52 protein-coding genes and 2 other annotated features (2 of these 54 cut by a window edge) are annotated in these 57,671 nt (G+C 36.4%); of the genes, 34 read left to right on the plus strand and 18 right to left on the minus strand.

The window, feature by feature from the left end; genetic code table 11:
• The 7 genes from cysC to NX902_RS01580 all read left to right on the plus strand — a co-directional run.
• Positions 1–366 carry the 3' portion of an adenylyl-sulfate kinase gene (cysC, locus tag NX902_RS01550; protein WP_095331245.1) on the plus strand. It extends 240 nt beyond the left edge of the window, so the window shows 366 of its 606 coding nt (coding positions 241–606); the start codon falls outside the window, past its left edge; its stop codon occupies positions 364–366.
• 116 nt (positions 367–482) lie between these two features.
• On the plus strand, positions 483–1,253 hold the full coding sequence (gene cobA / locus NX902_RS01555; protein ID WP_123260092.1) for a uroporphyrinogen-III C-methyltransferase: 771 nt from the start codon (positions 483–485) through the stop codon (positions 1,251–1,253).
• Between the two features lie 2 nt (positions 1,254–1,255).
• A complete protein-coding gene (locus NX902_RS01560; RefSeq protein ID WP_095331241.1) occupies positions 1,256–2,023 on the plus strand; it encodes a sirohydrochlorin chelatase in 768 nt (255 codons plus the stop codon).
• Positions 1,998–2,609: a precorrin-2 dehydrogenase/sirohydrochlorin ferrochelatase family protein gene (locus tag NX902_RS01565; RefSeq protein WP_123258742.1), complete on the plus strand. Its 612-nt coding sequence runs from the start codon at positions 1,998–2,000 to the stop codon at positions 2,607–2,609. The genes NX902_RS01560 and NX902_RS01565 overlap by 26 nt, the downstream gene beginning before the upstream one ends.
• A gap of 309 nt (positions 2,610–2,918) precedes the next feature.
• Positions 2,919–5,621, plus strand: a complete 2,703-nt coding sequence (locus tag NX902_RS01570) for a response regulator (protein WP_172859865.1) — start codon at positions 2,919–2,921, stop codon at positions 5,619–5,621.
• 69 nt (positions 5,622–5,690) lie between these two features.
• Positions 5,691–7,748, plus strand: a complete 2,058-nt coding sequence (locus NX902_RS01575) for a response regulator (protein ID WP_341160514.1) — start codon at positions 5,691–5,693, stop codon at positions 7,746–7,748.
• Positions 7,749–7,870: 122 nt separating this feature from the next.
• Entirely contained in the window at positions 7,871–8,302 is a 432-nt protein-coding gene (locus NX902_RS01580; protein WP_095331288.1) for a VOC family protein, read from the plus strand.
• Between the two features lie 280 nt (positions 8,303–8,582).
• On the opposite strand, the gene NX902_RS01585 is transcribed toward NX902_RS01580, so the two are convergent.
• Entirely contained in the window at positions 8,583–9,002 is a 420-nt protein-coding gene (locus tag NX902_RS01585; protein ID WP_171509223.1) for a MarR family winged helix-turn-helix transcriptional regulator, read from the minus strand.
• A 101-nt stretch (positions 9,003–9,103) separates the two neighbouring features.
• On the opposite strand from NX902_RS01585, the gene NX902_RS01590 reads away from it, so the two are divergent.
• Positions 9,104–10,090 carry a YhdH/YhfP family quinone oxidoreductase gene (locus NX902_RS01590; protein WP_171509224.1) on the plus strand — a complete coding sequence of 329 codons (987 nt, stop codon included), beginning with the start codon at positions 9,104–9,106 and terminating at the stop codon, positions 10,088–10,090.
• A gap of 319 nt (positions 10,091–10,409) precedes the next feature.
• Here the strand turns inward: NX902_RS01590 and NX902_RS01595 are convergent, their stop codons facing one another.
• Complete coding sequence (locus NX902_RS01595) at positions 10,410–11,588, minus strand: DHH family phosphoesterase (protein WP_123260088.1); 1,179 nt, start codon at positions 11,586–11,588, stop codon at positions 10,410–10,412.
• 148 nt (positions 11,589–11,736) lie between these two features.
• Positions 11,737–14,829 carry an isoleucine--tRNA ligase gene (gene ileS, locus NX902_RS01600; RefSeq protein WP_163185740.1) on the minus strand — a complete coding sequence of 1,031 codons (3,093 nt, stop codon included), beginning with the start codon at positions 14,827–14,829 and terminating at the stop codon, positions 11,737–11,739.
• A 77-nt stretch (positions 14,830–14,906) separates the two neighbouring features.
• Positions 14,907–15,160: a binding site (T-box leader), on the minus strand.
• A 185-nt stretch (positions 15,161–15,345) separates the two neighbouring features.
• Here ileS and NX902_RS01605 point away from each other — a divergent pair.
• On the plus strand, positions 15,346–15,774 hold the full coding sequence (locus tag NX902_RS01605; RefSeq protein WP_047944678.1) for a DUF2871 domain-containing protein: 429 nt from the start codon (positions 15,346–15,348) through the stop codon (positions 15,772–15,774).
• A 60-nt stretch (positions 15,775–15,834) separates the two neighbouring features.
• On the opposite strand, the gene shc is transcribed toward NX902_RS01605, so the two are convergent.
• A complete protein-coding gene (gene shc / locus NX902_RS01610) occupies positions 15,835–17,733 on the minus strand; it encodes a squalene--hopene cyclase (RefSeq protein ID WP_341160515.1) in 1,899 nt (632 codons plus the stop codon).
• Positions 17,734–17,874: 141 nt separating this feature from the next.
• Positions 17,875–18,095: a binding site (T-box leader), on the plus strand.
• A 195-nt stretch (positions 18,096–18,290) separates the two neighbouring features.
• On the opposite strand from shc, the gene aspS reads away from it, so the two are divergent.
• On the plus strand, positions 18,291–19,586 hold the full coding sequence (aspS, locus tag NX902_RS01615) for an aspartate--tRNA(Asn) ligase (protein ID WP_163185734.1): 1,296 nt from the start codon (positions 18,291–18,293) through the stop codon (positions 19,584–19,586).
• Positions 19,587–19,847: 261 nt separating this feature from the next.
• Positions 19,848–20,729 carry an SMP-30/gluconolactonase/LRE family protein gene (locus tag NX902_RS01620; RefSeq protein ID WP_123258751.1) on the plus strand — a complete coding sequence of 294 codons (882 nt, stop codon included), beginning with the start codon at positions 19,848–19,850 and terminating at the stop codon, positions 20,727–20,729.
• 214 nt (positions 20,730–20,943) lie between these two features.
• Here the strand turns inward: NX902_RS01620 and NX902_RS01625 are convergent, their stop codons facing one another.
• Positions 20,944–22,407, minus strand: a complete 1,464-nt coding sequence (locus NX902_RS01625) for a SulP family inorganic anion transporter (protein ID WP_163185731.1) — start codon at positions 22,405–22,407, stop codon at positions 20,944–20,946.
• Positions 22,408–22,553: 146 nt separating this feature from the next.
• Between NX902_RS01625 and NX902_RS01630 the strand changes: the two genes are divergently transcribed.
• Positions 22,554–23,093, plus strand: a complete 540-nt coding sequence (locus NX902_RS01630; protein ID WP_095331208.1) for a recombinase family protein — start codon at positions 22,554–22,556, stop codon at positions 23,091–23,093.
• 391 nt (positions 23,094–23,484) lie between these two features.
• On the opposite strand, the gene NX902_RS01635 is transcribed toward NX902_RS01630, so the two are convergent.
• The 4 genes from NX902_RS01635 to NX902_RS01650 form a co-directional block, all read right to left on the minus strand.
• Positions 23,485–24,573 (minus strand): helix-turn-helix domain-containing protein, encoded by a 1,089-nt coding sequence (locus tag NX902_RS01635; protein WP_204259842.1) that lies wholly within the window; start codon positions 24,571–24,573, stop codon positions 23,485–23,487.
• Positions 24,574–24,820: 247 nt separating this feature from the next.
• A complete protein-coding gene (locus NX902_RS01640; RefSeq protein WP_095331191.1) occupies positions 24,821–26,176 on the minus strand; it encodes a 6-phospho-alpha-glucosidase in 1,356 nt (451 codons plus the stop codon).
• 1 nt (position 26,177) lies between these two features.
• Positions 26,178–27,749 carry a PTS transporter subunit EIIC gene (locus NX902_RS01645; RefSeq protein ID WP_163185728.1) on the minus strand — a complete coding sequence of 524 codons (1,572 nt, stop codon included), beginning with the start codon at positions 27,747–27,749 and terminating at the stop codon, positions 26,178–26,180.
• A gap of 211 nt (positions 27,750–27,960) precedes the next feature.
• Positions 27,961–28,770, minus strand: a complete 810-nt coding sequence (locus NX902_RS01650) for a MurR/RpiR family transcriptional regulator (RefSeq protein WP_341160516.1) — start codon at positions 28,768–28,770, stop codon at positions 27,961–27,963.
• Between the two features lie 143 nt (positions 28,771–28,913).
• Between NX902_RS01650 and NX902_RS01655 the strand changes: the two genes are divergently transcribed.
• Positions 28,914–29,924 (plus strand): DUF3231 family protein, encoded by a 1,011-nt coding sequence (locus NX902_RS01655; protein ID WP_163185725.1) that lies wholly within the window; start codon positions 28,914–28,916, stop codon positions 29,922–29,924.
• A gap of 29 nt (positions 29,925–29,953) precedes the next feature.
• On the opposite strand, the gene NX902_RS01660 is transcribed toward NX902_RS01655, so the two are convergent.
• Positions 29,954–30,700, minus strand: a complete 747-nt coding sequence (locus NX902_RS01660) for a MurR/RpiR family transcriptional regulator (protein WP_095331183.1) — start codon at positions 30,698–30,700, stop codon at positions 29,954–29,956.
• Positions 30,701–31,119: 419 nt separating this feature from the next.
• Between NX902_RS01660 and NX902_RS01665 the strand changes: the two genes are divergently transcribed.
• The 4 genes from NX902_RS01665 to trhO all read left to right on the plus strand — a co-directional run bounded on the left by NX902_RS01665 (position 31,120) and on the right by trhO (position 34,401).
• On the plus strand, positions 31,120–31,422 hold the full coding sequence (locus NX902_RS01665) for a PTS sugar transporter subunit IIB (protein ID WP_047944695.1): 303 nt from the start codon (positions 31,120–31,122) through the stop codon (positions 31,420–31,422).
• Positions 31,423–31,506: 84 nt separating this feature from the next.
• A complete protein-coding gene (locus NX902_RS01670) occupies positions 31,507–32,835 on the plus strand; it encodes a PTS sugar transporter subunit IIC (RefSeq protein WP_047944690.1) in 1,329 nt (442 codons plus the stop codon).
• Positions 32,836–32,866: 31 nt separating this feature from the next.
• Positions 32,867–33,106, plus strand: coding sequence for a hypothetical protein (locus tag NX902_RS01675; RefSeq protein WP_095331181.1), 240 nt, complete (start codon positions 32,867–32,869; stop codon positions 33,104–33,106).
• Between the two features lie 326 nt (positions 33,107–33,432).
• Positions 33,433–34,401 carry an oxygen-dependent tRNA uridine(34) hydroxylase TrhO gene (gene trhO, locus NX902_RS01680; RefSeq protein WP_249879398.1) on the plus strand — a complete coding sequence of 323 codons (969 nt, stop codon included), beginning with the start codon at positions 33,433–33,435 and terminating at the stop codon, positions 34,399–34,401.
• 388 nt (positions 34,402–34,789) lie between these two features.
• Here the strand turns inward: trhO and NX902_RS01685 are convergent, their stop codons facing one another.
• The 4 genes from NX902_RS01685 to NX902_RS01700 form a co-directional block, all read right to left on the minus strand.
• Positions 34,790–35,479: a metal-dependent hydrolase gene (locus tag NX902_RS01685; RefSeq protein WP_341160517.1), complete on the minus strand. Its 690-nt coding sequence runs from the start codon at positions 35,477–35,479 to the stop codon at positions 34,790–34,792.
• Between the two features lie 153 nt (positions 35,480–35,632).
• Positions 35,633–36,313: a molybdate ABC transporter permease subunit gene (gene modB / locus NX902_RS01690; RefSeq protein WP_095331175.1), complete on the minus strand. Its 681-nt coding sequence runs from the start codon at positions 36,311–36,313 to the stop codon at positions 35,633–35,635.
• Positions 36,294–37,085: a molybdate ABC transporter substrate-binding protein gene (gene modA / locus NX902_RS01695; RefSeq protein ID WP_171509228.1), complete on the minus strand. Its 792-nt coding sequence runs from the start codon at positions 37,083–37,085 to the stop codon at positions 36,294–36,296. Before modA ends, modB begins: the two co-directional genes overlap by 20 nt.
• Entirely contained in the window at positions 37,085–37,972 is an 888-nt protein-coding gene (locus NX902_RS01700; protein ID WP_095331171.1) for a dihydrodipicolinate synthase family protein, read from the minus strand. The genes modA and NX902_RS01700 overlap by 1 nt, the downstream gene beginning before the upstream one ends.
• A 140-nt stretch (positions 37,973–38,112) precedes the next feature.
• Between NX902_RS01700 and NX902_RS01705 the strand changes: the two genes are divergently transcribed.
• The 4 genes from NX902_RS01705 (at position 38,113) to NX902_RS01720 (ending at position 39,708) form a co-directional block, all read left to right on the plus strand.
• Positions 38,113–38,550 (plus strand): hypothetical protein, encoded by a 438-nt coding sequence (locus NX902_RS01705; RefSeq protein WP_095331169.1) that lies wholly within the window; start codon positions 38,113–38,115, stop codon positions 38,548–38,550.
• A 158-nt stretch (positions 38,551–38,708) separates the two neighbouring features.
• On the plus strand, positions 38,709–39,323 hold the full coding sequence (locus tag NX902_RS01710; RefSeq protein WP_095331167.1) for a hypothetical protein: 615 nt from the start codon (positions 38,709–38,711) through the stop codon (positions 39,321–39,323).
• Positions 39,314–39,478: a YvrJ family protein gene (locus tag NX902_RS01715; RefSeq protein WP_095331165.1), complete on the plus strand. Its 165-nt coding sequence runs from the start codon at positions 39,314–39,316 to the stop codon at positions 39,476–39,478. Before NX902_RS01710 ends, NX902_RS01715 begins: the two co-directional genes overlap by 10 nt.
• Positions 39,475–39,708 (plus strand): hypothetical protein, encoded by a 234-nt coding sequence (locus tag NX902_RS01720; protein ID WP_095331163.1) that lies wholly within the window; start codon positions 39,475–39,477, stop codon positions 39,706–39,708. The genes NX902_RS01715 and NX902_RS01720 overlap by 4 nt, the downstream gene beginning before the upstream one ends.
• A 73-nt stretch (positions 39,709–39,781) precedes the next feature.
• Here NX902_RS01720 and NX902_RS01725 read toward each other — a convergent pair whose 3' ends face one another.
• The 3 genes from NX902_RS01725 to NX902_RS01735 all read right to left on the minus strand — a co-directional run bounded on the left by NX902_RS01725 (position 39,782) and on the right by NX902_RS01735 (position 43,512).
• Positions 39,782–40,762 carry a polyprenyl synthetase family protein gene (locus NX902_RS01725; RefSeq protein WP_095331161.1) on the minus strand — a complete coding sequence of 327 codons (981 nt, stop codon included), beginning with the start codon at positions 40,760–40,762 and terminating at the stop codon, positions 39,782–39,784.
• Positions 40,763–40,777: 15 nt separating this feature from the next.
• A complete protein-coding gene (locus NX902_RS01730; RefSeq protein WP_095331159.1) occupies positions 40,778–41,317 on the minus strand; it encodes a Gx transporter family protein in 540 nt (179 codons plus the stop codon).
• A 323-nt stretch (positions 41,318–41,640) separates the two neighbouring features.
• Positions 41,641–43,512 (minus strand): FAD-dependent oxidoreductase, encoded by a 1,872-nt coding sequence (locus NX902_RS01735; protein WP_163185719.1) that lies wholly within the window; start codon positions 43,510–43,512, stop codon positions 41,641–41,643.
• Positions 43,513–43,922: 410 nt separating this feature from the next.
• Here NX902_RS01735 and NX902_RS01740 point away from each other — a divergent pair, with 410 nt between their 5' ends.
• The 13 genes from NX902_RS01740 to tuaH all read left to right on the plus strand — a co-directional run bounded on the left by NX902_RS01740 (position 43,923) and on the right by tuaH (position 57,572).
• Entirely contained in the window at positions 43,923–44,972 is a 1,050-nt protein-coding gene (locus tag NX902_RS01740; RefSeq protein ID WP_095331155.1) for an FAD:protein FMN transferase, read from the plus strand.
• Positions 44,973–44,995: 23 nt separating this feature from the next.
• Complete coding sequence (gene menA / locus NX902_RS01745; RefSeq protein ID WP_095331153.1) at positions 44,996–45,937, plus strand: 1,4-dihydroxy-2-naphthoate polyprenyltransferase; 942 nt, start codon at positions 44,996–44,998, stop codon at positions 45,935–45,937.
• A 50-nt stretch (positions 45,938–45,987) separates the two neighbouring features.
• Positions 45,988–46,791 carry an energy-coupling factor transporter ATPase gene (locus tag NX902_RS01750; protein ID WP_172859512.1) on the plus strand — a complete coding sequence of 268 codons (804 nt, stop codon included), beginning with the start codon at positions 45,988–45,990 and terminating at the stop codon, positions 46,789–46,791.
• On the plus strand, positions 46,776–47,633 hold the full coding sequence (locus NX902_RS01755; RefSeq protein WP_095331205.1) for an energy-coupling factor transporter ATPase: 858 nt from the start codon (positions 46,776–46,778) through the stop codon (positions 47,631–47,633). Before NX902_RS01750 ends, NX902_RS01755 begins: the two co-directional genes overlap by 16 nt.
• Entirely contained in the window at positions 47,630–48,424 is a 795-nt protein-coding gene (locus NX902_RS01760; protein WP_095331149.1) for an energy-coupling factor transporter transmembrane component T family protein, read from the plus strand. Before NX902_RS01755 ends, NX902_RS01760 begins: the two co-directional genes overlap by 4 nt.
• A gap of 732 nt (positions 48,425–49,156) precedes the next feature.
• Entirely contained in the window at positions 49,157–49,816 is a 660-nt protein-coding gene (locus tag NX902_RS01765; protein WP_095331147.1) for a sugar transferase, read from the plus strand.
• Entirely contained in the window at positions 49,817–51,259 is a 1,443-nt protein-coding gene (gene tuaB / locus NX902_RS01770; RefSeq protein WP_123258759.1) for a teichuronic acid biosynthesis protein TuaB, read from the plus strand.
• A gap of 39 nt (positions 51,260–51,298) precedes the next feature.
• The gene (gene tuaC, locus NX902_RS01775) at positions 51,299–52,525 is read left to right on the plus strand and encodes a teichuronic acid biosynthesis protein TuaC (RefSeq protein ID WP_341160518.1); all 1,227 of its coding nucleotides are present in this window, start codon (positions 51,299–51,301) and stop codon (positions 52,523–52,525) included.
• Positions 52,525–53,454: an NAD-dependent epimerase/dehydratase family protein gene (locus NX902_RS01780; protein WP_095331141.1), complete on the plus strand. Its 930-nt coding sequence runs from the start codon at positions 52,525–52,527 to the stop codon at positions 53,452–53,454. Before tuaC ends, NX902_RS01780 begins: the two co-directional genes overlap by 1 nt.
• Positions 53,455–53,484: 30 nt before the next feature.
• Complete coding sequence (locus NX902_RS01785; RefSeq protein ID WP_095331139.1) at positions 53,485–54,924, plus strand: O-antigen ligase family protein; 1,440 nt, start codon at positions 53,485–53,487, stop codon at positions 54,922–54,924.
• Positions 54,925–54,953: 29 nt separating this feature from the next.
• Complete coding sequence (locus tag NX902_RS01790) at positions 54,954–55,619, plus strand: hypothetical protein (RefSeq protein WP_123258763.1); 666 nt, start codon at positions 54,954–54,956, stop codon at positions 55,617–55,619.
• A 16-nt stretch (positions 55,620–55,635) separates the two neighbouring features.
• Entirely contained in the window at positions 55,636–56,385 is a 750-nt protein-coding gene (tuaG, locus tag NX902_RS01795) for a teichuronic acid biosynthesis protein TuaG (RefSeq protein WP_123258764.1), read from the plus strand.
• Positions 56,386–56,405: 20 nt separating this feature from the next.
• Positions 56,406–57,572 carry a teichuronic acid biosynthesis protein TuaH gene (gene tuaH, locus NX902_RS01800; RefSeq protein ID WP_171509231.1) on the plus strand — a complete coding sequence of 389 codons (1,167 nt, stop codon included), beginning with the start codon at positions 56,406–56,408 and terminating at the stop codon, positions 57,570–57,572.
• A 41-nt stretch (positions 57,573–57,613) separates the two neighbouring features.
• On the opposite strand, the gene NX902_RS01805 is transcribed toward tuaH, so the two are convergent.
• A protein-coding gene (locus NX902_RS01805; protein WP_095331131.1) for an Rrf2 family transcriptional regulator crosses the window boundary here: on the minus strand, positions 57,614–57,671 show its 3' portion. 365 nt of this gene lie beyond the right edge of the window; only the last 58 of its 423 coding nucleotides appear in the window; its start codon lies off the right edge, out of view; it ends in the stop codon at positions 57,614–57,616.

The following is a 57,671-nucleotide window of genomic DNA, read 5'->3' on the forward strand; positions in this document are numbered from 1 at the left end:
CGCAAAGAAAACATTAGAAGAATTGGCGAGGTCAGCAAGCTATTTGTTGATAGTGGGCAAGTCGTTCTAACTGCCTTCATTTCTCCGTTTCGCGAAGACCGTGATCGAGTAAGAGCTTTATTAGAAGAAAACGAGTTTGTGGAAATATATATAAAGTGTTCCATAGAGGCTTGTGAAGCAAGGGATCCGAAAGGTTTATATGAGAAAGCAAGAAAAGGAATCATAAAGGACTTTACAGGTATTAGTTCCCCATATGAGGAGCCGCTTCAGCCAGAATTAATCGTGGATACAGAAAAACATTCTATTGAAGAATGTGTAGAACAAATCGTACAATATTTAAAAGAAAAAGAATATTATATCTCTTAATATAGGGAAAGGGAAAAACTGAGCATGGTCCTTGCAAAACCATCCGTTCATCGTTGATTCCTTTCCCCACTTTTTAATGGATCCGAAAAGAAGGAACAACAAGAAGGGTGGATAAAATGGGGAGAGTATATCTAGTTGGTGCAGGGCCAGGAGATCCGGACTTAATAACGGTAAAAGGATTAAAATGCATCAAAAATGCCGATGTAATTTTATATGATCGTTTAGTGAATCGTGAGTTATTAGAATATGCGAAACCGAAGGCTGAACTGATTTATTGCGGCAAACTTCCGCATCATCATGCCATGAAACAGGAATTGATCAATCAAACCTTAGTGAAACATGCGAAAAAAGGGAAAATTGTCACAAGGCTAAAAGGTGGTGATCCCTTTGTATTTGGAAGGGGCGGGGAAGAAGCAGAGGAGTTAGCTAAGAATCAAATCCCCTTTGAAATAGTACCAGGAATTACTGCAGGCATTGCCGCTCCAAGTTATGCCGGTATCCCAGTAACCCACCGCAATTATGGCTCTTCTTTTGCCTTTGTAACAGGTCATATAAAAAATGGCGAGGAAGACCATATTAAATGGGAAGCACTTTCTCAAATTGATACACTTGCCATCTATATGGGAGTGAAAAATCTACCATATATTCAGTCGAAGCTTTTGTCCTTTGGAAAAAAAGGTACAATACCAGTTGCGCTCATCAATTGGGGAACAACCTTTAAACAAAAGACAATTATTACTGATCTTAACCATGTAATAGAGGATGCTGAAAAAGGAGAAATTGAAAATCCTTGTATGATTGTGATTGGCGAAGTAGTCAAAATGAGAGAGAAAATTAAATGGTTTGAGGAAAGTTTCGGTGAAACCATTCCGAAAGAGGTTGTTTGATAATGGAAGCAGTATTATATATATGTCATGGAAGCAGGGTAAAGGAAGCAAGCGATCAGGCTATCTCCTTTATTGAAAAGTGTATGAAGATAAATGGTTTCAAAGGCATACAAGAATATTCTTTCTTAGAATTGGCTGATCCCTCCATTGAAGAAGGTTTTCGAAAATGTGTAGAAAAAGGTGCTTCCACCATTAATATCATACCCGTTTTGCTTCTTACAGCAGCCCATGCCAAAAAAGATATTCCAGAAGTATTAGAAAAGCTTTCGCTGAAATATCCGCATGTCCAGATGAAATATGGCAAACCGATTGGAGTTCATCCTCAAATGGTTAAAATTGTTGCAGACAAAATTCGGAGCGCTTCTCTTTATAAAGAAAGTAATGAAACAATGCTTGTTATGCTTGTGGGAAGAGGAAGCAGTGATCCAGATGTAAAACGTGATTTAGGTAAAATAGCAGCTTTACTTGAACAACAAGTGGAACAAATCGTTGTACAGGATTGTTATTTAACTGCTGCACAACCAAGCTTTGAAGAAGCACTGCAAATGGCAGATCATTCTTCCTATCGCCATGTGTTGGTAATTCCCTATCTTCTTTTTACGGGAATTTTGATGAAGTCAATGGAAAAAACTATTAATAAAATAAAAAGTAACCATAAAGAATACGAACTCGCTCCTTATTTGGGTTATGACCCATTAATAGCTGGAATATTAAAAGAAAGAATAGACGAAATGATGGTAGGGAATGAATATGCTTTCATTACTAGTTGATATAAAAGATAAACATTGTGTAGTAGTTGGAGGAGGCAAGATTGCCTATCGAAAGGTGTTGATGCTTCTAGATGAAGAAGCTAGTGTAACGGTGATTAGTCCCGAAGTTTGTACGGAAATAGAAGAACTTTCAGAGGACAGGAAAATCAGGCTGCTGCGACGAACAGGGAAAGAGGAAGATTTCGCCCATGCCTTTTTAACTATTACAGCAACCAATGATTCACAAGAAAATCATCGTATCGCTAAACAAATTAAATCGTTTTGCTTAGTGAATGATGCTTCTTCTTTTGAAGAAGGAAACTGTCAGATTCCAGCTAGCTTTAAAAAGGGGCGTCTTCACTTAAGTGTTTCCACTAATGGCGCAAGCCCGAAACTGGCAAAAAAGCTGAAAGAGGAATGGCAGCAAAAGTATGATGATAATTATATTGCGTATATTGATTTTTTATATGAAGTTCGGACTCTTATCAAACAAAGATCGCTTTCTGCTGATGTGTCTAATGCTATTTTAACGGAAATATTGGATGATGCATATAAAGCTTCAGCTAGTTTACGCCATAATTATTATGAAAAGCTCCTAAACCTATAAGCTTATATCAGGTTTAGGGGTTTTCATTATGTCCTAAATAAGGGGAATCCACTGTATACCAATAATAACTTAAATAAAAGAGTTTTTTACGCTCTGGACATGTTAGTTCCCTCCTGGCTGCTCCTAGTTTCATCCAATTATCATATTGTATCATTTCCATATTTAACATATAATTTTTGTAGAATGGAATTATTTTCATAACGTAAAAAAGTCATCATTGTTTATAAATATTCATGCTTGTTTATCAAAAATAATCTTCCGAGTTTCCTTATTTTATGCTTTTAAACTGGTAGATTGATAGGAGGATACATGAGATTTAGTACAAAGCTTTATGTTGGTTTAGGCATTATTTTTGTGTTCATTACGATTTTAATTATTGTACTTATGAGTATGCTTCGACAGCAAAATGACAAAATGCATGTTCTTGCACATGATAAAACAGAAAGAATTAATGCAGCCTATACGTTAAAGAATGAAGTAACTAACTTAAGCAGACAAATATATGAATTATCCTCTCAATCCTCTAAAACACTCAATGAAATAACCATGAGCCAAATGGAAGAAACAAGAAAAGAAATAAACAAAGCGTATAATTTCTTAACCGAGAATGATAAAAGGGATGAAACGCAGGATTTATTAATAAAATTTTCGACATTATATCAACCCTTTGAAGAAAAGGGCCAACAAATAGTAGAAGCCAAAAATAAAAAAATGAATACCAATTTTTGGGCAAGAGAAAGTGATGAAAAAAATAGATTATTACAAATCGCGAGTTCGCTTTATAGTGCCCAGATTAAAGAGATGCAAGAAGAACTAGAAGATTCAAAAAAAACATATGATATTGTCGTATTAATGACTTATGCCTATATTATAGTCGGAGTAATATGCAGCATTACATTGGCCATTTATTTAATAAGGGGATTAACGAAAAATCTACATAAAGTTACGACAGTGATGTCCGGTGTTTCCTTTAAAAGAGGAATAAAGTTTCCAAGGCTGGAGATTAATTCGAAGGATGAAATAGGAGAAATTGCTCGTGCCTTTAATGAAATGGTAACAACTTTGGAAAAGTATTCTCGAGATGAAATTGAAAGCCGTGCCCAGGCAGAAGAGCAAAGTTGGCTTGACTCACGATTGGCAGAAATAACAACTAGTTTTTCAATGGTAGAAACGATGGAATCTCTTGCTGATTACTTCATTAGTCAAATAACTCCTGCTGTAGGTGCACAATATGGTGTTTTTTATCTGTTAAGCGAGAAGGGTAATGCCCGCTGCCTCAAGGAAATAGCAAATTATGCTTTTGATAATGAAGACAGACAATCTATCATTCAGCTTGGTGAAGGTTTAGTGGGACAAGCTGCAAAGGAGAATAAAAGCATCAGTCTTATTGATATTCCCAATGGATACATAAAGATTAAATCTGGTTCAGGAGAGGCAGAACCAAAGCAGGTGCTTATTCAGCCCATTTCCTATGAAGGAGAAGTATTAGCGATTGTAGAATTAGCCTCTTTGCAATATTTCCGACCGGTGCAGCAAAGTTTACTTAAAGAAGTGGGAGAATACTTAGGTATATCTATTCATGGTATTTTTAATCGACTAGAAGTAAAGAGATTGCTAGAGGATGAGCAGCGTTTGACGGAGGAGCTGCAAAGCCAATCGGAGGAACTACAAGCTCAACAGCAGGAATTAATGGCTATTAATGAAGAATTACAGGCACAATACAGAGTGTCAGAAGAAAAGAATGCAGAGCTAGAAAAGATAGGAAAGAAATTAGAGGAAAAGGCTCAGCAGTTAATCTATAACTCTCAGTATAAATCGGAGTTTTTGGCGAATATGTCTCATGAGCTTAGAACGCCTTTAAATAGTATGCTAATCCTGTCGCAAATGCTCGTTGAAAAGGAAAATGAGAATTTAACTACAAAACAAATCCAGTATTTGCAGACTATCTATTACTCTGGTAATGAATTACTAAGATTAATAAACGAGATATTAGATTTGGAGAAGATTGAGACTGGGATGATGGAAATAATAGAGGAACCAGTAAAAATGGAAGGGATACAAAACTGCTTGAAAAGCCAGTTTTCTCCTATCGCTAATCAAAAGAAACTTGATTTTTGTGTGAAAATTGATAAAGAGGTGCCTGCTTTTATAGAGACAGACACACATCGTTTAAATCAAGTATTAAAAAATTTATTGTCCAATGCTTTTAAATTCACAGAAAAGGGAAGTGTGGAGCTGATTATTCGGATGGAGGAGACAGCCAAGTCCAGGTTTGCCATCGCGGATGAATCTATCGTATCCTTCACTGTGAAGGATACAGGGATTGGGATTCCTAAGGATAAAATGAATATTATATTTGAACCATTTAAGCAAGCAGATGGAACCATCAGCAGAAAATATGGGGGAACGGGTCTTGGGTTATCTATCTGTAAAGAGATTTCCCGCTTACTTGGGGGAGAATTGGTAGCAACAAGTATCGAAGGAATGGGTAGTTCATTTTCTCTCTATTTGCCTGTAAAGCGCCAAAAGCAAAAAGGAGCTGTCGAACAATCACCTATTGAAGAAAGTTATCGACAAATTGCAGTAACAAATAATGAGTTAATCGATACTACGGAACTAAATAAGAGTGCTAATTTAATAGGGAAGAAAGTTCTAATTATAGATGATGATATACGGAATATTTTTTCCATCCATGCAGCATTGGAAGAGTACAATATTGAAATTCTTTATGCAGAGAATGCGAAGGATGGGATTAGCCTTCTAGAGGAAAACGTGGATATTGATCTTGTGTTGATGGATATTATGATGCCAGAAATGAGTGGTTTAGAGGCTATTTCCATCATACGGAAAAAAGATAAATTTAAAACGCTGCCAATTATCGCCTTAACAGCAAAGGCGATGAAACATAATCGAGAACAGTGCATGGAAGCTGGAGCATCTGATTATATTAGTAAACCAGTAAATTTAGAGCAATTATATTCGCTTATTCAAGTATGGCTTTATAAAGAATAATAAAGCGATACTAGTATCTGGGTAACATTGGTAAATGGCTTGTTAATAGATAGGAGGCTTTATAAATTTATGCAGTATTCAGCTCAATCTATAGAACAAAAGAAAAATCTATCTTCTTCCGTATCAGAACCAATCTATATTTTAATGGTAGATGATTTACAAGAAAATCTGATGGCCTTAGAAGCAGTATTAAATTCTCCTCGGTATCATTTGGTTTTTGCTAAATCCGGTGAAGAAGCTTTAAAATGCATTTTGAAATATGACTTTGCCGTAATTCTACTCGATGTTCAAATGCCAGGCTTAAATGGGTTTGAAACAGCAAAATTAATAAAAGAACGAAAAAAATCACGACATATTCCCATTATTTTTATTACTGCCATCAGTCAAGATATTCATCATATTACACAAGGCTATCAAGCAGGGGCGATTGATTATATTGTTAAACCATTTAATCCAGATGCACTAAGAAGTAAAGTGGCCCAGTTTGTGCAAATTTTTGAAAGTCATACGACAAGCCTCCACGAAATGAATTGGCAAACAACGTCAGAATTGGAGAAAATGAATAAGGAATTAAGAATAACGAAAATGGATTTAACCAAAAATGCCGTCTTCTCTTCGGTGTTACAGAAGGCGTTACAAGACACAATTGTTACCTTTGACGAAGAAGGAATAATAATTAGTGTCAACCCAAGTGTGAAAAGAATGTTTGGCTATGTAGAAGGAGAGCTTATAGGAGCTTCGATTGAAGTACTCTTACATTCTGCTGAGTCAGAAATATCTGGAGAAACACCTATTACATTTGAGATGATGGTTCCTAAGTTAGTCGGAAGAATGATAGAAGCGAAGGCGAAGCGGAAGAATCATACTGTATTTCCAGTGGATATTTACATTGGAGATGCAATGGTAGAGGATTATCAGTTATTTGTTTGTACGATTCGTGATATTTCTGAAAGAAAAGAAGTGGAATTATTAAGAAAGCAGCAACTTGATCGCTTAGAGCATGCTGTTGAAGAAAGAACGCTGGAGTTATTATTCATGAATCATCAACTACATAGGGAAAGAGAAGAAAAATCTAAGGTAACAGATGATTTAATGCTTTCAGAAGGACGCTTTCGACAAATATTTGAGGCGAGTCCATGTATGATGGCAATCCGCACATTACAAAATCCTAGTTTTATTGCTGTAAATAATAACTGGGTAACAAGCACGGGTTATACAATCGAGGAATTGAAGGATGATAGTTATCAATGGGAAATAGCGAAAGAAATTAATGGAATAGAAGAGAGTTTCCAGGAAGAAGAATGGCTCACTCCTTTTAAAAATCAAAGAGTCAATTTCATGCTGAAAAATGGAGAGCAGAAACAAGGATTACTATCCACTGAAATTATAACGATCGAAAAGAAGAATTGTGTGTTAATTGTATTAAATGACATAACAGAACGATTAGCATTTGAAAAAGAAATGGCTAGACTTGATCAATTAAATCTAGTTGGCGAAATGGCAGCTGGAATTGCCCATGAAATTCGTAATCCGATGACAACCGTTCATGGATTCCTACAAATTGGAAAATCAAATCCCTCTAACCTATCACTAGAGCATATGGAACTCATGATTGACGAGTTAGATCGAGCGAATAAAATCATCAAAGAATTTCTAACATTAGCTAAAAATAAGACGAGCGATAAACGATTATATTCGTTAAATAGAATTATTGAAATTATTTTTCCTTTAATTAATGCAGAAGCTTTATTGACAGGTAAGAAGGTGAACCTTCAATTAGAGGAATGTCCAGAACTATTTTTGGATGAGAAAGAGATAAGGCAGCTTTTATTAAACCTTGCTCTAAACGGTTTAGAGGCTATGGAGCCAGACGGAATTCTCACGATAAAAACATTCTGTAAAGGAAAGTATATTGTGTTGGAAATTATTGATAGCGGCAATGGAATCGATGAAGAAATATTAAAAAAGCTAGGAACCCCCTTCTTTACAACAAAGGATAATGGGACAGGGCTAGGACTGGCTGTTTGTTATCGAATTGCTGAGCGTCATATGGCAAGAATAAAAGTGCATACAAGTGAGAGTGGTACAAAATTCTCCGTGTGTTTTGAGATAGAGGAAGGAAAATAGAGATTGCTTAGCTAGCAGTTCTTCTATTTTTCTTTTTTTATGACAAAAAAAATCAATATAAGAGGGTTTTTCTAAAGGAAAATCGAATGAAGAGGAGAAAATAATATGTGGAGGGGTTAGAAATGGTACCACAAAGAGTTTCATTGCTTACATTAGGAGCATTACGGTTACCAGAATTGCGAAGGTTTTACCAGCGGATTGGCTGGCTGGAAAAGGAATCAAGCTCTGATCAATATGCTATTTTTAAGACAGCTGGTGTTTTGCTAACATTGTTTCCGTTAGAGGAATTAGCGAAGGACGCAGGAGTAGAACTGCAAAATCCCATGGAGGGTTATCGAGGGGTTACCTTTGCTATTAATGTAAATACCCCTGAGGATGTAGACACAGTAATGGAAAAAGTCAAAGAGGCAGGCGGAAAGATTATAAGAGAAGCAAGCGATGCCTTTTGGGGCGGAAGAACAGCTTATTTTGCCGATCCAGAAAACAATCTCTGGGAAGTTGCTTGGAATCCTGATTCTGTATTTGATGAAAGAGGAGCAATGATTGATTTTTAAAAGGAAATGGTGTTTTAAAATAAAGACTGATTATTTAAAGCAAAGTTTGATTAAAAGACATTTAATATCTAAAGGTAAATTAGGATAGAGTTTTTTCAGTAAATGTAGGTAATTAAGAGAATCTATAATTATTTGATTATGTTAACTTGTTTATTCTATAGTTATGGAAGAAACGGGGCAGTATAGTGAAATAAAAAATATTCAAGTCCATAAAAAATACCGTCCAAAGAGATAGACGGTATTTTTTTATATCCTTGGTAAGAGGTTATCATTATGGGAATTAAAAATCGGATTTTATAATGGTTTCTAAAGCCTTTTTTAATACATTTTGTTCGTCATCTGACAAATTTTGAAGAACCATAGTATTCAAGTTGATGGTTGCAGATTCAATATTTTCTTTAATACTGTTAGATTTTGAAGTAACCGTTACTAAAACATTCCTACGATTATTTGGATCTACCGAACGTTCTATCAAACCAGCCTTTTGCATTTTATCTAAAATTCCAGATACGGTAGGTGCTTCCAAATATACCATTTCTCCAATCTGTTTAGGCGATAACTGCCCTTCTTTCCATAAACAATTTAGCACACCATATTGAGCTGGTGTAACTCCGTATTCCTCCAAAAGCTTGCTAAAATATTTAAAAACTTTATTCTGACTTACACTAAGTAAGAAGTTCATACAATTATTTAATTCCATGTTATCTCCTCCATTTGACAATAACTATAATAACATGTTAAGTTTTGTTACGAAATACTTTCAGTGCAGAAATATTTTGTTTCGAAAAGGAGTAGTGGATTATGAGTACATTTAAGGCGATTGTTGTAAAAGAAAACCAAGACCAAGTAATTTACGGTTTAGAAAATGTTGATTTCGATAGTCTTTCAGACGGTGAAGTTCTTATTAAGTTGGCATATTCTTCAATAAACTATAAGGATATGTTGGCAGTCCAAAAAAATGGTGGTGTTATCCGGAAGTATCCAATGATTCCTGGAATTGACTTAAGTGGAACTATAGTTCATACCCTTGATAATCGTTTTACAGAAGGACAGAAAGTTGTTATTACAGGTTTTGATATGGGAATGAGCCATACTGGAGGGTTTGCAGAATATGCAAGAGTTCCAGCAGAGTGGATTGTTCCTTTACCAGAAAACTTAACTCTTAAAGATGCAATGGTCTTTGGAACAGCAGGATTTACTGCTGCACTATCCATCTTTGCTTTAGAAGAGAAAGGTATGGATAAAAATAATAATCCAAAAATATTAGTCACTGGTTCAACTGGGGGAGTAGGTAGTATTGCTATCCAAATTTTATCTAAAATTGGTTACAAAAATATCTCAGCATTGATTCGAAAAGAGAGTCAAACAGACGTAGCGAAATCTTTAGGTGCAACTAATGTCATTTTTGCAAGTGAGTTAGGAGAACAAAATAAGCCCCTTAATAAACAAAAGTTTGACTTTGTTTTAGATACTGTTGGTGGGGAGGTTGCTTCTGTATTAATTCCTCAAATCTCTTATGGTGGAAGTATGAGTATGTGTGGTAATGCAGGTGGGATAAAATTAACATCAACTGTGTTGCCGTTTATACTTAGAGGAATTAACCTTTTAGGTATTGATTCAGTAAATGTACCAATTAATGACCGTGGGTATATCTGGGGGAAAATCGCAGACGAATGGAATATTTCTAAAACTACTCTAATAGATGAAATTACACTAAGCGAAATACCACAAACAATTGAAAAAATTAAAAATGGACAGCATTTAGGAAGAACAATTATAAAATTTTAATACCTTGTTTAAATTCTAAAAATTAATAAAGATGCTGTTAAATACCGCCAAATAAAAAGAACTGGATTTATCTAAAGTTCTTTTTATTTGGGTCCAAATTGGAGGAAATAGTACTATTGGTTATGGACAAACAAAAGATATTTTTTCTATATGAAGTACAAAATGGACTAGTTTGTGAAAAGTTATACTTAAACAATAGGGGGCGTTAGTTGAATAAGAAGTCTAGGAATAATCAAACTTTATTATAAAAAATCTAACAAAGTTATTAATAGAAAAACCATTTTGAACAATCTTTATTCAAAATGGTTTTTTGGCAATATTATTTATGTTTAACAAAGTCCATTACGTAGCGAATGTATTTATCATCTCTTGCAAGCCATACGCCATAATTTCGGCGCAGGAAGATTTCTCCTTGTAGGAAGGTAGAGAAGGTTTGTGGAAGCTTTGTTTTTTTATGGTTAATTGCCCACTGGTTTTTGCTCACTTGATAAAGGAAGAATACCTCATCTTGTTTGTTTTCAAATAAAGTCCCAAGCGGAGAATCTTTTTTATTGTATTCATTCTTTTTCGGATCTTCTCTTAAAGGTTCTAATGCAAAAGTATCAAGGCAATAATTTTGGTAAGCTTTATCGGTTAAGTTGCAGCCGGATGCCTTTACATGACCTCCCCCGCCGTATACGCCCGCCACTTTTGATACATCTACATGATCATGAATTGTGCGGAATCCAAGTTTTTTTCCACCAATATTAACAATTGCTATGTAATCTAAATGAGGATATTCCTTGCCAAGCTCATTCCCCAATTCAGAATGGTATTGCTCTGCATAGACAACGCCTGCATACAAACCGTCTATTTCCTTTTGGACAAGTTCACGACGTTTCCGACGGATGTAACGGTCAATTTTCTTTTCTTCCATATCTAGAATCTGTGTTTCTAGCTCATCAAAGTAGAAATGATCACTTTCCTTTAATCGTGTAACCATTTTTTCCACAAATTCATCAAATGAAATAAGATAGAAAAGTGCATTTAAACGTTGTGCTTCTAAATTATTGTTTCTTTCCCAATCCCATGTATCATATTGTCTTACCAACTCCACGAATTCTGATATTGCTGGAGAGGGAGTCATGTATTCATGTTTTACAAGGTATTCATATAATAAAGACGTGGCACTAGTCAAGGTTCCATCCTCATCTTGAACAGACACAAATCCCCATTCAAAATCATTTAAATGAAGAGCTGTTTTATGATGGTCGATCAGTTGTACCTTGCCACCTTTTTTATAATAGTCATCTAATCGAATCGTATTTTCTTCATTGACAGAAAGATCGGTAATAAAGAGAAAAGTGTCTTCCGTTTTTTGATCTAAGAACTTTTCTACTTCTTGGTTGAGAAAAGATACGGAATTATAACGCACCTCTACGTCTTCTCCGAATGCGAGTTTTGCAATAATGCCGCAGCCAACTCCATCTAGGTCATTATGCGATAATAGTTTGTACATTTTTTTCACCCCTGCCCAATAGTATAATCTAATATGAAAAAAATAGAACCGATTACGGCTAATTTCTTTTTGAAAAACACATCCTTACAAAGAAAAAACGTGTCTCAGATAGGTTGTGCACCATATGTGAGACAGCCTTTTTGAATGGTTATTTCAAGCCAATGGATACTTTTTCGCCGTCTATTTGAAGTTCTTTCATTTCTGTTATTCTTTCGAAAAGAAGCTCCTGGAGAATAACTCCTTTATGAATAAGAGAATGATATTCCATGATCGTGTGTTGGAAAGTGATTGAACAGTCGATATATAAATCAATTTTCTTATCGACTGGCAAGTTCTTTTCTTTCCGCAAATCTTGGACGGAACGAATGAGTTCTCTGATGTTCCCTTCCCTTTTTAATGCTTCTGATATGGTTGTATCAAGCATTACGGTGAAATTCTTAGAGGAGGCCTCATGATATCCCGGTAGATTTGTCTTTCTTTGGAGAAGTATTTCTTCCCCTGTTAAGGTAATACATTCTTTACTTTCTAGTTGGAAAGTTAAATATCCTTTATTTCTAAATAAATTTATCTCTTCTTCTGTTGCAGCTTGTAATTTATCTTTTATAAATTTAACACTTTTTCCTAGTTTTGGCCCTGCCTTTTTAAAATCAAGCTTTAAAGAATATTGAACATAATCTTCTTGTGAATCTATCCAGTTAATCCTTTTCACATTTAGTTCTTCTTTTATGATAGATTCAAACTGTAAAAAATCAGTATTCTGGTTACTATTGTTCGAGAAAATCAATAATGTAGCCAAAGGTTGTTTGGTTTTTATTTGAAACCGATGACGAAGACTTCTTCCAAGCTCAACCACTTCTTTTACTTTCTCCATTTGTTCTTCTAATTGCTTATTCACCCTTTCAGAGTTTTTGGAAGGAAAGTTAGTTAAATGAACGCTTTTCCCTGTTAAGGCAAGATGAATACTTTCAGATGTAAAGGGAATAAAGGAAGCTAACAACTGTGATGAATGAATTAACACACTATATAAGGTTTGAAAAGCAGAAAGTTTGTCATCTGACATTCCCCTACTCCAAAATCGCTCGCGATTTCTGCGAATATACCAATTACTTATATCATCCATTAATGCAGCGATTTTTCTGGCGGCATTGGTTAATTGATATTGTTCCATCTCCGTTTGGACAATCATCGAAGTCGTTTCTAAGCGAGAAAGAATCCAGCGATCCATAATTGGGAGGTTATTAGCTCTTGGTAAATTCGGATCAAAATGATCTATTTCAGCGTATATAGAATAGAAATGAAATAAACTTAAAAATGTATCAATAATTTTTGATTTTGCCTCTTGGACATTTTTTTCTGAGAATCTCTTTTGATTCCATGGAGCACTGTCTGCCACAAGCGCCCACCGTAGTGCATCTGCGCCATATGTTTGGATAAGCTCAACAGGGTCTAATGCATTGCCTTTGCTTTTAGACATTTTTTGTCCTTGTTCATCTAGTACATGCCCTGTTGCTACCACATTTTTATATGGTGCTTTGCCGGAATAAAGGACGGAAACAGCTAACAGCGAATAAAACCATCCTCTTGTTTGATCGATTCCTTCCACAACTACATCTGCAGGGAACTGCTGTTGAAATATGCCGCTATTCTCAAATGGTGTATGATATTGGGCAAATGGCATGGAGCCACTATCAAACCATACGTCGATCACTTCTGGTGTTCGATGCATTTCCCCCCTGCATGAGGGACAAGTTAAGATTAGTTCATCTACATACGGTTTGTGCAATTCTAAATGGTCAAAAGGATTCTTCGTATATTTTTTTAGCTGTGCTATGCTTTTAGGAGCTATTTCTGTTTGGCAGCAAGTACATTGCCATACGTTTAGTGGAGTTCCCCAATAGCGGTTTCGGCTTATATTCCAATCGACTAATCCCTCAAGGAAATTTCCAAAACGGCCATCTTTTATATGCTCAGGATACCAGTTTACCTCTTGATTTTTCGCGATCAGCATTTCCTTTGCTGCGGTTGTTTTGATAAACCAGCTTTCTGTTGCGTAATACAAAAGGGGTGTGTCACAGCGCCAGCAATGAGGGTAAGAATGTTCATATTTTTCTTTATGGAATAACAGTCCCTTTTGATGAAGCATTTTGATTATCTCGACATCCGCTTTTCCATCTTTTACAAAGGTGCCTGCTAAAGGGGTAATGGCTTTTTTATATCTTCCTCTTTCATCCACCACATGGACAAAAGAAAGGTCGTTCGCTTGCACAAGATGATAATCATCTTCGCCATAAGCTGGGGCAATATGGACAATTCCAGTTCCACTGTCACTTGTGACGAAATCACCATGATGAATAGTATGACCTTTCTCCACTTGCACGTAAGAAAATGGTGCTATATAGGAAAGTCCGAGTAAGTCTTCCCCTTTTAATTGTTCGATCACTTCTCCCTCTGTACCAAATACTGCCTGTAATCTATTTTTAGCGATGATAAATACATCGTCCTCCATTTTAACCTTTACATAGTCCAAGTCTTTATGAACTGCTAATGCAACATTTGCTGGTAATGTCCACGGAGTTGTTGTCCAGCCTAGTACATATTCATTCTCCTTTGAAGCAAGCTTGAATTTGACGGTAGCACTTAAATCTTTTACATCTTTATAACCTTGAGCCACCTCATGTGAGCTTAAGGAGGTCTGACAGCTAGGGCAATATGGAGAAACACGATGCCCTTTATACAGCCAGCCCTTCTCATGAATGGTACCAAGGATATTCCAAACAGATTCAATATAATCATTACTCATGGTCATATAAGGATCATCCATATCAACCCAATAGCCTAGTTCTTTTGTAAATGTGCGCCATTGTTGTTCATAGGAGAATACGCTAGCTTTACATTGTTCAATAAAAGGAATCACGCCATACTCTTCGATTTCTTGTTTTCCGGAAATACCGAGTGCCCTTTCTACGCCTAATTCCACTGGTAGCCCGTGCGTATCCCATCCCGCTTTGCGAATGACTTGTTTGCCGTTCATTGTTTGAAATCTGGCGATGATATCCTTGATCGTTCTACCTAACGCATGCCCGACATGTGGAAGTCCATTGGCTGTTGGCGGTCCTTCATAAAATACAAAGGGTTCTTTATTTTCGCGCTGTTCAATTGATTTTTGAAAAATTTGCTTTTCTTCCCAAAAAGCGAGAATTCTTTCTTCGCGGCCTCTGTCTGTTTCTTTTGGTGTTTCCATCCATATCCCTCCATATTAATCAGTAAACATTCCAGTATAGAAAGATATTTTCCGGAAATAAAAAACACCCGTCCCTATGTAGGGACGAGTGTATTATTTATAACCCGCGTTACCACCCAAATTCTGCTTGGCAAAAGCAAACAGCGCTTAGTCAACGTACTATCATACGTGTTCCCTTTAACGGTGGAAATCCGTCAAGACTTACTAACTGCTAGGGTTCTGCCTTGCATCTCAGAGATGATTTTTCCGGTTTGCTTTCCTTACTGGCTTCCACCATACCCAGCTCGCTAAAAGGAATACAAAACGTACTTTTTCTCTTCATCGATTTCTATGAATTGGAATGTTTTGTATAGGATAGCACTTTTAAATGGGAAACTCAAGAGACGTTAACCTAATTTAAGATAAAAAATAAAACATAGTTGGAGAAATACAGCCACAAAACTGCCATAGTATCGAGACTGGGATTTTGTTAGAATGATAGGTAGTGATTGAATAGGTTTGAAAGGGAGTAGAGACATGAAGAAAGTATTAAATATAGCCTTTTTTTATGCGATTTTAGGATTGGTTAGTGGTGTTTACTATAGAGAATTTACGAAAATGAGAGATTTTACAGGTGAGACCCAGCTCTCCGTGGTGCATACTCATTCGTTTGCTTTAGGAATGATGATCATGTTAATCGTCTATCTATTCTGTTATACAATGAAAATCCATACACTCAAAAACTTTGATGTATTCTTTTATTTTTACAATATTGGAGTGCTTTCTACTATTACGCTAATGATTATTAGAGGAACGCTGCAAGTGCTTGAGTTTGATTTATCAAGTGGGTTAGATTCTGCTATTTCGGGAATCGCGGGTCTAGGTCATATTGCCGTTACCATCGGATTAGTGCTGTTTTTTCTTTTATTGAAAAAAAACCACCACGAAAATATTCGGACGAAGTAGACAAGAGCGTTTTTCCGAAGCTTATTGAGAGCAGCAGCTTCGGAAAAACGCTAGATTAATTTAAGAATTTGCTGGCTTGTTTAGGAGGTCATTTCTATAATGGGATAGCGCAAGTAATGGAAAAATATGATTATAGCTATGATAGTAAATATAGAATTGAGTAGGTAAGCCGATTCCTGTTGGATAAGTAATGGCATGGTTCTCCCCTTTTTTTTCTAATAAATATTGTATGCCCCTTTTTACTTCACTGCTTGCTCCTTCTCCTGCTGCGATTAAAGCATCGACAGCCCAAGCTGTTTGTGATTCCGTGCTAAACGGTAGCGGCACATACGTTAGTTTTTCACAGCTTTGACAGGATTCTCCCCATCCGCCATTTGAATGTTGAATTCTCTTCAGCCAAGTGACTGCCTTTTTGATTGTTGGATGATTTAAAGACATACCAACAGCTGTTAAACCTGTAATGGCAGCCCATGTACCGTAAATATAACAGACTCCCCATCTGCCATACCAAGAGCCATTTTTCTCTTGATTATCGCTTAGCCAATCTACAGCCAGTTTTATATGAGGATGTGTATAACGCAGATGTGCAAAATTACCTAAATATTCTAGAACTCTTCCTGTTAAGTCAGCGGTAGATGGATCTACTGCTGCATCTTTGGCGTTTTCAATAGGAACGAGTTTAAGTATTTCCCAATCTGTATTTTTTTCAAAGGCGCCCCACCCGCCATCTCTGTTTTGCATGGAAAGCAAATAGTTTGTGCCCTTTAGCCAAGCTTGATGAACAGTTGGATTTTTTGCAGTTGCGGCGGTTAAGGCACGTAGAACAGCTGAGGTATCATCATTGTCTGGATTATTAGTGTTGATGTCAGAAAATCCCCATCCGCCGGGTTCTGCACGAGGATTATGAACCTGCCAATCACCTTTTTTTGTATGTTGTTTTGTTAGAAGATATTTCGTTGCTTTTTTTATCGGAATAGATTCTGAAGACATGCCCGCTTGTTGTAATGTATAGCTAATTAACCCTGTATCCCAAACGGTGCTGGTAGAATTTTCAAGGTGGCTGAGTTCCCCTCTTTTATCAATAAGAGAGGAGAGACCAGAAACTGCTTTGTTAATAACAGGTGAGTCTTTTTTATAGCCAAGGGCAAGCAGGGCATAGATCATAAAGAAAGTGGCACTGGCATAACTGTAAAGCGTTCCATCTTCTTCAAGTCGATCTAGCATATATTTTTCGCCATATTGAAACCCTAAATGGTGAAGATAGGCTGGGAATTTGCCGATTCTTTTCATTTCTTTCCACAGGAAGGTAAGGGGTGACCGCTCATTTTCTAGGTATTCGTAAGAGGGATAAAGAGCCATATCTCTTACAAATAAATCATCTAGCTTTGCTTTTGGCTGAAGGGTAAATTTTTTATTGGATGCTATTAACATAGGAATGAAGTGAATACGGGCATAGGCGCTAAATTGGTAGAAGTTAATAGGCTGGAACGTTGGCATCAATAAAAATGTCATCGGAATGTATATCATATGGGACCATGGGTATAAACCATTGACGGAAAGCATCCATTTTATCATAAAATGAGCTTTCGCTAAACCGCCATTTTTTATAATAAATGATCTTGCCTTCTTCATCTGCTTATTGTCCTTCGTATAATGGCCAGAGTATAGAAGGGCAGTATACGCAATAATGGTTGCTGATAAATGACCATTTGGCTCATCCCGATATGCCTTCCAATACCCTTCTTTCTCCTGGGTTGTACGCAGTGTTTTAGTCAAAAGACGGATGTTTTCTTCTTCGGTTTCGATATTTAAAGCTCTAATCGTAATGATATAAAAAGCATCTGTCATTAAGCTGCCTTGAAAACGGAATCGAAAAGATCCATCTCGCTGTTGATGTTCAACAAGTTTCTTTATCCGTCTATGTTGCTCTTTTTCAACTATTTCGATAATTGTATTCAATAAAGTCACCTCAACTTTAAGATCGTATTAGTAAACTTTATGCATCAAAAGGAAAATCATATTCAGAAATATTTATATTTTCTTTTTTTAGTGGTTGAAATTGAAAGGATAGAGGACTATAATAAAACATAATTTAATGGAGCGAACATGTTGAGCAGAAGGAGTAGCCTAAGTAACTTTTTCAAAAGAGAGCAGTCGGCAGCTGAAAAGATTGTGTAAAAGCCTTTGGTGAAGACATCTGTGAGTGTTACTTTGAACATTGTATAAACAATTAGTAGGGGTAACCGGCCATCACCGTTATGATACAAGTGGTTTTTTTTAAAGAACAATTTGGGTGGTACCGCGGATAATCCGTCCCTTTTATAGGGGCGGTTTTTTGTTGTTTTTTTTCTAAATTACAAGATAAGCATCATGACCGTTTTCTGCTATCGTTTTTTGTTTCAAATATACAGAGCAAGAAGATAGAGCTTTTCTTATAAGGAGGTGAGTACCATGGATGATGATGATGATAACGATATGAATCAAAAAAAATTACTTATTTTAGGAGGAACAACGATATGGAATCTTCAAAAAGGGTACTCATCTCTGAATGCGAACAGTATGTTGGAAAGGAAGTAGTATTAAAGGGCTGGGTAAAGAAAATCCGTCAGCTCGGAAAAGTTGGTTTCTTGTTATTGAGAGATCGCACGGGAACGATTCAATGTGTCCTTGAGCAAGAGCAGAATCAACTGAAGATAGAGACAGAAAGTGTTGTTCGGGTGGCTGGAGTTCTTGTTGATACGGAAAAAACAGCAAATGGAGTAGAGCTTCAAGTAAGGGAATTAACGATTCTAGCGGAAGCTGGCCCGTTGCCATTCGAAATTAATAAGAACCAAGTAAAGGTAGGATTAGATCATGTATTAAACCACCGAGTTCTATCATTAAGACATGAGGAAATAAATGCAATTTTTACGATTCAATCTATGTTTGTAAAAGGTTTTACAGAGTTCCTAACTACCGAAGGCTTTACGCGAATTTTTACACCGAAAATTGTTTCACAGGGAGCAGAAGGCGGGGCTAATGTTTTTACCTTTAACTATTTTGAGAAGCATGCTTATTTAGCGCAATCCCCTCAATTTTATAAACAAATGATGGTGGGCGCTGGGTTTGAACGAGTGTTTGAAATTGCACCTGTATATAGGGCAGAAGAGCATAATTCATCTAGACACTTAAATGAATATATTTCCCTAGATGTTGAAATCGGTTTTATTGACAACGTGGAAGAAGTAATGGAGATCGAAAGGCAGGTTCTTCAATATACTTTCCAGTATGTAAAGGAGCATTGTCTAAACCAGTTAGATTTATTAAAGGTCGAAATACCGGAATTGAATAATATACCAAAAATGACATTAGAGGAGGCACAGCAGCTATTAAAGGATAAGTATCAGAAGAGCTCTCCTGAAGGGGATTTAAATACAGAAGGAGAAAAATATATTGGAAGGTATATAAAAGATAAGTATGGAAGCGATTTTGTATTTATAACAAACTATCCAAGAACTACGAGACCAATGTATACAATGCCAAATAAAGAAAATCCAGCTTTAACTGATTCCTTTGACCTTTTATATAAAGGCAGTGAAATTACTTCAGGTGGACAGAGGATTCATTGTCAAACGGAACTGATAGAGTCTTTTAAGGAGAAAGGACTAAATCCAAGTGAGTTTACAGCCTATATCGATTCCTTCGCTTATGGAATGCCACCACACGGAGGATTTGGAATTGGCTTAGAACGTATCATCATGAAGTTTCTAAATTTAGGAAACATCCGCGAAGCAAGTGCTTTTCCAAGAGACTGTGACAGACTTATTCCTTAGAAGGAGATTGTAGAACTAGTACTAGACGTAAATAAAATTTGCTCTTTACTCGTACATTCGTTGATTGATTTGGAAATATTTTACGTCCCAAATAGAACGACATTACGAATAGGGGCAAATCTTATTTACAAGGGTAAATCCGAAAAGAAGGAGCTATTCATAAAAAATTTGGACAATTTGGTAAAGAGGGGTTTCTTTTCCTTCTAGAAAAGGTATATAAAAAGGAGCTAGATTATATATACATAATGGAGGGGGAAGCGCATGCATGATGAAGTAGAATTAGTGCTTGATGCTAAAGCAGAGCTAGGGGAAGGCCCATGCTGGGATTTCAGGAATAATCTCTTATATTGGGTAGATATTGAAGGGAAAAAAGTACATATGTATAACCATATCTCTGGTAAGCATAAACAAATTCAACTCGAACGCGAAGTATCAGCCATTATCCCTTGTAGTAAAAAAGATACGGAATTTATTGTTACATTAGATAACGGTTTTCATCTTTTAAATATAGAAACAGGACAGCTAGAATTCATGACGGATCCAGAGAAGGAATTAACACGAAATCGATTTAATGATGGCAAGTGCGATGCTAAAGGGCGATTGTGGGCAGGAACGATGAGCAGGGAGGATAAGAAAGAGGCAGCCCTTTATTGTCTCGGAAAAGATGGCAGGTGCAAGGAGAAGATGAGTGATTTAACTATTTCAAATGGAATGGCATGGACAAGTGATAATAAATACTTTTACCATATTGATACACCTACCCAAATTATCACTCAATATGAATATGAATTAGAAACAGGAGAGCTAGGGAGGGCAAAACAGATTATTGATTTTTCTGAGGAAGAAGGATTTCCAGATGGCATGACGATTGATAGCGCAGGAATGCTATGGGTTGCTCATTATGGTGGAGGAAAAGTGTCGAGATGGAATCCCGATAATGGTGAAAAATTAGAGGAAATACTTTTGCCAGTCCCAAATGTGACTTCTTGTACATTCGGGGGGAAAAAGCTGGATGAATTATATATAACCACAGCACGATCTGGTTTAGATGATGAGAAGTTAAATGAGCATCCACAATCAGGAGGACTATTCAAAGTGAAGTTAGGTATAAAAGGCGTCAAGACTTACTTATATCAGAACTGAAGCTTACTAGTTTATAAGGACGATTACGTTTTAATAAGAAAAGAGAGGGCAAAAAGATATGCCACTCTCTTATTTTGTTATTTAACTACTAAAAAGGGGCATTTGGCTCTTTTTAAGCTAGTTTGACTGCTTCTTCCGTTGCTCTTAAGGAGTTTTTCGAACCATCAATTGTTAAAAGAATAGTAGAATACATCGTTTACGCCCCTTTTCTGATTTAGTGATCAGATACTTTTGCATTGGGGTTTTGAAATACAGTAAGCTTATCCACTATCTTTTGACTAGCGGAATTTAACCCTGTCATTATTACTGTATTCTGGTTTTCTTTTAACTTTAAAGCGATTTTATCAATCGCACCAACTGCAGAATCATCCCAAACATGAGAATGGGTAAAGTCGATGGAAATTTGTTTGTTGGTGATGGAAGTATCAAATGCTTTAATAAAGCTGTCAACAGATGCGAAGAATAATTGACCTTCCACTGCATAATGCTCTTCATTCGTTCTTTCTTGCCTATGCACCTTAACATGGGAAATCTTCGCTGCGAAAAAGACCGCACTTAACAGAACTCCAGCAATGACGCCAAGGGATAAATTATTGGTTGCAACCACAATAATGACTGTCACAAGCATGACTAGGGCATCTGCCTTTGGTGCATTCACGAGATATTTGAAGGAAGACCAGTCAAAGGTGCCGATACAAACCATAATCATAATGCCGACTAATACTGGCATTGGAATCTGTACAACGAGACTGCCTAATACCATAATCAAAAACATAAGAAAGACACCGGCAACAAAGGTAGATAATCTGCCTCTTCCTCCCGATTTTACATTAATGACAGATTGACCAATCATTGCACAGCCAGCCATACCGCCGAAGAATCCTGTCACAATATTAGCGATTCCCTGCCCTCTTGCTTCTCTATTTTTATTGCTTTCTGTATCGGTTGCATCATCTACGATAGAAGATGTTAATAAGGATTCCAGTAGGCCGACAATAGATAAAGCCAATGCATAAGGAAAAATAATCGCTAATGTTTCAAAAGAAAACGGCACATTTGGAAGAAAGAACGTTGGTAAGGACTGTGTAATTTTTCCCAAATCACCAACAGTAGCAACATTAACATTTCCAAAAATAGCAACAGCCGTTAAAATAATAATAGCGATCAGCGGTGCTGGAATTACCTTTATAAATCTTGGCAAGATATATACAATTAATAATGTAATAATAACGAATAAATAAGTTATACTTGTTACGTTAACAAGATGTGGAACTTGAGCCATAAAAATAAGGATGGCTAAAGCATTAACAAAGCCAATCATCACGGCTCTTGGAATAAACTTCATCAGCTTGGCTATTTTTAATACGCCAAAAATAATTTGAATAATACCAGTTAGAATCGTAGCAGCAAATAAATATTCCAATCCGTAATCTCTGACTAATGGTCCCATTAATAGTGCCATTGCCCCTGTAGCTGCTGAAATCATCCCAGGTCTTCCACCTGTAAACGAAATAACTACAGCCATTGTAAAGGAAGCATATAATCCGATCATCGGATCTACTCCAGCGATAATAGAAAAGGCAATTGCCTCTGGTATTAGCGCTAAGGCAACAACCATTCCTGATAAAATATCCCCGCGGATATTTGAAAACCATTCCCTTTTTATCTTTTCAATCAAATGATTCACCTCAATATTAGTCTTCTGTTTCCTAAAGGTAGTCTATCACGTTTATTCCCAAAAAGGAATATGTTTTGGGAAAGTTTTTACAAGGTCTTCATTTCTGTCTATAATAGGAAGAAGAGATAACGTTGGAGGCAATGAAGATGAAATATGGCTATATTCGCCCTACCATCGCAGATATTCACTGCGAGCAGCAGTTTAAAATACTAAAACCTATATGTGAGCAAGTGTATAAAGAAGAACACGATTCGGCAAAAAATAGAACAAAGCTATTGGAATTGTTGTCGTGTCTTTCCAAGGGAGACAAGATTGTGGTGGTGCAATTATTCGCGATTGCAGACTCGAGTAGACATCTGATGGAGATATTAGATATCCTTGAGAAGAAAGGTGCCTATTTACAGACGATTAAGGAAGAGATTGATACAGAAAGAACAAAAGAATATTCATTGTCCGAAATGCTGTCCCATTTAATAGAATTCCAGAATGAAATTATTCGCGAAAGAACCAAAAAAGGGATGGAGTATGCGAAACAGCATGGGAAAACAAGTGGCAGACCTAGAAAAGCCGATGAGAATGTAAAAAAAGCAATCGAGATGTATCAGTCAAAAAAATATACCTTGAAAGATATAAAAGAAGAAACAGGGATAAGTAAGTCTACTTTATATAGGTATTTGGAGAATTAGTTGTGAAGTTACTTTAATAGGAAAGGCGGGGATTTTACAATCTATGAGAAAAAGCAGCAGGTTCCAGTAAACAAGGTTGGGACATAACAAAATAATTAATGGATAAAGACGAACAATCTCTAAATTAGTGGTGAAACCAATTCGTTCCATTGCGCTACAGACACTCCCTTTCCGCGGGGAGCAACCTAAGCCTCCTCGGCTTCAGAATGAGGAGGCTTGGCGCTCGCCCCATGGAAAGCGAAGTGTATTCAGTCTGCGGGTGATTACCACAAACCATTTTTCTTAAAATAAATAAAAACCCCAAACAATTATACGAATATTTTCTAATATGTACATATAATTGTTCGGGGGTATATTGGGTTGAAATACTTATGTCTCACTCTTTTTTTACTTATTTTGTTTTTAGCAACTGTTTAACCATGTTGCCTAAAGAGCTTCCTCCCATAAACGGAGCCAGTTTCGCTAGGATTTCTGGAGAAAGCTTGTTAGGGTCAATGCGAGCTAGTAATCGTTCGATCGCCTCTTCCTCTAAAAAAGGTGCCAGCTCAGTAAGCTCCTTTAATTCTATGTCACCATCTACTGCTTTATCCACCAGCGTATTTAATGTTTCTTCTCCTATAAATGGGACCATCTTTTGGATGAAAGTCCAGCTTCCTCTTCCACCTGCAATCAAAATCAATTGATCAATTGTTTCTTCTTCTAAAAAGGGGGCTAATGGTAGAATCTTTTCCTCATTTAAAGGATTCTTCATTTCTTGTAAAACAAGCGCACTTAGAGCTGTGTCGCTTACGAATGGAGCCATTTCTGTAATGAACCTCCATGTTATCTTGCCTGTGCTTACTTTTAGGAGCATATCATTCAAGTATTCTTCCTCTAAGAATGGCGCTAGATCCAATAACTCCATTGGTTCAGTGGATTCATTAAGTAACTGATCAGCTATTGTGTTTAATGTATGTGCAGACACAAAAGGGGCAATACGCTGTATCAGCTTACAATCGATTGCTTTTTTCGCTGCTTCAATAACTATTTCATCTAATGCTTCTGTTTGTAAAAAGGGGGCTAGGTGGACGATGGAATCTACATCCCAAACATTGGTATTCATCTTTTTTGATACTTTACTAAGCTGACTAGATTTAATAATAGGAGCGATATCGACAAGCTCATTTACTTGTGCGGATCCTGAATTGATTAAATGAGCAACTTCTTCTGGTTTATCCTCCAATAAATGCTGCACGATTTTTCCTAACTGTTTAGAATGATCCATTTTATCAACCCCTGCATTCATTAAGAGGTCAATAGATACATCAAATACATGTGCAATAACAGGAATGGATGTAATATCTGGAAGGGACTCGCCTCTTTCCCATTTTGATATCGCTTGATGACTAATATTTAATTTATCTGCTAACTCTACTTGGGTAAGATCTTTTTCTTTTCTTAGTTTAGATATATAAGCACCAATTTTTCGTGAATCAATCATCGTATCATCTCCTCTATTTTTCCAGTGCGCACTGTCTACTTCGATACTAGCATACATACCGAAGTGTGCCTATCAACGGTTGGTTGAATGTTCAAAAAATAATGATTCTACAGGTGGTAGAATTAGCTGTTTACAATTATAGATGATGGATCTTGTCTTTCCGAGGTACATAATAAAAACCAATGCCTATTTAGAAACTAAAAAAGTCCACAACGAGTATCAAAACTCCTTGTGGACTATAAAAATCTTATACTAGTACGCCTTCTTTATATTCTTTTGTTAAGGTTGGCCAGTATTCTTTATTTGCTTCAATTAAATCATCAAGGACTGCTTTAGCTACTTTAGCTGATGGTAAAGTTTTATTTAAAGTGAAAGCCTGTAATGCCTTTTCGTAGGAGCCTTCCACAATTGCTTCAACTAAGATCTTTTCAGATGCTAATTGCTGGTCAATCATTGCTTTATAGAAGTAAGGAATATCTCCCACGAATTCAGGCTTAGGACCGTTACTTGTAATAAGTGCAGGCACTTCAATCATTGCATCAGCAGGCAGGTTTGGAATCGTGCCGTTGTTTTCTACCATAACTAAATATCTTTTTCCTAAATTTTGCGCAAGTGATACGGTTACATCTACAATAAATGTTCCGTGTACACCAACCGCGAAGGAGTCTTCTAAAATACCAGTCTCTTCATATTTCTTCACTGTTTCAAATAGAGTTTTTTCACGACCATCCATTACTTCATTCGCACGGGTATATTCTTTATTAGAAGTCTCGACAATATGATCTGGGAACAGATAGTATTGTAAATACGGGTTTGGCAGATATTCTGGAAAATGATCCATGATTAGTTTAATGTTCTTAAAGGTTTTAATCCAAGAAGAATCGGCATGACGATAGTCAATTTTAGAAATATCTTCTGTCAGTAAACCGTATTTATAGACATGCTCGCGAATCTCTGGCAATCTTTCCACACCATCCACTTTAATGCTTGTAAACCAGCCAAAGTGGTTTAAACCGAAATAGTCTACTTCTAATTCTTCTCTTTCTACTCCAAGGATTGCGGCAATATTACGCATAGTTGCTACCGGCATATCGCAAATATTTAGGACTCTTGAATTTGGTCGTAATTTGCGTACTCCTTCTGCCACAATGGATGCCGGGTTAGAGTAGTTTACAATCCATGCAGTTTCTTTCGCATATTTTTCTACATAATCGATTAATTCGATCATTGGTGCAATCGTTCTAAGTCCATAAGCTAATCCGCCAGGACCACAGGTTTCTTGTCCGACTACGTTATGGAAAAGAGGGATCTTCTCATCGAGTTCACGCATCGCATATTTTCCAACTCTCATTTGGGCAAAGACAAAGTCTACATCCTCAAATGCTGTTTGTGGATCTGTTGTATCAATGACTTTAATTTTATCTGTATATTCCTCAATAACAGCTTTAGCAGCCACAACTACTTTTGCTTGTCTTTCTCCGTCAATATCGTAGAAACGAATTTCAGATAGAGGCAGATCCTCTAGACGATCCATAAGACTACGGATAATTCCTGGTGTATAAGTGCTTCCTCCACCTGCAACTGCTAATTTAAATGTTTTCATCTTAAATACCTCCTAATTGTTGGTCAACTTGGTCTCGAACTGATTTCACATTTAAGCCATAAACAACTTGAACATTATTACCAGACTTGATAATGCCTTTTGAGCCGGTTTGTTTTAATGTTTGTTCATCTACTACAGTTGGATCCTTCAAAATTAAGCGCAATCTTGTATAGCAATTATCGACATTTTCAATATTCGCTTTTCCACCTAATGCATTGACAATAGTTGCACCTAAAGCAGAAGGGGAGTCATTTCTTGCAGTACACGATGCTGCTGCTTCTGCATTTGCTGTCTCACTTGTTGCTGTAACTGTATCCTCTTCGCGACCTGGTGTTTTTAAATTTAATTTAAGAATCAAGAATCGGAAAAGTAGGAAATAGATAGCTGCCATTAATAGTCCTACTAAGATAAACATTGGCCAGTTTGATTTCGTCGTACCAAGCGGCAAGTTATATAGCAGGAAGTCAATAAAGCCATTAGCGCCAATCGCATGAACATGAAAGATACTTAAGAGCATCATTCCCACACCTGAAAGTACAGCATGTAACACAAACAAGATTGGTGCTGTGAACAGAAAGGCAAATTCTAATGGTTCTGTTACTCCTAGTAAAAAGGAAGTAAAGGCTGCCGGAAGAAGAATGGCTTTTGCGATTGTTTTCTTCTTTTTATCTGCTGTTACATACATGGCTAAAGCTGCACCCATCAGGCCAAACATTTTACTTAGGCCACGAGCATCCCAGTTAACGGTACTGCTTAGTACTTTAATGCTTGAGTCTGCCATTTCAGCAAAATAGATATTTCTCGCTCCGTAGATAATTTCGTTTCCAATATGGGCTACTCCACCTAGTTCTGTATATAGGAATGGAGTATAGACTAAGTGATGAAGACCGGTCGGGATTAAGATTCTTTCTAAGAATCCATAAATAAGTAATCCAAATACTCCTAAATTTTTAATGCCACTTGCAACAGCTGTAATGCCATCTTGTACAAATGGCCAAAATTCTGCAGCAATCGCTCCTAAAATCATGGCACTAGGAATGGCTAAAATAGCAACAAAGCGATGTCCTGAGTAAATGGCCATAACCCCTTTGAATTCTGTGTCACAGTACTTATTGTGCAAGATACCAACTAGAGCACCGAGAAGAATTCCGGAGAAAACCCCCATTTCTAATACCTGAACATTTAATACCATTGCTTGACCAGCTAGCTGCATTTCCTCTGGTGCTACTAAGCTTCCAGTCAGACTTAACACTTGATGCATGGCATTTATGAAAATAACGAAGGTAACTAGCCCAGTTAAGGCAGCATATCCTTTATCTTTTTTAGCTAAGCCAATCGGAATGCCGACAGCAAAGATTAAAGCAAGGTTTTGTAAAATCGATACAGCAGAAGAAGAAATAAATTTCCCTGTATTTTGGATATATGGATGTTCTAGAAACGGGATATATTGTGCTAAGTTTCCGTTTCCGAAAACATTTCCAAATGCGATAAATAATCCGATAATCGGTAGAATGAGAATTGGTGCGAATAAGGATTTCCCGAATAGCTGAAGACCATTTACGACCTTTTTCATCTATAAAACCTCCCTTGGTGGTAAGCGTTATCATATATTTTAATATCCAAAGTATATAATTGAACATATAATTTTGAAAGGGGTTGCAAGCATTGTGTACTATGTCTTTCAATCCTGTAACATGTTACACGTTATGAAGGAAAGGAAAATGGACGAAATAGAGAGGATGTTCTCCCAAGCATCCTCTTTTAGCCGTTATTAAGGAAAGGCTTTAGTATTCTTTAATAATCCCTCTTTTAATCGCAATAATTAAGAGTAAATCAATAAGCATAAACATATTGGATTCATAGGAGGTTACCTCAAATTCTTGTTGAGATTCAATTGTAGGATCAAGGACAGTAAAGACAATATCAGCAATTTTGGCTGTTGAACTTTTATTATTTCCGGTGAATAGTATCGTTTTTACGCCTTTATCCTTGGCAATTTTTACTTTCTCTAGCACTTTAGCTGTTTCGCCAGAACGGGAAAAAGCGATGAGTAACTTGTACTTTTGAATATTATTGAGAAAAATGGCACGACTGTCACTTGTAGTTGTATTGGAAACGTAATAACCAAATAACTCTAATTTCTTGGCAAAATAGCTAGAAAAAAGAGTGGAAAAGCCTGCGCCGTAAAAATAAATCATTTTATTTTCATTGATTTGAGATAAGAACTGTTCAATGGTTGTCTCATCTAGAGAATCGGTTGTTTGTTTATAATTACGCTTAAAGGAGGATACCGCCTCTATTAATGGTTGATGAATACTATCTACATATTCCACTTCTTGATCAAGCATCTTTGTTACTTTTAAATTTAGATTGTAAATGAATTCACTATACCCACTAAAACCAAGTTTTTTACAAAGGCGGATAATGGTTGCAGTTGATACGAAGAGATTATTAGCCGCTGATCGGATACTTAACGTTTCTCCGGCTAACTTTTTCTCTATCAGAAACTGGATAATATTTTTCTCTGCTTCGGTTAAGTTTTTGTCATTAGCATAATCAAGAAAAAGCATATCTGAATTTTTCAAATCTATCATCATTCCTTGTTCTTATTTTCATCTAGTATGGATTCTTTTATTATAAATGAATTATGTTTTTTCAATATGATTGATTGGATAGCATAATATCGATAGGGATGCCAATACTATTAAAACTATGTAAGTGTTGGAGGTTTTCTTTAATGTCCGAATCAAATCTAAAACTAACATCCTCAGAAATTGCTTCTCTGTGGACATCTTATTTAAATAACTGTATGTCTAAACAGGTTCTTACTCATATGATACAACATGTGAAAGATCGGGAAATTGCAGATGCTATTCGCTTTGCTTACCGATTTGCCCAAAAACAGGAAAAACGATTTGTGAAAATCTTCCTGGAAAATAAGTTTGCCATACCACATGGCTTCACAGAAGACGATGTAAATAAAAAGGCCCCAGCTTTATTTACCGATTTCTTCTGTTTGGCCTATATTAATCAAATGGCAAAAGCAGGGTTAGTGGCATATGGGGGATTCTTATCGATGAGCACACGGAAAGATATAATCCATTTTTTTCATGAGGGACTACTGGATACTTCAAAGCTGTATCATTTAAGTACCTCTATTCTTGATAAAAAAGGATTGTTAGTCCGAGCCCCCTTTATTTCCGTACCAAAAGAAGCGGATTTTATTGAGAATAGAAAGTACTTGAGTGGATTCTCTTTATTTCACAAAAAAAGATCGTTAAATGCAGTGGAAGTTTCCCATCTTTTTATGAATGCACAGACGAATAATATGGGACTTAAGATTACCTTGGCTTTCGCCCAGACTACGACGAATAAAGAAGTACAGGCTTATATGTTAAGAGGAAAAGAAATTTCACAAAAACATTTAAAAATATTTACGGATACTCTCTTAAAAGAGGGGATACAGAGTCCGAACTCTTCTGATTTTGGTATTACTGATTCTACTGTACGCACTTTTTCTGACAAGTTAATGATGTTTCATATTAGTTTATTGAGTGCCTCAGGAATTGGAAATTATGCATTAGCGGGAGGAGCCAGCCAAAGAAGTGACCTGTTACTTAATTATGATAGGCTTTCGATCGAAATTGGCCAGTATGCCAAAGATGGGGCAGATTTAATGATTGACTATAATTGGGTGGAGCAGCCACCGCCAATTATACAAACTAAGAATGATGTTACAGGGAAATAGAGAGAAAATATTTCCCTGTTATCCTTTATCTAAGCTTCCCGCTCCTCATTAAGCTTGCTGTTCTTTTTAACCTTGTGTGCGCTTTCCTCTAAGATATACATGACCGGTAATTGAGAAGTGATATTTGATTGTCCTGTATATACTTCTGTAACATAATACGCAATATTTATATCAGATATTTTCGCAAGGTGACAGTCTTTACTATTAGTAATACTAATAATATTGCAACCTTCCATTTTTAATCGATTTGCAAGATGAATGGTATAATCTGTTTCACCAGAAACCGATAAGATGATGGCGGTACATTTTTTCAGCTCCTTGCTGTTAATTGGATAAAAGGGATCTTTTATAAAAGTTGAAAACTTTCCTAAGCTCGAAAAGTATCTAGCTCCATACTCCGCTAAAATGCCTGAGCTTCCCGTTCCTACAAAAATTACTTTATCGGATTGACTAACCATATCCGCAGTTTCTTGGATGTAGGTTTCGAAATTTCCCTTCATGGTCCGTTCTAAGAACTCAGAAAGATAGTATTTCGTTGATTTTAGGTTTTCTTGCTTACTTTGATCTAAATATAATTTTAATTTAACCTTAAACTCGGAAAAACCATCACAGTTTAATTTTCGGCAGAATCGTAGAATACTAGATGTGGACACATGTGTTTCATCGGATAATTCTCTAATACGCATATAAATAACTTTATCGATATTTTTGGTAACATAGTTATAGAGTAGCATTTCTAAATCATTAAAGGATTGGATCATTTCATTTGTGAACAAATTTTTCCCTCCTACCCTAAATAGATTTTTCTTTATATTCCCATTATTAATAGACAGAAAGTTTATGTGAATCGCCGATAGATGAAAAATTCGCTGTCCATAAAAATATAAATGGTTCAACTAATCATCAGTGGGGATGACTTCCTTAATCATGGTTATCTTTCCTCTATTATAAAACAGGTTGTGACTAAAATGTAACAAATTCCTTCCGAAGAAAAAAGATAGAATGTGGTTATTTTTACTTCTAATTAACTTGCAAACGCATACATTTTAAGTGGAAGGGGGTATGTAATTGCCTGAGAAAATTAGAAATTCCTTGTGGGGTCAGCTTCTGCGCCGATTGAGTAAGGGGAGCATATTATGAAAAGGACCATTCAAATGAGAATATTATACAAAAATCAATTATTGGAGGGAAGAAAATGAAGAAATTACTTTTAGTTTGTGCAGCGGGAATGTCTACTAGTTTATTAGTAAATAAAATGAAAGATGCAGCAAAAGAAAAAGGAATAGAGCTCGAAATTTTTGCACTGCCAGTATCAGAATGTCAAAAAGTCGCACATGAAGTGGATGTCGTTTTATTAGGTCCACAAGTGCGTTACCAAAAACCACAGGTAGAGGAGATCATTGCGGGGAGAGTTCCAGTAGAAGTAATTGATATGAGAGCATATGGAATGATGAATGGCAAAGCAGTATTAGAAAGAGCATTAGAATTAATGGCATAAATCAATCAGCAACTTGCACCTAAAGAAGCCTGCAAAAATAGTTTTCCAATGTAAAAATAACATATTTATTTAGGGGGAATTATAATGGGTTTTATGGCGGCCTTTGAAAAGTTTGCGGAGAAAACGTTAGTGCCAGTTGCAGCAAAATTAAATTCACAAAGGCATATCGTTGCTATCCGCGATGCATTTATTCTATCTTTTCCTATTACGCTTGCAGGTTCATTAATTGTATTGCTCAATTTTGCTGTCTTAGCACCAGACGGATTCATCGCCAAGATCTTATTCTTGCATAAATTATTTCCCAATTTAGCTGATTTACAAGCGGTTTTTTCTCCTGTGCTAAATGGCTCTGTTAATATTTTATCTATGTTTATCGTCTTCCTTGTTGCTAGAAATATGGCTATTTCACTCAAAGCAGATGAATTATTAAGTGGGCTGACAGGTCTTTCTGTATTTTTCATTATTTATCCACCATATACCAATGTAGAAGGAACCAACTTTTTAACAACTCAATGGGTTGGAGCACAAGGACTATTTGTTGCTTTAATTGTGGGATTATTAGTTGGTGAGCTTTTTAGTAGATTATCTAGGTCCAAAAAATTGCAAATAAACATGCCTGATTCTGTACCTCCGGCTGTTTCTCGTTCTTTTAAAGTATTATTTCCTATTATAATTATTACTGTGGTGTTCGCTATTGCAAACGCTTTAATAAATGCGGTTTATCCAGAAGGCTTACATGGATTTATTTACGCAGTGATTCAAACTCCATTGAAGAGTTTAGGCACCAATATTGTGTCTTTAGTTATTTTAGCGATAGTTTCCAACCTATTATGGGTTTTTGGAATCCATGGCCCGAATACCATTGCTGCTATACGGGAAGCAATGTTTGCAGAAGCAGGCTTAGAAAATCTTAACTTCGTCGCAGAGCACGGTACAGCTTGGGGAGCGCCATATCCTGTAACTTGGGCAATTAATGATGCTTTTGCAAACTATGGTGGTTCTGGGATGACGCTGGGATTGCTTATTGCTATCTTTATTGTAGCAAAAAGGCAGGATTACAGAGATATCGGAAAACTTTCGCTTGCACCAGGGATATTTAATATAAATGAGCCAATTATTTTTGGTTTACCAGTTGTATTAAATCCAATTTTAATTGTGCCATTTATTCTTGTTCCAGCCATAAATATTATTATTGGATATGTTGCGATTGTATCAGGATTGATTCCGCCAATTGCGTATTCCGTTCCATGGACTACACCAGGACCGCTGATTGCTTTCCTTGGAACAGGTGGAAATTATATTGCGCTATTGCTTGGTTTTGTTTGTTTGGCTGTTTCTACACTGGTGTATATACCATTCGTTATGGCAGCAAATAAAGCAAACGCCGTAAGTTATGGAGGGGAGAAAAAGTGATTCGGCTGCTTCTGCTTAAAGTGATAGAAAAATGAATCAATATACTATTCAATTTTTCTGTGGACAAATAAATTATGTCCGGGATGTTTTTGGAAATTACCAGGATGATTACATCACAACTAGCATAAAGGTTATTAACAAGATTAAAGCGGAGCTAGTAGTTGTTACATCTTTATCAGCGGAGCTTGCCATACGCCATGTAGAGAAAATATTTCAGCAGTCTAAATATGGTTGTGCGCTCCATTTTCATACGACCATAACAGAAGGATAATCAATAGAAAATGTCAAACAAGGGGTACTCCTTTAAGGAGTATCCCTTGCTATACTTTCGAGTTAGTTAATAGTATTTTTTATGATAGTATGTAAAGGCTACGAAAGAATGGAATTTTAATACTAGGTAAAATCTGCATCTTTCTTTTTAGCTCGTATTACCTTATAATTATTTTAACTTTATTTTTAAGCAGGGGGAGATTTCGATGAGTGAAGTCTCTTTCTGTTTGTTTGCGATTTTACAAATAAGCAATGGATTTTTACTATTGACACAATTGGTGTATAGTTATTAATAGATAATTTTTAGAAGGAATAGGGTGTTGAACAATGAGTGAATATCGAGTATTACTTTATTATAAATATGTACCGATTGAAAATCCGGAGGAATTAACCAAAGAGCATTTAGCTTTTTGTAAAGAACTAGGATTATTAGGTCGAATTCTAATTTCCCACGAGGGGATTAATGGAACAGTTTCTGGTACGGTAGAGCAAACAGACAAGTATATCGAAGCAATGAGACAGGATCCGCGTTTCAGCGATACTATTTTCAAAATTGATGAAGCAGATGGACATGCTTTTAAGAAAATGCATGTTCGTCATAAAAAAGAATTAGTTAACTTAAGCTTAGAGGACGATGTAGATCCACTTAAATTAACTGGTAAACACTTAAAGCCAGCAGAATTTTATGAGAAAATGCAAGATCCTGAAACAATTGTTATTGATGCTCGTAATGATTATGAATATGATCTTGGTCATTTCCGAGGTGCGATTAAGCCAGAAATTGAAACATTTAGAGAACTGCCACAATGGATAAAAGAAAATAAAGATAAACTAGAAGGTAAAAAGATTCTTACTTACTGTACTGGTGGAGTAAGATGTGAGAAATTCTCTGGCTGGCTAATGAAAGAGGGCTTTGAAGATGTAAGCCAATTAGATGGTGGAATTGTGACTTACGGAAAAGACCCAGAAGTACAAGGAGAGCTTTGGGATGGTCAATGCTACGTATTCGACCAAAGAATTAGTGTGCCAGTCAATCAAAAAGAACATGTGATTGTAGGACGTGACTTCTTTACTGGGGAGCCATGTGAAAGATATGTAAACTGTGCAAACCCAGAGTGTAACCGTAAAATGCTTTGCAGTGAAGAAAATGAAGAGAAATATATGAGAAGCTGCAGCCATGAGTGCCGCACCCATCCAAGAAACTTCTATGTAAAGCAACATGGACTAACACAAGAGCAAGTGGAAGCAAGAGTAAAAGAAATTGCTCAATGGGAAGAAGAAAGCAAAGTAATGTAAAATAGGGTTTTGGCTGATAAGTGCACCAGTTTGGCTGAAAAAACCGGAGTTTGGCTGATAAGTGCACCAGTTTGGCTGAAAAAACCGGAGTTTGGCTGATAAGTGCACCAATTTGGCTGAAAAAATCAAATTTTGGCTGATAAGTGCACCAGTTTGGCTGAAAAAATCAAATTTTGGCTGATATCTACTCCAGTTTGGCTGATAAAAGGAAAACTTGATTGATAAAGCAATAGTCTTCTGCTAATAAAAATGAAAAGAGGCTAATATCCCACTTATTTATGCGATATTAACCTCATTTCCCCACTTCATATTCATTGCAGACAAACCAAGTTTGTCTGCAACGTTTCAAAATTGCTAATTTGATGTGTACTCTAGCACAATCCTTTTCTTACAATTCGAATGTTTCACCTAGTTCTAATACTTTCCCTTTCAAACCAAGTTCTTCAAGCTTAGTTACAAACGCTTTAGCGTCTTGCTCAATTACAGGGAATGTATTGTAGTGGATGGGAATAATTAGTTTTGCTTGATACCATTCAGCCGCTTGCAGCGCATCCTCGGGTCCCATTGTAAAATGGTCTCCAATTGGTAGAAAGACAACATCTAATGGGTGTCGATCTCCAATCATCTTCATATCACTGAAAAGTCCAGTGTCTCCGGCATGATGGATGGTTTTCCCTTCTGCCTCAATAATATATCCACCTGGCATTCCGCCATATAAGATACTTTTATTTTCCTCATCAATAATCCCGGAACTGTGGAATGCATGCGTCATTTTTGCTTTAGCAAAGCCTAGATCGACTGTTCCGCCGATATTCATACCAATTGTTTCTACACCTTGCCAGGACATATAAGCAGCTAATTCAGGGTTAGCAACAACTGGAGCATTATTTGCTTTGGCGATTGGTGCCGCATCGAGAATATGATCCATATGTGCATGTGTCAGTAAAACAGCATCCACTTTCACTTCTTCTACTTTTGTAACAGCAGAAGGGTTGCCACTAATAAACGGGTCAATAATTAAAGACTTTCCTTCTGTACTAATTTCAATAGTGGATTGACCATGATAAGTAATTTTCATGCAAAATCATCTCCTTAAAATTCCACATAGGTGGATTATTGTCCATTTTAGATTAAAGCAGAGAAAGGAAAAATACCAAATGATATGCTTGTCTATTTCTCTGAAATCAGTATTGACACTAACTTGTAAGGGAATGCGCAAAGACGAGAAAGGCTATTGTTGTTTCGGCTGACATAAAGCTAGCATAATAAAAGAAATAATGGTGATGGTTATTACCCAAATCCAAGCCATTCTCATATTGCCAGTTTCAATGGCGACATAAATAGCAGTAGGTAATGTCTGTGTTTTTCCTGGGATATTACCGGCAAACATCAAAGTTGCACCAAATTCTCCTAATCCTCTGGCAAAGCTAAGGATGCTTCCAGATATAAGCGAGTGGGAGGCAAGTGGAATAGAAATAGATGTTAAAATTTTCCACTCGTTTGCCCCATCGACACGTGCCGCCTCTTCAATCGAGCGATCAATCTGAATAAACCCAGCCTTTGCCGATTGATACATTAAAGGAAAAGACACAATAAATGCTGCAATTACCGCAGCCCACCATGTAAAAATAATTGGTTGATGAAAAAGCCATTCGATTCCTTTTCCAATGATACTATTGCGCCCAAAGACAACGAGCAATAAAAAGCCAGTAACTGTTGGGGGAAGAACAATTGGCAGTAACAAACAGGTTTCTAGCAATACCTTTCCTTTAAATTTTTTTCTCGCTAATAAAGCGGCAAGAATTATTCCCGAAACAATGACGCAGACAGTGGCGATGAGTGACACTTGCAAGGAAAGAGAAATGGGAGGCCAAAAGTTACTCCAATCCTCTTTAGTTAACAATAAATCCATTTTCTTTAAAAACCTCTAAACTAATGGGTGTTTGCAAATAGTCATAAAAAACTTTAGCTGCCTGATAATGCTTACTGTCTTTGATGATGCCAAGAGGGTAAACAATGGGAGAATGACTTGCTTCATCCGCAATTGCTGCTACCTGAACAGCATCAGAAGTCTTTGCATCGGTTCCATAAACAATGCCTGCTGCTACATTATTTGTTTCTACATAAGATAGAACTTGGCGCACATCCTTTGCAGGAACGATATTTTCTTGGACCTTTTCCCATATATGCAGGGATTGCAGTGTTTCTTTTGCATAATTTCCTGCTGGAACGGATTTGGGTATACCGATAGCGATTTTTTCTTTATCCAATGTTTCTAAATCTGCAAAGTTATTGATAGTAGTGTCAGACTGTTTATTGGTGATTAATACTAAATTATTCTTAACTAAGTTCGTATGATCGGATTCACTAATGAAGCCACCCTTTATTAAAAGGGCCATCTTATCCTTTGCTGCAGAAAGAAATAAATCGACTGGAGCTCCCTGGGAAATTTGCTGCTGCAATGCTCCAGATGAACCAAAATTAAAAGTTAGGGTAATATCTGGATGCTCCTTTTCGAATTTCTCCTTGATTGACTCTAACGCATCTTGCATGCTGGCAGCAGCAGAGATGGTTATGGAAATAGGTTCTTGTTTAGATGCTGCTGATTGCCCATGATTATCGCTGCAAGAAGCTAAAATCAATATCGTAATCAAGAGCATAATAGGTTGGAAGTGTTTTTTCATCATGCCTCTCCTTTTTGCCAAACCTCCATTAGGGTTTTCTGTTCTTGTTTATTCAAAGTGGATAATGGCTTTCTACAAATACCTGCTTCTATATTGCTTTCAGATAATAGATATTTAATAGCACGCAGTGCACCTATTTCTAGAATAGTATGTATCGTTGGTAGCAATTTGGAGAACTGTTTTTTCGCCAATTCCCATTTTTGTGATTTTATCAATTGAACAATTTGTTGTATTTCCTGCGGGAAAATATTTCCTATTATACTAGTAATTCCATCATATCCGTTGCGCAAATGGTCTAAAAGGTATAAATCTGTACCGGTTAAGACAGAGAAGGATGAACCAAGCTCTTTTTGGAGGATAAGAGCATTGTCGGGATTTCCAGCTTCCTTTAACCCTTTTATTTGGGGATGTTTCTCTACTAAACGATAGAGAGTATTTAATTCCAGGTTAAATCCAGTACGGGAAGGATTATTGTAAAGCAAGATGGGTAAATTGGTAACTGCGCAAACTTGTTCAACATATGCTGCAGCTTCTTTTTGATTAATACGTAAATAAGGAGGAAAGCCAAGCATTATTCCATCTAATCCTTCTTTTTGAGCAGCTTCCGCCAGTCGAATGGTATCTGTCGTTCTTACAGCAGCAACTCCACCAATGAGAAGAAAAGCATCTTTCCCTGCGGACTTTACCTCCCGATAGAGAATCTGTCTTTCTTCGATTGTCATGGAATGCTGTTCCCCTGTTGATCCACTAATAAGCAGTGCCGGGACATGATTCTGTTTATAGTAATCTATTAATGAATAGATGCCGGTTTGCGAAAGCTTTTCCCTTTGATCAAAGGGGGTTACCATTGCAACACTATATGAAACAAATGGATTTTGTGTAATCATTTTCCTAACTCCTTTCAAAATAGATTATACTTAAACTATTCAGATAATGGTACAGAAAGCTGTCTAATGAAGTCTTTCTATCAATTTATCTTTTTCTTGGGATGAAATCAATATGAAGTGGGGAAGGGAGTAGAAGTTTTATGATGAGAGTGGCACTTAATTTTGCAATTATGCTGGAGCAAGTGAAAGCAAAGGGATTTAAGGAAGAGGCGGTTAGCAAAGCTCTCGAAACAGAAGATTTTGCGTTCTTTCAGAACTGTGGAAATGGCTTGCCAGATTGGCAGACGCTTTTCTCTTATTATAAAGACAATAAAGCTAGCGTCAAAGCGATTATGCAAGATGATTATGAAATAACCTTTTTGACTAAGGGAACGTTAAAAAGGCTTATACTATTGAAATATCAATTAGTAGAGGGAAGAGACTATGAGGACTGCGGCGAATCAATTGGAACTATTACATTGCCGAAGGAATCCTTTCAGCAATTTACAAAGATATTAGCCAAAAACTGGACTATTGTCGTATTGGAAGAAAATCAAGACAATGTTATCTTTGATGTAAAGTTATTTGTAATCGATTAAATGAAAATGGGACAAGTGGTTGTTATTTTTACATAAAATCTTTCTTTATATATATAGAAGGAGGTAAAGATAACATATAGGCAAAAGAGGCTAATGAAGATTAGTCCCTTTTTTTACAACAAAAACAGAACATATGTTCCTTTTGGGAGGTCGAAAGGATGAAAGAATGCCGTTCTTCTCAATCAGAAGCTTTTACCGCATTTTTAGAGGAAAATAAATCATTATTAAGCAATCCAATTGTAAAGAGTTTTTTGCAGAAAAAGGACAATGTTCACCTGTTAAAAAAAGCGCTAGAATGTCCGACAAAGGAAAATAAAGAAAAGGTGGATGAATCTTTTAAAAAGCATTTCTTTACCATTCGGTTTACTTCGTATATCACTTCTTCGATGGAGTACAGTACCATAAATTTTAATAAAAACTTATCCATGTATCAAAAACGATTTCCATTAATACTGACCGAGAAGGAAGAGGGAGGAGAAAAGGATATTAATCTAAATGATAAAGAGGCTGAAATAGAAGCAATAGTCGAGAAGGAGGCACTATGGTCTGAGATGGAGGAATATATTTCAAATAAAACAATCTATTCAGCCGTTCTGAGCTTGACTTCTTCCCAACGTAAGATCCTTACCTATGCCTATCTTTATAAATTTACGGATACAGAAATTGCCCGGAGAATTCGAACGTCTCAACAATATGTTTCAAAAACAAGAAAAGCGGCTTTAAAACGTATTCTTTCATTTATCAATAATAAGGAGGAAGGTAGATGGAATTAGTAGATATGACGCAATGGATGACAATGATTAGCAATTTTGGTTTTCCACTAACTTTATCTTTATTTGTTCTGCTAAGATTAGATAAAAAAATGGATCAGCTACTGAAGGAATGGAAGGAAACTCAGGAAAACGAGCGAAAGGAAAAGGAAAAATGACCGATATGTATACGATGGTAAAAAGGGCAAAGGCAGATCCGGAAATGCTCCATGAGCTAATAAAGTTGTTCGAACCAAAGGTAAATAAATTAACAAAAAGAACAAGCCCAAATGATATGGCAGATCTTTCACAAGAGCTGAAATTAATGCTTATACAATCTACCTATCAATATGACCTAGACAGTATTCCAGGCTTTTGGGAATTTAAAGATAAGCATAATAGAGAATGACAGCTATTAAAAAATCCGAGTCCAACAAGTGACAAGCAGCATGCAGAGTTGGACCGGATTTTTACCATACGCATTACACATTCCTATTTAATAAGCTAAGCGTAATTTCAAAAAGACGGTTTTTGTAATCCCCATCAGGTAATTTATTTAGTTGTTTAATTGCTTTCTCTGTATATTTTTTAGCAAGGAGCTCTGCTTTTTCTACTCCTTTATATTTAGCGATAAGTTTAGAAAGCTGTGCCAGATCTTCGTTAGTCAAGGCTTCTTTTTTATCTAATATAGGAATCAGCTCATGCGGATTTGCTTGGATTGCATAGATAAGTGGTAAATTATAGTGACCTTGTTTAATATCTGCCATCACAGGCTTTCCTAATGTTTGGGAATCTCCTTTATAATCGAGAATATCGTCCATTATTTGAAAAGCCATCCCAATATAATGCCCCATATTCCAAGCATTCATGGCGAGTGGTCTGCTTGCTTCACTTTCAACCGCACCAGAATAGCAGCTTACGGCAAAAAGCTGGGCTGTTTTTCCGGATACTCTTGCTAAATATTTTTTCACCGTAACAGTAGATTGGTATCGAGCGTTTAATTGATCTAATTCCCCACTTAAGATTTTTTCCATGCTTCGGGCATTAAATTCTAAATGGGAAAGAGATGTTGCGTACTTAGATAAAATGGTAAAACAAACACAGAATAAATAATCACCCGCATAGATGGCAAACTTATTTCCATTATGAGTATGAATGGTTGGAATGTTATGTCGTGTTGGCGATTCATCAATAACATCGTCATGAATCAGCGTCGCCATATGCAAGGTTTCCAACGCTGCTGCCACTGCTATTGCACGATTTTTATCTTTAGACGGACCTATTTGTGAACAAAGTAGGGAATAGGCAGGTCTAAGTAGCTTGCCACCGGAATAAATTAAATCCTTAATCGTTTTTTCAACTACTTTATCACGAACACGAATATTGCTTTCAATTAATTGAAGTACTTTTGACAAGTCATTTTTTAATTCTGGATACGTATCCCACATTTGATGTACACGCATAGTTTAACCTCTTTCCTATCTAGATTCGTTTATTTCCGATAAATCTCTATAAAACTGTAGTTTTTCTACATGTGTGATTAAATAGTTGGCGAGTATTCCTATTGCTATTCCTGATAGGATACCGATAAAAGATAGAATAGGTAAATATAAGAATACAGTCCATGTTTGCGCAACAAAGCTTGCAATGGCTAATTGACCAATATTATGAAAAATGGCTCCAGTTGTACTAACACCAATTAAGCTAATTCGTTTTGTTCCAAGTTGCTTTACACCCCACATGCCGATAAAGCTTAAAAGGGCTCCACTGGCACTATACATAAAAGTAGAAAGTGTCCCTCCTAATAAGGTGGCGAGACAGAGCCGAATTGCGACCACTTTAAAGGCATCTTTTGTGGGAAGTGTATATAAGGCTAAGCAGGTGATAATATTTGCTAATCCAAGCTTCGCTCCTGGAGCAAATGCAAAGGGAAATGGGATAGCCCGTTCTAATAAGCTGATAATTACCGCTTGGGAAGCAAGCAGTGCTATATATACAAGGCGTTGATTTTTTGTCATCTTCTCAACTTCCATTCTTGCGATTTAATTATTACCATAAGTAAGTTGGTTGTAGGTTAAATAAATACTGATTCCTATTAATCAGTATAGGGCAAAAAAGAATGAAGTATGGTAGATTCTTTATTCTATAACTAATCTTATTGTTAAATAGATTGATTGGAACAAGCATCCTAAAGTGGAAGACAATCTATTGATTTAAAAGTTTAAGGTTTAAGAAAAGATCAAAGAATATAAATCCACTAGCTTCTTTTTTCTCCTTTACTGATTCAAAAGCTGCTAGAAACAGGGGGCTTTAATTCCCTATGTTTCTAGCAAACCTTTTATTATTTATAGTCTTTATAGATCGCTCGTTCTTTACCATACCACCAGTCGCCCAATTTTCTTTGAAGGAAAGGAACAACCCAATAATCTAATCCAAATGTACGACCAGACCCATTCATTAAAGCAATAGAAGCTGGCAATGCCCAAACTTTATCCCAGCCAAGCATTGCAGTAAGTGTAAACATTACTAGGAATCCAGCACTTGCAGCATTTGCTAACCATGTGAATAAACCGGCAAGAATGGCTAATCCAATTGCTAACTCAATAAATATCATCATTTTTTGCATAAATAGTGCGACTTCTGGAGTTGGAAGCATAATTTTCATAATCCACTCAAACCAGAATGGCATTTTATTTAATATCGGGGTTGCAAAGTCAGTAGAAGTAGCAGCTTCACTTGCCCCACTTGTAGCAGTTTGCAGCCACTCAAAAGGCATTTTGACACTTGTAGCAGTTAACCATGAATCGTCTCCAAGACCATTAAATAAGTTTGGAACCTTTGACCAGCTGGAAATAGAATCTTTCCATGTCGATTCTCCCCAAAGCTTTGCACATGCTTCTACAATCCAGAAACCTGCGACAAATACACGTAAAGGTAAGCTCCAAAGAACATTGCCATAGCGGGTTAAGAAATCACGGAAAATATTACGTTTATCTTTTGTGTGGAAAAATTCATGCATCACATATTGGTACATATAATAGCCGCTTCTAATACCAAAGAAATAATATAGATTAACCATATGCTTCATGAAATTTGCAAACCAGCCGCTTAAATGCATGCCGCTTAAATTTGCAACACCGTATCTTGCTCCGATAGAAACCATAACCCCATGGTATTTACCTTCATATTTTTCTTTTTCACCGCCGCTGATTTCTGCAATAATATTCTTTGCTGCAGTCATAGCAGTTTGTTCGGCCGCTTCTACAATTTGTGGAGTTGGTTTTCCAGGCTCTTCTTCAAAATAGGCTAAGTCACCGACTACATAGACATCTTTGTAGTCTTCAGATTCCATATGAGCATTAACTTTTAAGCGGCCTGCTCTTCCAGCTGACATGCCGTAATCTTTTGTATCCGAATTAGCGCGAACTCCTGCTGTCCAAATAAGAGTGTAAGTTGGAAGCTCTTCGCCTGATTTTAATACGATAGCGTCTTCTTTTACTTCGACGATTGGGGAGCTTTTTAAGATTTTAACTCCCTTTTTTACCATATAGCTTTCTGCTTTATCGGCATCTCTGCGTTCTAGCATATTTAATATAGTAGGAGCAGCTTCAACCACATATAAAGTAATATCCTCTGCATCTAGCTTATTGTCTTTTGCTAATCGTTCTTTCCATTCAATCAGTTCCCCAACCATTTCGATTCCTGTGAAGCCTGAACCACATACAGTAAAGGTAAGCATTGCCTTTCTTGTTGCTTCATCATGAACATGAGCAGCTTTACGAACAATTTTTTCAATATGTTCTCTTAGTTTAACAGCATCTTCCCAAGACCAAAGGGTAAAGCCATTTTCTTGTACTCCGGGCGTACCAAAGTCATTTGGTTCGCCGCCCATTCCTAGGATGAGATAATCGAAGGCAAATTGGCCGTGTTCAGTTGTAACTACTTTACTTTGATAATCAACATGTTTCACATTGTCTGTAACCAAATTAACCTTTGTACGATTAAATAAACGACGTAAATCAAATTGAATAGCATCCGGTTCTACTCTATGCGCAGCAACCTCATGTAATTCAGTCATCATTGTATGATAGGAATGTCTATCTATAAGTGTAATGGAAACCGAATCATCTTTTTTATACTTTTTAGCAAGCTTTTTTGCGGCATGAACCCCCGCATAACCTGCTCCGATTATGACAATATTTTTCTTGTCCATTCTTCCTATTCACTCCCTTAATTGTTAAATGCTTATTTGTGAAGTTTTGAACAATTTTAATATAACAATGTGGTTTTTATCTGTCTATGGACTTCATAGAATGTCTACAATTTAAAATTTTGATTGTTCACATTTTCGAAACATTTATAAATAGTGGATTTTTGTCATAAATTCTCCATATTTAAAGGAGATGCTGATAAACACTATTAAGACAATGATTATTCCGTAAATCAGCTATTTTATAGGGTTTTGTCCACTAAAAAGTCGATAGACAGTGGCAGAAAGCAATGATAAAATGACGGTGTTATAAATGTGAATAAATTCACATTGTCAAGAATTTAAACACTTGTTTGTATTTAGAGACATGATAAAACAATTGAAATGTGATATTCATAGAAGGGATGATTTTAATGAATAAATTCAAATTCGCTATGATTCTTTTTCTTTCCCTCCTTTTATTAATAGGATGTGGAAAACAAAAGGAATCGGACGAAATGGTAAATAGTAATCCGTATAAAAGAACGGAATTTTTAATGGGGACAGTTGTCACGATTAAAATCTATGATAAAGACAAGGAAGCTGTATTGGATAAAGCATTTGATCGAATAGAGTTATTGGCAAGCCAAATCACAGTAAATGAAGATGGGTCGATTGTTGATGAAATAAATGAAAATGCTGGTCGGAATCCAGTCCAGGTCCCAGAAGATATTTACCGTTTAGTGAAAGCTGGTAAAAAATATAGTGGGTACTCAGGAGGAGACTTTGATATTACGATTGGACCATTAACTAATTTATGGCATATTGGATTCCCGGACGAGAAAAAGCCAACACAATCAGAAATTGATGCTGTTCTCCCATTGATCAACTATACAAAGATAGAATTAAATGAAGAAAAGCAAACGGTATTTTTGCCGGAACAAGGAATGATGCTGGATTTAGGGGGAATTGCCAAAGGGTTTATTACAGACGAAGTTATAAAAGTATTAAATGATAATAAGGTAGAATCTGCGATTGTTGATTTAGGAGGAAACATTTATGTAAAAGGAACAAATCCTTCTGGAAAGCCGTGGGAAGTAGGAGTTCAAGATCCATTTTCCGATAGAGGTGAAATGGTGGGGAAAATGGAGGAAACGAATACTTCGATCGTTACTTCTGGGATATATGAGCGGTATTTAGAGGTGGATGGAGTAAAATACCATCATATTCTCAGCCCTAAAAATGGCTATTCTGTCAATAATGAAGTTGCGGGGATTACGATTGTTTCTGATAAATCATTTGATGGAGACGGATATTCAACAACCATATTTATAAAAGGGATAGAAGAAGGGTTAAAGGCGGTAGAAAAAATGGAGGGAATAGAGGCCATCTTTGTAACCAAGGATAAAGAGGTTTATTTAACTTCCGGTCTAAAAGGTAAATTTACTTTAACAAATGAGAAATTTAAATTAGCAAATGAATAAAGAGAAGAGGGAGGTCATTTGGAATGTCGATTCGTTCATTTTTAAAGTTAGTAGAAATACAAACAAAAATAGCTAGTATCTTCCCATTTTTTATTGGCATATTATTCGTATTATATCGGTATGAGGCACTTCATTGGAAAAATACACTAATATTCTTTGCCTCTATGTTGATCTTTGATTTAACAACAACGGCGATTAATAATTATATGGATTATCGAAAGGCAAATAGTGATGAATATAGGAAGGAAAAAAACGTAATAGGACAAGAGGGGATAAAGGAAAGCACCGTTATCGCAACCATATTCACCCTTTTTTTTACAGCAACGGGGCTAGGTATTTGGCTTACTGCTGAAACAGGATTATTGGTGCTTTTGATTGGATTTATCTGCTTTTGCATTGGCATCCTCTATACCTTTGGACCAATTCCTTTATCAAGAATGCCTTTAGGAGAAGTTTTTTCCGGTGTAACAATGGGATTTGGGATCGTTTTTCTTACGGTCTATGTCAATGCGTTTGATTATGGGATTGCTTCCTTAGTATGGGAACAAGACGTGATTTTGCTGCAAGTAAACATAATAAAAATAATCGAAATTATCATTGTATCTTTACCTTGTATGTTTACGATCGCGAATCTTATGCTGGCAAACAATATTTGTGATGTAGAAGACGATATAAAAAATCATCGTTTCACTTTACCATTTTATTTAGGAAAGAAATACTCCCTATGGCTGTATAATGGCCTTTATGCGGGATCCTTTATGGCTATATTAATCTCTGTGTTTTTTCACTTACTACCAGTTATTGCGTTAATTAGCTTAATTGCTATTTTACCAGTTTATAAGCATATTCGGATTTTTAACCAAATCCAAGTTAAATCTAAAACATTTAGTTTAGCAGTGAAAAATCTAATTATTGTGAATGGATGTCTAGTATTATCTTTAGCTATGTTTTTTATTATTAGTTAAATAAATATATTGTTAGCGTTCTAAGCTTTTCTATGGAGGGGGTATTCGTTTTGCAAACCGTTTTGGAAGTGGAGGAATTAAGCTTTCGGTATGATAAAAAGCGTGATAAGAGTCATGTGGAAAATATTTCCTTTCTATTAAGAGAGGGGGAATGGACAGCGCTAATTGGTCATAATGGAAGTGGGAAATCCACCTTAGCTCATTTACTTGTTGGCTTGCTTCAACCCGATGAAGGGAAAATTAAGATAAATGGAGTTAGTCAAAAGAAAGGGCAAGGTGCTCAGGGGATTGGCATTGTTTTTCAAAATCCAGAAAATCAATTCATTGGAACAACTGTAGAAGATGATGTGGCTTTCGGGCTGGAAAATATAAATATGTCTTATGAAGAAATGCATGAAAGAGTGGATCAGGCACTAACAGATGTAGATATGCTCGGCTTTCGCATGGTGGATCCTTCTCAATTATCAGGTGGACAAAAACAAAGGGTCGCAATTGCAGGAATGCTGGCATTAGAGCCCAAGGTACTTATATTGGATGAGGCCTTTGTTATGTTAGATCCAAGAAGTCGCAAGGAATTAATGGCAATTATACGCAAATTAACAAATAAGGGAATGACAATCCTATCCATTACGCATGACATGGAAGAAGCTGCACAGGCTGATAGAGTAATGGTCATGGAACAAGGGAGAATAACAAAAATTGAAAGTCCCTCTCAGTTGTTTTATACAGATTCTACCTTAGAAAAACCATTTTCAGAGAAACTCAGAGAATCTTTGAAAAATAGAGGGAGTAAGGTTCCAGATAAATATATGACAGAAGAAGAAATGGTGCGATGGATATGCAAATCGAATTAAAAGATGTATCTGCTAATTATCAAATTGGACCGATCCGTAAACCCAATGTATTAAACTCCATCAATCTTACTATTGAATCAGGTACTTTTACAGCACTCATCGGAAGAACTGGTGCAGGAAAATCAAGTCTATTAAAGATATTGAACGGCTTACTTCTTCCAACAAAAGGAAGCGTTCGTATAGGAGAGACAATGATAGAATCACCTATCCAAAAAGAGAATATCCGTAAGATTCGAAAGCAAGTGGGGATGGTGTTCCAATTTCCAGAGTCCCAATTATTTGCGGAAACAGTGGAAAAGGACATTTGTTTTGGTCCGCTTAACTTTGGCGTATCGTTGGAAGAAGCGCAAGAAAAGGCTGCACAGGTAATTGAGCTAGTGGGCTTAGAGCCGTCTATTTTATCAAAATCCCCCTTTGCTTTATCGGGAGGACAAAAAAGGCGAGTGGCGATTGCAGGAATATTAGCAATGGAGCCATCTGTACTTGTCTTAGATGAACCTGGGGCGGGGTTGGATCCGCAGGGGAAAAAGGAAATAATGTCTCTTCTAGCTACTTGGCATAAACAAGCATCTTTAACAACTATTCTCGTTACACACGATATGGAGGATGTGGCTTTATTCGCAGACCAAGTTATTTTAATGGATCAAGGAAAAATTATCAAATCGGACAAAACAAAAATGATTTTTTCAGATCCAGCTTTATTGGAAAGTTGGGGGCTGGAAATGCCACAGGCTCGGTATTATCAAATGAAAATTGAACAAGAAACAGGAATAAAATTACCAAGGGTTTGCTTAACGCTGGATGAATTAGCAGATGCTTTAGTTTCGGTGGGGTTAGTATGAATAAATTAATATTAGGAAGATACTTTCCGGGAGAATCCTGGCTCCATCAGTTGGATGCTCGGGCAAAAATGATTTCTGTCCTTTTACTTATAGCTATGCTATTTATAGCAGATAATTGGATGGCCTACTTATTTTTATGGATGATTACCCTTTTCATTATGCACTTATCACAAGTCCCTTTCCGTACCTATGTACGAGGAGTCAAACCAATGATATGGCTCATTCTATTTACTGTAATACTGCAGGTACTATTTACTTCTGGCAGTAATGTATATATAGCATGGGGGCCAATTACTATTTCAGAGTATGGATTAATAAATGGAATCTTTATCTTTAGTCGTTTTGTTCTTATTGTATTTTTATCTACTGTCTTAACATTAACTACAAAACCAATCGATTTGACAGATGGAATAAATAAAATGCTATCTCCATTGCGTTTTATTAAGGTACCTGTAGATGATATTAGCATTATGTTATCTATTTCTTTGCGATTCATTCCCAATTTATTAGATGAAACACAAAAAGTGATGGATGCTCAAAAGGCAAGAGGGACGGAGTTTGGCCAAGGCTCGTTATTTCAGCAGATGAAAACTTTAGTCCCAATTTTTCTTCCTTTATTTGTGAGTTCTCTGAATAGAGCCGAGGACATGGCTAATATGATGGATGTTAAAGGATACCGTGCGGGAATAAAACGCTCGGCATTTCGGAGAGTATATTGGAAGAAACAAGATACATGGTGTTTATGTAGTGTATGTTTCATTGGAGTAATTACGGTTTTATTAAGCAGATAATAAATCAGGAAAAGAAAGTGGCTGGAACAAAATATAGACGAATAATCTCTAATTTAGTGGTGAAACCAATTCGTTCCATTGTGCTACAGACACTCTATGCGCCTAATGTACAAAAATTGATTTTATTCAAGGAACGTCATAACTTTATATGGAGAATCTGCGGGCATTAATGAGCCGGGAAGCCAACGTTATCAATAGCTGCTCCTCTTCACTAGGCTATCATGCCCGCCTCTCCATATAAAGTTGGTTTTGGGGAAATATCCAAATTGTACATAGTTAAACTGCATTTCCAGACTCCTATGGGAGCTTCAATAAATTTATATGTTGGATGTAGCATGAGATGACTTCTGTTACCTTTTTTCTCTGCTCCTCTTCCTTTTGGGCACAGAGAGTTCTTTTCTGTTAATTTCTTCCTTTTTTGTTATTTTCATATACCTTCCTTCTTAAAATAAATAAAAGCCCCGAACAATTATACTAATTTTTTAATGTAAATGTATAATTTGTTCGGGGTTATATTTGATTGAATACTTACGCTCCCCACCTCTGTGTTCCCCGCTTCGTTTGATAAAAAGAGTAATCCAAATCAGCTTAGCATGCTCCATTTTATGTCAACATCAATCGGAAATTTACAATCCTTTACTATTCCTTAAAATAGATTCAATGATTTATTAACATTGGAACCCTATACTAAATCTGATAGCTCAGATAGATAAAACTTTGAGGTGAAAAAACATGCAGGCTAACAGGAGTATCCATATTTTAAAAGAGATATCAATTGTACAAGCAAATAACCTTAAATCTTCTAAAAAAGTTTCCTTTTATCAAATTTTTAAAAGAATGATGGATCTCTTTATAGCAAGTATAGGTATTGTTATAACTCTCCCGTTGATTCTTCTATTTGCTATTCTCATCCGCATAGATTCACCAGGTTCTCCCTTTTATGTCCAACAAAGGGTTGGCAAGAATGGCAAATGCTTTCGCTTAATTAAATTGCGATCGATGAGAATGGATGCGGAGAAAGACGGGGAAAAATGGGCAGAGGTCAATGATCCGAGAATTACAAAAATTGGCTCATTTATAAGAAAAACAAGAATTGATGAGTTACCACAATTATTTTCTGTTTTAAAAGGTGATATGTCTATTATCGGACCACGACCGGAAAGACCTTCTTTTACGGAACAATTTAGCAAGGAAATTGATGGTTTTTCGAATAGGCTGCTTGTAAAACCAGGATTAACAGGTCTTGCACAGGTCAATGGAGGGTATGACATCACACCAAGAGAAAAGCTAAAGTACGATCTTCAATATATTAATAATGTAACATTTTCTTTGGAAATGAAAATTTTAGTAAAGACGATAAAAGTAGTGCTCACAGGAGAGGGTGCAAGGTAATTGGACTCCATAAAAGGCAAAATCAATAGTGGAGCAAAATGGACCAGTATATCGACGATTGTTATTACTCTCTTACAGATTGGGCAGTTTATTGTACTGGGAAATATCATGAGTGCAAAGGAATTCGGTATGATTGGCATGCTGACGACAATCACCATCTTTGCACAAATTTTTGTGGAATTAGGCTTAGGTGCTGCAGTCATCCAAAAACATCATGCAACAGACAGGCAGTTGTCTACCCTTTTTTGGATAAATGTTCTTTTAGGAATATTTATTTGTTTCCTTATGCAGGCAGCAAGTCCGATGATTGCAGACTATTTTCAAACAAAAGAGTTAGAGGGAAAGGTCAGATTACTATCAATTGTATTTTTGATTGCTCCTATAGGACAGCAGTCACAGTACTTAATGCAGCGAGACTTATCGTTTAAGACATTAGGAAAGATCGAAACGTTCTCAAATGTTTTTAGCTTTAGTCTCTTAATTGGACTGCTCCTATTTATAAAGCAAAATCCAATTAATGCTTATGTATGGTCACAGGTTTGTCTTTATTCCTTGAAAGGAATTCTTTTTTATATTTGTTACTCTCCAAAGTGGAGACCAAGCTTTGTGCTAGATATTAAAGATTGTAAAGAATTTTTCTCTTTTGGTGTGTATCAGCTTTTATCACGGCTCGTAAATCGATTGGGAAGCAATATGGATATGTTGTTGATTGGAAGATTTATGGGCATGGAGGCATTAGGGATTTATAACCTAGTCTATCAAATTATCACCATTCCCGTTCTTAAGTTAAATCCTATTATAACGAGAGTTGCTTTTCCAGTGTTTGCGAAAGATAAAAATAATAATCGGGCATTAGAGAGTGGTTATTTATATATGACCAAATTATTAGCAATTGTGTCGTTTCCATTGCTATTAGGGCTCTATGCTGTTGCAGATTTAGTAATCCCACTCTTCTTTGGAGAGCAATGGATGGCGGCTGTTCCTATTTTAGAAATTATGATTATAGTAGGAATTCTAAGGGTCCTTATGAATCCCAATGGGAGCATTATATTAGCAAAGGGAAAAGCAGACATTGCTTTTTATTGGGACTTAGGAGTGTTAGTTTGTTACGGGTTAGCATTATTAGCAGCAGTTCGGAGTAATCAGCTGGAAATAGTAGCATGGACATATGTAGGTGTAAGCATTCTTAATTTTATCGGTGGGAGAATCCTATTAACTAGAATGATAGGGCTTCAGCTAAAAAGTTATGTAAAAGCATTACTGCTGCCATTGATTCTTGCGGTGGTCAGCAGTGGGATTGCGTTATTGTTAAAAACGCAAATGACTTCTATTCATAATAATTTGGTTTGGGCACTTGTATGGTCTGTGTTGATAAGCGGGATTATTTATTTGCTAATGCTACATGCATTAAAACATGTAGCATTTCGAGAAGAATATCAATAAAAGGAATAAGTCAATAAGCCGAACGATAGGATGTGTATCATGAAAGTATTGTGGATAACAAGTGTATACCCTAGTGCAGATAACCCTGGAAGCGGGGTGTTTCATGAAACACAGGTGAGAGCATTATCTTCTTTAGGAGTGGAGATAACAGTTATTAATCCAGTTCCATCAAATGCTTCTTTCTTTAGAATATGGAAGAAAAAATATCGTAAAAAGAACTATCCATATTTAGAGAAAAGGCATGGTGTAAACATATATAGGCCTGTGTATAGAGCGACACCTGGTCAACTTCGCTGGTTTCAGCCAGATAAACGTATCGCAGCGTGTATTCTTAAAACCTGGAAGAAAGAGAACATAGAGGCTGACTTGATCCATGCACACTTTGCTATGCCTTCGGGAGGGGCAGCAAGAATCGTTGCCTCTAAATATAAAAAGCCTTGGCTGCTCACATTACATGGAAGTGATGTACATATTTATCCATCATTTAGTCGAAGTGCGGATCGTATTTTTCAAAAAACAGTGAAGTCCGCAGATGAAGTTATTGCCGTAGGAGAACATCTGGCTGCTGCAGCTGAGATGAAGACTGGGAGAAAGTGTTTGCCGTTACCGCTCGGAATTGATTTATCGAAATTTACATTAAATCAGGCAGCTGCTTTGAAAGAAAGCTCTAGAAAGGAATTAGCATTGCCTGTCAATAAAAAAATCATTTTGTTTGTAGGGCGTCTTGTGAAAGAAAAGGGGATTTTTGAATTAGCGGAGGCATTAGCTTATCTTCCGGAAGACTATGTAGTGGTTTATGTGGGAGCCGGCCAAGGAAAAGAAAGGCTGCAAAAGGAAAAAACGTATAATAAACGATTATTCTTAGCAGGACAAATTCCTAATGAGAAGGTAAGCGATTATTTATCAGCATGCGATATTTTTATTTTACCATCCTATTCGGAAGGATTGCCGACAGTTGTTATAGAGGCAATGGCTTTAAAAATACCGATCATTTGCACAAGTGTCGGCGGGATACCAGATTTATTTGGAGAGTACGCCGATTTGCTGATTCAGCCTCGGTCGGTACAAGAGATTGTAACAAGAGTGAAAGAGCAAGCAGCTGATGCAGCCTTGTTTGACAAAGCTGCAGAACAATTATATCAGCGTGTTCTTGATAACTATTCTGCAGTTGATAATGCTAAAAAACTACTGAGGAATTACCAAGAATTAGCAAGTAAGTCAATTGAATCTACTAATCAATTAAATCACTTTTGGGAGGAAGCGTAATGACCAAGGTTCTTGTTACTGGTGGAGCAGGCTTTATTGGTTCACATATTGTCGAGAGTTTGTTAGATGAGGGATATGAAGTAATAGTTATCGATAATTTCTCTACTGGGAAATTTGAGAATATTAAGGATTTACCAATTAAAATATGCCCGTTTGATATAACGGATTCTCGTGTGATTGATTATATTGTCGACTTAAAACCTGATTATATTATTCATCAAGCAGCCCAAGTAAGTGTGGCAGAATCCGTTCATGACATATTACATGATGAGAATGTAAATGTAAAAGGATCATTGCATGTCATTAAAGCAGCTATTCGCGCTTCTGTACAGAAAATATTATTTGCCTCTTCTGCAGCTGTATACGGGAATCCAGTCGAGCTCCCTGTTACGACAGAACATCCAACTTTGCCAGAATCGCCTTATGGGTTAACGAAATTGACGGTTGAAAAATATTTGAAGTTAGCTTCTAAATTATATGGACTCTCCTATGGGATTTTAAGATATAGCAATGTCTATGGACCAAAGCAGGATGGTAAAGGAGAAGGCGGGGTTATCTCTATTTTTGCTGATCGTGTTTTCGAAAATAAGGCGCCAGTCATATACGGATCTGGAGAACAAACAAGAGATTTCATTTATGTAAAAGACGTTGCCAGCGCAAATTTACATGCATTAAAGCAGGATGAAAATCTTTGCTTGAATATTTCAGCCAATAATCGAATCTCGATAAATCAACTTTGGGAAAATATAGCTGATATAAGTGAGGTATCATTAAAACCGATTTATAAAGCAGAAAGAGAAGGCGATATTCTCCATAGTATTTTATGCAATGAACAGACAATACAAAAGCTGAAATGGAAGCCACAAACCAATTTAGAATATGGATTAAGAGAAACGCTATTCTCATCCAAACAAGTTTTACAAAAGTAATCAAAAGGTAGGGAGGAAGGATTGTAGAAGTTGGGAAATAACCGTACAGTAAGCAAAACAATAGGGTTCAGCGTATTAGGTATCGGTTGTCTTACCGTTTTATATTGGACAACGATATATCAATTAACTTGGATACTTCCCATCGTATGTATATGGATTGCGATTCAAGTGGGAATATATTTGAAATCAATCATAACACTTGATCAATTATTTCAAAATGTCATGTATGTCTTATTGCTTTCCACCTTTCTTAATCAGTCCATCCTGAGTGTGAATGTTGGTGCTTTTACCGTTTTTTTATACAGAATATTGCTATTATTGGCAATCATTTTATATATAGGCACTGCTTTGTACAAAAAAAGGATGGTACACGACTTTAACCGCAGTGGACTACCGTTTATTTGGTTGTTCTTTGGTGGATGGATTCTTTATGGAACCATTTCTATTCTTTGGTCCATTTCTATTATTGCTTCCCTTAAATACATGTCTTTATTGGTTATGGGAATAGCATTTGTCTATTTAGCGAATGTAACATTTAAAACTCGGCAACAGCTCCAGTACTTTTTGGCAGGATGGATTGGAATGACCATTTTATTAGTAGGAATAGGATTTGTGAATTATATCTTTTCTATTCAATTACCAAGTTCCGGATTATATGGTGCTTCCAGTTATAAACTGTCGTATCCGACAGCCGTTTTTTACAACCAAAATGATTTTGCTGTCTATTTAGGCATTTCTTTTTTCTTGTTTTTAGCTGTTGTAAAAAATACTAAGAGAACAATGCTGAAGGGATCTATGTTTATTTTAAGCATCTTAGTTTTCCTGCTTATCTATTTAACAGAATCACGTGCTGGATTACTGGCGCTTGCAGGAGGCGGATTAGTGTATATATTCCTGATCATTCCGAAGTGGTGGAAGAAACTAATATTGCGAATTAGTCTTGGAGTAGGGTTACTAGGAGGAATAATATTTGCTAACAGAGGATTTAGTAAAATTCAGAGTCTTATAGAGTTATCCGGACAATATGAGCTTAATGAAGTGCTACCATCAAACTTAGCGAGAATCAATCTTTTAAGAAATACGTTTTCTTATTTGCTCGATTCTTATGGATTTGGAATTGGAGCAGGAAATATTCCTTATTATCTGGAGTATAAGAGTTATTTTCCAACAGGAAATGTCTACCAAGTACATAATTGGTATGCCGAAATCGCCGGAAACTTTGGCTTAATGATTTTGCTTGGCTACTTAATGATATTGATTTATGCATTTATATCATTCTATCGAGCGTACGAAAAGACGGAAAGCGGGACAGATAAAATGTTGTTAGAGGCGTGTATGATCGGAATGGTATCATTCATTATTTCGAGTATTAGCCCCAGTTCGGTGATGAACTTATATTTTCATTGGGTGTTTCTTGGGTTTATTTTATGTACACTGTCTGTTTATAAAAATAAAAAGCTAGAATCTTAACTTTCACAGCAGAAAGGGAGAGTTCGTTTGTGAAGTCTGTTTTATCAATTATAGCCACTAGATGGAAAAAATATTTTATTCCTTTATTATTGCTTAGTGCCCTTTTAGGAGCAATAGGATGGTTTGCCCCAGCTGGGAAAGAAAAGGGAGCAGTTAAAGCAGAGGCCACTATTTTACTAGGGAATTATGAAAATGAGTACTTAAATAATAGTGAAGTAATTGCATCCTTATTAAGAAATGAAACGACTTTTGTACACTATTTACCCGGTGTCGATATAGAGAAGGAACAGCTTCTTATTTCTGCGGATACCCCTAAAAAGATCAGCTTTACACTTACTGGTCCAAGTGAACAAGAAGCCGTAGATTCCTTATCAGAATTAGTAACTGCCTTTCTGGAAATGGATCAACAGTATTATCAAGAAAAAGAAGAAATTATCTCAGAAAGCATTGATCAGCTTCAAGAAATAACTGTTCAAGCAGAATCAGCTGTTGATCAACAACGATTTCTATATGAACTAAAAACAAAACAAGTCAATATGCAGCCAGCAATGCTAGTTAAGGATGTCGCAGCAGTAAGTGGGGATAATCGTGTAATCTCTCCTCGAGATCGAGCGCTAATGGGTGTTATGATCGGCATCATGCTCAGTTGTTTATGGATTATTTATCCGGTGTTCTTAAAATCTGAATCTGACTAAAAGAGGTGAGTGGAAGATGGCTCCATCTGTATCCATTATTATGCCTTCCTATAATTGTAAAGAGTATATATCTTTTAGCATCCAGTCTGTTAGGGAACAAACATACACAGATTGGGAACTGCTCATTGTTGATGACCATTCCACAGACGGCACAGTTGAGGTATTAAAGGAATGGGAAAAAGTAGAAGAGCGAATTCGAGTTTTTTACAGAACGGTTAATGGTGGAGCGGCTGTTGCTCGCAATATGGCGCTCGAGCATGCACGAGGAAAATATATTGCCTTTTTAGACAGTGATGATCGATGGAAACAAGAAAAGCTTGAAGTTCAATTAGCTTATATGAAGGAAAATCAGTATGCTTTCACCTTTACTGCTTATGAGTGTATTGATCAAAAAGGAGAGCAGATAAATAAATATATTCGAGTTCCTGAGCAAGTGGATTATCAAACCATGCTAAAAAATACAATTGTTGGTTGTCTTACTGTTCTAATTGATCGTGAACAAGTAGGGAATTTTCAAATGCCCAACATCCGTACTCGGCAGGATCTAGCAACTTGGTTAATGATTTTGAAGCGAGGTTTCCGTGCATTTGGCTTAAACGAAATATTAGCAGAATACAGGGTAGGAAATGATTCAATTTCTAAAAATAAATGGAAAGCAGCAAAAAATAATTGGCATGTTTATCGTCAAATAGAGCAGTTGAATTTCTTGCAGTCATCCTGGTATTTTTCTCATTATGCTTATAATGCTATTCGGAAGAGACTGTAGAAGGTAGAGGAGCATAGAAAATGAGAACAATCCACGTTATCGTTGCAACTGGCGTTTGGAATTTAGACAATTTAACTTATCGAAGACATCGATTTGCAGAATTTCTGCAAAAGCAGCAGGAAACAGAGGAAGTAATCTGGTTATGTCCAGGGGAAAAACAGACACCAGAAGTAACGAGATTAGAAAATGGTATTTACCAGTGGATAATCAGTGATTTGGGAAATTATAAAGTACAACGATTCGCTCGATTTATCCCCTTTTTCTACCAAAAGAAGCTCCGAAGTTTAAGTAATTATTTAGCGGAAAAAAAAGGGGATTATTTGGTGAATTTATGGTATACCTATCCTGCCTTTCCGACTTTGCATAAGATATATTCCTGGGATCAAATCGTTTATGATTGCAGTGATTTATGGGCAGAACAATTGAGCGGGAAATTTTCTTTCCTTTCTTATTTAAAGCAAAAGATCATCTATCAAAGTGAACAAACAATTGTTGAAAAGGCAAGTTATATTACTTGTACTTCAAGCTTTTTAGCGGAGGAAATAATAAGTAGAACACCAGCTTATCGAGATAAGATTTTTACGTATGAAAATGGAGTAGAATACGAGCTTTTTCAGGAACGGAAGAATAGGGAGCCAGTTATAGAAAAAGAAGGGCTGACGATTGGTTACATTGGTGGGATTAAACCAAAGCTTGATTTTGGATTAATCCAGCAAATTGCACAAATGAGAAGGGATTGGACCATTTTATTAGTTGGTCCAGATGGAACGAATAACAGCCCGGAATTTATGAAATTATTGAAGGAACCCAATATTCAATGGATGGGAAGTGTATCGAGAAATCAGGTTCCAGCTTATATGCATATGCTTGATATAGGGATTATGCCATATAAGGATACTCCATATAATAAGGCTATTTTTCCATTAAAGCTTTTTGAATTTCTTGCTGCTGGAAAACCAGTGATAGGGATGAACTTGCCTTCAACAAAAGGATATGTAGAAGAAGGCGTTTATGAACTTTTGCTAGGGGAGCCAGAAGTGAATCAATTTATTCATGCCTGTGAAAAGATGGCAGAAAATGCTGGTAGCCAAGTGTGGCAGAGCAGAAGAAAGCAACTTGCCATGTTAAAAGATTGGGAGAATATCTTCCAAGAGATGATCCAAGTCGACAAAGAAACTAGCATATGAGGGATACCTGATGGCTAGTTTCTTTGTCGTTCTTATTCAGGTTAAATTTTACTGTATATTTCCATTTCATCCATTATATCTTGTAGTGTAATATGTTCT

It is taken from the genome of Niallia sp. FSL W8-0954 (genome assembly GCF_038005605.1).
Classification (GTDB): domain Bacteria; phylum Bacillota; class Bacilli; order Bacillales; family Cytobacillaceae; genus Niallia; species Niallia circulans_A.

Coding starts and splice junctions, on each gene's coding strand:
- NX902_RS01730 (WP_095331159.1), bottom strand. CDS start 41,317: ATGACAAAAAATCAACGCCTTGTATATATAGCACTGCTTGCTTCCCAA.
- NX902_RS01575 (WP_341160514.1), top strand. CDS start 5,691: ATGCAGTATTCAGCTCAATCTATAGAACAAAAGAAAAATCTATCTTCT.
- modA (WP_171509228.1), bottom strand. CDS start 37,085: ATGAAAAAACACTTCCAACCTATTATGCTCTTGATTACGATATTGATT.
- NX902_RS01700 (WP_095331171.1), bottom strand. CDS start 37,972: ATGATTACACAAAATCCATTTGTTTCATATAGTGTTGCAATGGTAACC.
- NX902_RS01635 (WP_204259842.1), bottom strand. CDS start 24,573: ATGATTGATTCACGAAAAATTGGTGCTTATATATCTAAACTAAGAAAA.
- NX902_RS01670 (WP_047944690.1), top strand. CDS start 31,507: ATGGGTTTTATGGCGGCCTTTGAAAAGTTTGCGGAGAAAACGTTAGTG.
- menA (WP_095331153.1), top strand. CDS start 44,996: ATGTCGATTCGTTCATTTTTAAAGTTAGTAGAAATACAAACAAAAATA.
- NX902_RS01595 (WP_123260088.1), bottom strand. CDS start 11,588: ATGTACAAACTATTATCGCATAATGACCTAGATGGAGTTGGCTGCGGC.
- NX902_RS01765 (WP_095331147.1), top strand. CDS start 49,157: ATGCAGGCTAACAGGAGTATCCATATTTTAAAAGAGATATCAATTGTA.
- NX902_RS01725 (WP_095331161.1), bottom strand. CDS start 40,762: ATGCGTGTACATCAAATGTGGGATACGTATCCAGAATTAAAAAATGAC.
- NX902_RS01665 (WP_047944695.1), top strand. CDS start 31,120: ATGAAGAAATTACTTTTAGTTTGTGCAGCGGGAATGTCTACTAGTTTA.
- NX902_RS01755 (WP_095331205.1), top strand. CDS start 46,776: ATGCAAATCGAATTAAAAGATGTATCTGCTAATTATCAAATTGGACCG.
- NX902_RS01580 (WP_095331288.1), top strand. CDS start 7,871: ATGGTACCACAAAGAGTTTCATTGCTTACATTAGGAGCATTACGGTTA.
- NX902_RS01570 (WP_172859865.1), top strand. CDS start 2,919: ATGAGATTTAGTACAAAGCTTTATGTTGGTTTAGGCATTATTTTTGTG.
- trhO (WP_249879398.1), top strand. CDS start 33,433: ATGAGTGAATATCGAGTATTACTTTATTATAAATATGTACCGATTGAA.
- NX902_RS01735 (WP_163185719.1), bottom strand. CDS start 43,512: ATGGACAAGAAAAATATTGTCATAATCGGAGCAGGTTATGCGGGGGTT.
- NX902_RS01685 (WP_341160517.1), bottom strand. CDS start 35,479: ATGAAAATTACTTATCATGGTCAATCCACTATTGAAATTAGTACAGAA.
- NX902_RS01650 (WP_341160516.1), bottom strand. CDS start 28,770: ATGATAGATTTGAAAAATTCAGATATGCTTTTTCTTGATTATGCTAAT.
- tuaG (WP_123258764.1), top strand. CDS start 55,636: ATGGCTCCATCTGTATCCATTATTATGCCTTCCTATAATTGTAAAGAG.
- NX902_RS01560 (WP_095331241.1), top strand. CDS start 1,256: ATGGAAGCAGTATTATATATATGTCATGGAAGCAGGGTAAAGGAAGCA.
- NX902_RS01655 (WP_163185725.1), top strand. CDS start 28,914: ATGTCCGAATCAAATCTAAAACTAACATCCTCAGAAATTGCTTCTCTG.
- NX902_RS01675 (WP_095331181.1), top strand. CDS start 32,867: ATGAATCAATATACTATTCAATTTTTCTGTGGACAAATAAATTATGTC.
- NX902_RS01620 (WP_123258751.1), top strand. CDS start 19,848: ATGCATGATGAAGTAGAATTAGTGCTTGATGCTAAAGCAGAGCTAGGG.
- NX902_RS01565 (WP_123258742.1), top strand. CDS start 1,998: ATGAATATGCTTTCATTACTAGTTGATATAAAAGATAAACATTGTGTA.
- NX902_RS01760 (WP_095331149.1), top strand. CDS start 47,630: ATGAATAAATTAATATTAGGAAGATACTTTCCGGGAGAATCCTGGCTC.
- aspS (WP_163185734.1), top strand. CDS start 18,291: ATGGAATCTTCAAAAAGGGTACTCATCTCTGAATGCGAACAGTATGTT.
- modB (WP_095331175.1), bottom strand. CDS start 36,313: ATGGATTTATTGTTAACTAAAGAGGATTGGAGTAACTTTTGGCCTCCC.
- NX902_RS01740 (WP_095331155.1), top strand. CDS start 43,923: ATGAATAAATTCAAATTCGCTATGATTCTTTTTCTTTCCCTCCTTTTA.
- NX902_RS01645 (WP_163185728.1), bottom strand. CDS start 27,749: ATGAAAAAGGTCGTAAATGGTCTTCAGCTATTCGGGAAATCCTTATTC.
- cobA (WP_123260092.1), top strand. CDS start 483: ATGGGGAGAGTATATCTAGTTGGTGCAGGGCCAGGAGATCCGGACTTA.
- tuaH (WP_171509231.1), top strand. CDS start 56,406: ATGAGAACAATCCACGTTATCGTTGCAACTGGCGTTTGGAATTTAGAC.
- NX902_RS01590 (WP_171509224.1), top strand. CDS start 9,104: ATGAGTACATTTAAGGCGATTGTTGTAAAAGAAAACCAAGACCAAGTA.
- NX902_RS01705 (WP_095331169.1), top strand. CDS start 38,113: ATGATGAGAGTGGCACTTAATTTTGCAATTATGCTGGAGCAAGTGAAA.
- NX902_RS01720 (WP_095331163.1), top strand. CDS start 39,475: ATGACCGATATGTATACGATGGTAAAAAGGGCAAAGGCAGATCCGGAA.
- NX902_RS01605 (WP_047944678.1), top strand. CDS start 15,346: ATGAAGAAAGTATTAAATATAGCCTTTTTTTATGCGATTTTAGGATTG.
- NX902_RS01715 (WP_095331165.1), top strand. CDS start 39,314: ATGGAATTAGTAGATATGACGCAATGGATGACAATGATTAGCAATTTT.
- NX902_RS01640 (WP_095331191.1), bottom strand. CDS start 26,176: ATGAAAACATTTAAATTAGCAGTTGCAGGTGGAGGAAGCACTTATACA.
- NX902_RS01710 (WP_095331167.1), top strand. CDS start 38,709: ATGAAAGAATGCCGTTCTTCTCAATCAGAAGCTTTTACCGCATTTTTA.
- ileS (WP_163185740.1), bottom strand. CDS start 14,829: ATGGAAACACCAAAAGAAACAGACAGAGGCCGCGAAGAAAGAATTCTC.
- NX902_RS01630 (WP_095331208.1), top strand. CDS start 22,554: ATGAAATATGGCTATATTCGCCCTACCATCGCAGATATTCACTGCGAG.
- tuaC (WP_341160518.1), top strand. CDS start 51,299: ATGAAAGTATTGTGGATAACAAGTGTATACCCTAGTGCAGATAACCCT.
- NX902_RS01585 (WP_171509223.1), bottom strand. CDS start 9,002: ATGGAATTAAATAATTGTATGAACTTCTTACTTAGTGTAAGTCAGAAT.
- NX902_RS01780 (WP_095331141.1), top strand. CDS start 52,525: ATGACCAAGGTTCTTGTTACTGGTGGAGCAGGCTTTATTGGTTCACAT.